This is a genomic window from Clostridium sp. 2218st1_F5_2218SCRN_220325 (assembly GCF_039062665.1).
Lineage (GTDB): Bacteria > Bacillota > Clostridia > Peptostreptococcales > Peptostreptococcaceae > Intestinibacter.
Genome location: NZ_JBCLNH010000011.1, coordinates 57,672 through 98,589, shown reverse-complemented (window position 1 = coordinate 98,589; position 40,918 = coordinate 57,672). Strand labels below are relative to the sequence as shown.

29 protein-coding genes, 1 rRNA gene and 1 other annotated feature (1 of these 31 running past the window's edge) are annotated in these 40,918 nt (G+C 28.3%); of the genes, 26 read left to right on the top strand and 4 right to left on the bottom strand.

The genetic code is table 11. From position 1 onward, the window contains the following. The first annotated feature begins 104 nt into the window (after window positions 1-104). The 16 genes from rrf (at window position 105) to ABCM86_RS08225 (ending at window position 17,450) form a co-directional block, all read left to right on the top strand. Window positions 105-221: ribosomal RNA gene (gene rrf / locus ABCM86_RS08300) — 5S ribosomal RNA — on the top strand. Window positions 222-547: 326 nt separating this feature from the next. Continuing rightward, complete coding sequence (locus ABCM86_RS08295) at window positions 548-2,806, top strand: glycogen/starch/alpha-glucan phosphorylase (protein ID WP_195931080.1); 2,259 nt, start codon at window positions 548-550, stop codon at window positions 2,804-2,806. A 233-nt stretch (window positions 2,807-3,039) separates the two neighbouring features. Then, window positions 3,040-4,386: an ABC transporter substrate-binding protein gene (locus ABCM86_RS08290; protein ID WP_195931079.1), complete on the top strand. Its 1,347-nt coding sequence runs from the start codon at window positions 3,040-3,042 to the stop codon at window positions 4,384-4,386. Window positions 4,387-4,552: 166 nt separating this feature from the next. Further along, on the top strand, window positions 4,553-5,398 hold the full coding sequence (locus ABCM86_RS08285; RefSeq protein ID WP_307993430.1) for a sugar ABC transporter permease: 846 nt from the start codon (window positions 4,553-4,555) through the stop codon (window positions 5,396-5,398). After that, entirely contained in the window at window positions 5,398-6,282 is an 885-nt protein-coding gene (locus ABCM86_RS08280; protein ID WP_195931077.1) for a carbohydrate ABC transporter permease, read from the top strand. The genes ABCM86_RS08285 and ABCM86_RS08280 overlap by 1 nt, the downstream gene beginning before the upstream one ends. Before the next feature lie 22 nt (window positions 6,283-6,304). Next, complete coding sequence (malQ, locus tag ABCM86_RS08275; protein WP_343003831.1) at window positions 6,305-7,786, top strand: 4-alpha-glucanotransferase; 1,482 nt, start codon at window positions 6,305-6,307, stop codon at window positions 7,784-7,786. Between the two features lie 43 nt (window positions 7,787-7,829). Then, complete coding sequence (locus ABCM86_RS08270) at window positions 7,830-8,882, top strand: LacI family DNA-binding transcriptional regulator (protein ID WP_330593221.1); 1,053 nt, start codon at window positions 7,830-7,832, stop codon at window positions 8,880-8,882. A 38-nt stretch (window positions 8,883-8,920) separates the two neighbouring features. Further along, complete coding sequence (gene ugpC, locus ABCM86_RS08265) at window positions 8,921-10,033, top strand: sn-glycerol-3-phosphate ABC transporter ATP-binding protein UgpC (protein WP_195931075.1); 1,113 nt, start codon at window positions 8,921-8,923, stop codon at window positions 10,031-10,033. Between the two features lie 71 nt (window positions 10,034-10,104). Then, window positions 10,105-10,734 carry a YesL family protein gene (locus tag ABCM86_RS08260; RefSeq protein WP_295676269.1) on the top strand — a complete coding sequence of 210 codons (630 nt, stop codon included), beginning with the start codon at window positions 10,105-10,107 and terminating at the stop codon, window positions 10,732-10,734. A 290-nt stretch (window positions 10,735-11,024) separates the two neighbouring features. Beyond that, complete coding sequence (locus ABCM86_RS08255) at window positions 11,025-12,488, top strand: aminotransferase class I/II-fold pyridoxal phosphate-dependent enzyme (protein ID WP_343003829.1); 1,464 nt, start codon at window positions 11,025-11,027, stop codon at window positions 12,486-12,488. A gap of 45 nt (window positions 12,489-12,533) precedes the next feature. Beyond that, window positions 12,534-13,214: a thymidylate kinase gene (locus ABCM86_RS08250; RefSeq protein ID WP_195929601.1), complete on the top strand. Its 681-nt coding sequence runs from the start codon at window positions 12,534-12,536 to the stop codon at window positions 13,212-13,214. A 56-nt stretch (window positions 13,215-13,270) separates the two neighbouring features. Continuing rightward, window positions 13,271-14,206, top strand: a complete 936-nt coding sequence (locus ABCM86_RS08245; RefSeq protein ID WP_343003828.1) for an AAA family ATPase — start codon at window positions 13,271-13,273, stop codon at window positions 14,204-14,206. Continuing rightward, window positions 14,203-15,102 carry a stage 0 sporulation family protein gene (locus ABCM86_RS08240; RefSeq protein WP_343003827.1) on the top strand — a complete coding sequence of 300 codons (900 nt, stop codon included), beginning with the start codon at window positions 14,203-14,205 and terminating at the stop codon, window positions 15,100-15,102. The genes ABCM86_RS08245 and ABCM86_RS08240 overlap by 4 nt, the downstream gene beginning before the upstream one ends. 10 nt (window positions 15,103-15,112) lie before the next feature. Further along, complete coding sequence (locus ABCM86_RS08235; protein WP_195929604.1) at window positions 15,113-15,862, top strand: tRNA1(Val) (adenine(37)-N6)-methyltransferase; 750 nt, start codon at window positions 15,113-15,115, stop codon at window positions 15,860-15,862. 1 nt (window position 15,863) lies between these two features. Continuing rightward, on the top strand, window positions 15,864-16,697 hold the full coding sequence (rsmI, locus tag ABCM86_RS08230; protein WP_295676259.1) for a 16S rRNA (cytidine(1402)-2'-O)-methyltransferase: 834 nt from the start codon (window positions 15,864-15,866) through the stop codon (window positions 16,695-16,697). A 45-nt stretch (window positions 16,698-16,742) separates the two neighbouring features. Continuing rightward, entirely contained in the window at window positions 16,743-17,450 is a 708-nt protein-coding gene (locus ABCM86_RS08225) for an HD domain-containing protein (RefSeq protein WP_195929606.1), read from the top strand. 71 nt (window positions 17,451-17,521) lie between these two features. Here the strand turns inward: ABCM86_RS08225 and ABCM86_RS08220 are convergent, their stop codons facing one another. After that, window positions 17,522-17,950, bottom strand: coding sequence for an Lrp/AsnC family transcriptional regulator (locus ABCM86_RS08220; protein WP_195929607.1), 429 nt, complete (start codon window positions 17,948-17,950; stop codon window positions 17,522-17,524). Window positions 17,951-17,986: 36 nt separating this feature from the next. Continuing rightward, window positions 17,987-19,417: a nicotinate phosphoribosyltransferase gene (locus ABCM86_RS08215; RefSeq protein ID WP_343003826.1), complete on the bottom strand. Its 1,431-nt coding sequence runs from the start codon at window positions 19,415-19,417 to the stop codon at window positions 17,987-17,989. Between the two features lie 163 nt (window positions 19,418-19,580). On the opposite strand from ABCM86_RS08215, the gene ABCM86_RS08210 reads away from it, so the two are divergent. The 9 genes from ABCM86_RS08210 (at window position 19,581) to ABCM86_RS08170 (ending at window position 36,245) form a co-directional block, all read left to right on the top strand. Further along, complete coding sequence (locus ABCM86_RS08210; protein ID WP_343003825.1) at window positions 19,581-20,165, top strand: nucleoside recognition domain-containing protein; 585 nt, start codon at window positions 19,581-19,583, stop codon at window positions 20,163-20,165. Beyond that, window positions 20,165-20,689: a nucleoside recognition domain-containing protein gene (locus tag ABCM86_RS08205; protein ID WP_295573547.1), complete on the top strand. Its 525-nt coding sequence runs from the start codon at window positions 20,165-20,167 to the stop codon at window positions 20,687-20,689. Before ABCM86_RS08210 ends, ABCM86_RS08205 begins: the two co-directional genes overlap by 1 nt. A gap of 171 nt (window positions 20,690-20,860) precedes the next feature. Next, window positions 20,861-21,094: a hypothetical protein gene (locus ABCM86_RS08200; protein ID WP_195929610.1), complete on the top strand. Its 234-nt coding sequence runs from the start codon at window positions 20,861-20,863 to the stop codon at window positions 21,092-21,094. A gap of 140 nt (window positions 21,095-21,234) precedes the next feature. After that, window positions 21,235-21,449: a binding site (T-box leader), on the top strand. A 55-nt stretch (window positions 21,450-21,504) separates the two neighbouring features. Next, the gene (gene metG / locus ABCM86_RS08195; RefSeq protein WP_343003824.1) at window positions 21,505-23,451 is read left to right on the top strand and encodes a methionine--tRNA ligase; all 1,947 of its coding nucleotides are present in this window, start codon (window positions 21,505-21,507) and stop codon (window positions 23,449-23,451) included. 12 nt (window positions 23,452-23,463) lie between these two features. Next, entirely contained in the window at window positions 23,464-24,234 is a 771-nt protein-coding gene (locus ABCM86_RS08190; protein WP_295676252.1) for a TatD family hydrolase, read from the top strand. Window positions 24,235-24,419: 185 nt separating this feature from the next. Further along, window positions 24,420-24,932 (top strand): sigma-70 family RNA polymerase sigma factor, encoded by a 513-nt coding sequence (locus ABCM86_RS08185; RefSeq protein WP_295676250.1) that lies wholly within the window; start codon window positions 24,420-24,422, stop codon window positions 24,930-24,932. 1 nt (window position 24,933) lies between these two features. Beyond that, entirely contained in the window at window positions 24,934-26,262 is a 1,329-nt protein-coding gene (locus ABCM86_RS08180) for a DUF4179 domain-containing protein (RefSeq protein ID WP_295676247.1), read from the top strand. Window positions 26,263-26,480: 218 nt separating this feature from the next. Next, complete coding sequence (locus ABCM86_RS08175; protein WP_343003822.1) at window positions 26,481-27,404, top strand: hypothetical protein; 924 nt, start codon at window positions 26,481-26,483, stop codon at window positions 27,402-27,404. 75 nt (window positions 27,405-27,479) lie between these two features. Next, window positions 27,480-36,245 (top strand): SpaA isopeptide-forming pilin-related protein, encoded by an 8,766-nt coding sequence (locus ABCM86_RS08170; RefSeq protein ID WP_343003821.1) that lies wholly within the window; start codon window positions 27,480-27,482, stop codon window positions 36,243-36,245. Between the two features lie 455 nt (window positions 36,246-36,700). On the opposite strand, the gene ABCM86_RS08165 is transcribed toward ABCM86_RS08170, so the two are convergent. Continuing rightward, entirely contained in the window at window positions 36,701-39,679 is a 2,979-nt protein-coding gene (locus ABCM86_RS08165) for a leucine-rich repeat protein (RefSeq protein WP_343003820.1), read from the bottom strand. An 18-nt stretch (window positions 39,680-39,697) separates the two neighbouring features. Further along, on the bottom strand, window positions 39,698-40,429 hold the full coding sequence (gene srtB / locus ABCM86_RS08160; RefSeq protein ID WP_343003819.1) for a class B sortase: 732 nt from the start codon (window positions 40,427-40,429) through the stop codon (window positions 39,698-39,700). A 272-nt stretch (window positions 40,430-40,701) separates the two neighbouring features. On the opposite strand from srtB, the gene rnmV reads away from it, so the two are divergent. Further along, window positions 40,702-40,918, top strand: partial view of a ribonuclease M5 gene (gene rnmV, locus ABCM86_RS08155; protein WP_195930216.1) — the 5' portion only. Its footprint extends 329 nt past the window's final position; only the first 217 of its 546 coding nucleotides appear in the window; its start codon is at window positions 40,702-40,704; its stop codon lies beyond the right edge, outside the window.

Genomic DNA, 40,918 nt, shown 5'->3' with positions numbered 1-40,918 from the left:
TTACTGATACTAATAGATCGAGGACTTGACCAAATGAATATCATTCATTAAATGTTTTCAGTTTTGAAAGTATTAAAGTAATTTAATAAATTCAATAAAGATTATGTGGTTATTATAGCAAAGAGGATACACCTGTTCCCATTCCGAACACAGAAGTTAAGCTCTTGAGCGCTGATGGTACTTGGTGGGCAACCGCCTGGAAGAGTAAGACGTAGCCACGTAATCTTTTTTTTATTTTATCCCCAAAAGTATCATGTGATTAAGTTTACTATTTTAGTTAAATTATATAATCATATGAAAACTTTGGGGATATTTTAATATATAGTATTTTTAACTTGAAACTGTTGATAATACTTGGATTAATAATTAAAAAATATATATAAATAGCATCAAAATAAAAAATAAATCTATATTAAATGTAAAAAATTGGTTGTAAATAAAACGACTATAAATTATAATTACCTTAAAAGAGGATTTATATGAAAAACTGGTAACGTTACCGAAAACGTTTTCGCAAAAAGGAGACTTAATAAGGGGGAAAAGATTAATGGATGTATCTAGTTTATTAAAAGATAAGTGTGGTAAAGAAATTAGTAATTGCACAAATGAAGAAATTTATTATGCTTTATTAAATTTAGTAGATGATTTAGCAAATCAAAAACACAACAATAAGGGGAAAAAGAAACTTTATTACATTTCAGCAGAATTCTTAATTGGAAAATTATTATCTAATAACCTAATTAATTTAGGTATTTATGATGAAGTAAATTCTATATTATCAGCAAATGGTAAAAAACTATCTGATATAGAAGAAGTAGAGCCAGAACCTTCGCTGGGAAATGGCGGATTAGGTAGATTGGCAGCATGCTTTTTAGATTCAATTGCTACTTTAGGTCTTGATGGTGATGGTGTAGGTTTAAATTATCATTTTGGGTTATTTAAACAAGTATTCAAAGATAAACTACAATTAGAACAAAAAAATGAATGGATAGAACAAAATAGTTGGCTAAATAAAACTGATACAACTTATGAAATAGAATGTGGAGAATTTAAATTAAAATCTAGATTATATGACATAAATGTTATTGGTTATAATAATAGAGTTAACAAACTTCATTTATTTGATGTAGAAACTATTGATGAGAGTATAGTAAATGATGAAAGTATAAACTTTAATAAAGAGGATATAGCTAAAAATTTAACTTTATTCTTATATCCAGATGATAGTGATGAAGATGGAAGACTTCTTCGTATATATCAACAATATTTTATGGTTAGTAATGCTGCAAGATTAATATTGGATGAATGTGAGGCAAAGGGAAGTAATTTACATGATCTATATGATTATGCAGTAATACAAATAAATGATACTCACCCAACAATGGTTATCCCAGAACTGATAAGACTTTTAACTGAAAGAGGATTATCTATGGATGAGGCTATTGATATAGTATCTAAAACTTGTGCATATACAAATCATACAATATTAGCAGAAGCATTAGAAAAATGGCCAATGAGTTATTTAGAGAAAGCTGTACCAAACTTAATAGATATAATAAAAGAATTAGATAAAAGAGTTAGAGAAAAATATGAAGATGAAAGTCTATATATAATTGATGACGATGATAGAGTACATATGGCTCATATAGATATACACTATTGTTTTAGTGTTAATGGGGTTGCATCACTTCATACAGAAATATTAGAAAAAAATGAATTAAATAATTTCTATAAAATATATCCAGAAAAATTTAATAATAAAACTAATGGAATAACTTTTAGAAGATGGTTAATGCATTGTAATCACGAATTAACTAATTTTATAGAAGAATTAATAGGTGATGGATTTAAAAAGGACGCAACTGAATTAGAAAAATTAGGTCAATATATAGATGATAAAAACGTACTTGAAAAATTATTAAAGATAAAATTTGATAATAAATTAGTACTAAAAGATTATATAAAACAACATCAAAATATAGATATTGATGAAAACTCTATATTTGATATACAAATAAAAAGATTACATGAATACAAAAGACAACAAATGAATGCATTATATGTAATTTATAAATATTTAGATATTAAAAAAGGAAACATACCATCAACTCCTGTTACAGTTATATTTGGAGCTAAAGCAGCGCCAGCATATACTATGGCAAAAGATATAATACATTTAATCTTATGTTTACAACAACTTATAAATAATGATGAACAAGTAAATAAATATTTAAAAGTTGTTATGGTTGAAAATTATAATGTTACATATGCTGAGAAACTAATACCTGCTTGTGATATATCTGAACAAATATCATTAGCATCTAAGGAAGCAAGTGGAACAGGAAATATGAAATTCATGTTAAATGGAGCACTAACATTAGGAACAGAAGATGGTGCTAATGTGGAAATACATGAATTAGTTGGTGATGATAATATATTCATATTCGGTAAAGATAGTGAAACTGTAATAGAACATTATGAAAATGAAGATTATGAATCTATAGATATATATGCAAGAAATCCTAAAATAAAAGAAGCAGTAGATTTTATAATAGGTACAGAACTAATGAGTATAGGTAATGCTGAAAACTTAATAAGAGTATTTAAAGAAATTGTTAAGAAGGACTGGTTTATGGCATTACTTGATCTTGAAGATTATATAAAAACAAAAGAAATTGCATTTAAACAATATGAAGATAGAGAAAATTGGGCTAAAAAGATGTTAATAAATATAAGTAAAGCCGGTTATTTTTCTTCAGATAGAACTATACAAGATTACAATGATGATATTTGGAAATTAAACTAGTTTGAAGTGATAAAAATTCTCTATATTAATGTTTTGGACAAAATTTAATTTAGACAAATATAGAGAATTTTTATTTAAAGAAATGACTAATTTGCAAAAAATACCAAAAATCATGTTGCGTTTTGAAAGATTCGGTGCTACTATTTTAGTAATTAGAAAAACGTTATCCGACAAATTGGAAACGTTTTCGGTAACGTTACTAATTCACATTTTTCAAATCAGGGGGAGAAGATATGAAAGTTAAAAAGTTTTTATCAATTGCTTTAGCAAGTGTATTATCAGTAGCGATGCTTACTGGCTGCAGTAGTTCTAATGATTCTAGTGGTTCAGGGTCATCTGACAAAGGTAGTGTTTATTATCTAAGTTTTAAACCAGAACAAGAAAAACAATGGAAAGAAATAGCTAAAAAATATAAAGAAGAAACAGGGGTAGAAGTTAAAGTTGTTACTGCTGCTAGTGGTAAATATGAACAAACTCTAAAATCAGAAATAGCTAAAAAAGATGCACCAACATTATTCCAAATAAATGGACCAGTAGGGTATGAATCTTGGAAAGATTATTGTGCAGATTTAACTGATACAGAATTAAACAAACATTTATTAAATGAAGACTTAGCTATAAAAGGCGACGATGGTAAAGTATATGGTATACCTTATGTTGAAGAAGGATACGGAATAATATATAACCAATCAATAATGGATAAATACTTTGCATTAGATGGTGCAAAAGTAAAATCTATGGATGAAATAAATAACTTTGATAAATTAAAAGAAGTTGCAGAAGATATGCAATCTAAAAAAGATGAATTAGGAATAAAAGGGGTATTTGCTTCTACATCATTAACTCCAGGAGAAGATTGGAGATGGCAAACTCACTTAGCAAATCTTCCTATATATTATGAATACAAAGATAATAAAGTAAAAGATGAAGATGAAATAAGCTTTAAATACTCAGATAACTTTAAAAACATATTTGATTTATACATAAACAATTCAACTTGTGAACCTACATTATTAGGAAGCAAAACTGTTACAGATTCAATGTCTGAATTCGCTTTAGGACAATGCGCTATGGTTCAAAATGGTAACTGGGGATGGAGTCAAATAGCAGATGTTGATGGAAATACAGTTAAAGAAGATGATGTTAAATTCATGCCTATATATACAGGTGTTAAAGGTGAAGAAAAACAAGGTCTTTGCATAGGTACTGAAAACTACTTCTGCATAAATAAAAATGCTTCAGAAGCTGACCAAAAAGCTACACAAGATTTTATAAACTGGTTATTCACTTCTGATAAAGGTAAAGATTATGTTACTAATGACTTAGGATTCATAACTCCATTTGATACTTTCTCAGATGATGAAGTTACACAAGATCCATTAGCTAAAGAAGTTATAAGATACATGAAAGATGATAAATACTACAATGTAGACTGGAACTTCACTACTTTCCCAAGTCAACAATTTAAAGATGATTTCGGTGATGCATTACTTCAATATTGTAATGGAAATATGAAATGGAATGATGTTAAGAAAAAAGTTGTTGATGAATGGGCAAGCGAAAAAGCTCTAACAAAATAATTAATATATAAAATTAATCTAGTCAATTTAGCATAAAATCAGCCATAAATAACAGTATCAATGACGTTAAGAATGAAAATAAGATTACATTCTAAATTGAGTAATAATATAGATACTTTATTTATGGCTAATTAATTTAATAAAATAAAATATCAGGAGGGGTATCATGCAAAAAACATTGAAAAAATACTGGCCTGTATTTATAGTACCAACTCTTATAGCATTTGCGATTGCGTTTATATTACCTTTTGTAATAGGTATATATCTATCATTTTGTAAATTCACAACAATAACAGATGCAACTTTCACAGGTCTTCAAAATTATAAAACTGCATTTTCAGCAGGACAAAATTTCTTATATTCATTTGGATTCACAGGATTATTTACAATAATTTCAATAATATCAGTTAATGTAATAGCTTTTGTATTAGCATATTTTTTAACTAAAAAGATAAAAGGAACTAACTTTTTCCGTACAGTATTTTTCATGCCAAACTTAATTGGTGGTATAGTTTTAGGTTATACATGGCAAACAATGATAAATGCATTTTTATCAAGATATGCTACAACATTAGTTGCTGATGCAAAATATGGATTTATAGGATTGATCCTACTTATGAACTGGCAAATGATAGGTTATATGATGATAATATATATAGCAGGACTTCAAAACGTACCAACAGAATTAATCGAAGCAGCAAAAATAGATGGTGCAAACAAATGGCAAACATTAAAAAATGTTACTATACCAATGGTAATGCCATCAATAACAATATGTTTATTCCTGACATTATCAAATAGTTTTAAACTATTCGACCAAAACTTAGCATTAACAAATGGGGCACCAATGCATAAAACAGAAATGTTAGCATTAAACATAGTTAACTCATTCTACGGCAGAATAGGATTTGAAGGTGTAGGACAAGCAAAAGCAGTAATGTTCTTTATTATAGTAGCTTGTATAGCACTTGCTCAATTATATTACACTAGAAATAAGGAGGTAGAACAATAATGGATGTAGCAGTATCTAAAAAAGGCACTAATGAAGTTAGTGTAAAACCAAAAAGAAATATTGGGAATACAGTAATATTCCTTATACTTTGTGCATTAGTTGTTGTATTCTTAGCACCGATTTTATTTATACTAATAAACTCATTTAAAGGTAAATTCTTTATTAGTGATAATCCATTTGCTCTACCAACATCAGAAACTTTTGTTGGACTTAGTAACTATGTTAATGGTTTAGAACAAACAGGATTTTTAAGTGCAATAGGATGGTCATTTTTTATAACAATTGGTTCAGTAGTTGTTATATTATTCTTCACATCTATGACAGCATATTATATAACAAGAGTAAAATCTAAATTTACAAGTGTACTATATTATTTATTTGTATTTTCAATGATAGTACCATTCCAAATGGTCATGTTCCCAATGGTTAAATTAGCAGATATATTACATCTTGCTAACCCTGTTGGAATGATAGTTTTATATTTAGGTTTTGGATGCGGTTTATCAATATTTATGTTTAGTGGATTTATAAAATCAATACCACTAGAAATAGAAGAAGCAGCTATGATAGATGGGTGTAATCCTCTACAAACTTACTTCCATATAGTATTACCAATATTAAAACCTACAGCAATAACAGTAGCAATATTAAATGCAATGTGGATATGGAATGACTATCTATTACCATATTTAGTTATAGGTTTATCAACAAAATATAAAACTATACCAGTTGTAATTCAAATGTTAGTAGGATCAAATGGTAATAGAGATATGGGAGCTATGATGGCTATGTTAGTGTTAGCTATTATCCCAATAATAATATTCTACTTAGCTTGTCAAAAACATATTATAGAAGGTGTTGTTGCAGGAGCCGTTAAAGGATAGGAAATACAAAAGGGGGATCATCATGAGGAGAAACGGATTTTTACTACCTATATCTAGTTTACCTTCAAAATATGGAATAGGAAGTTTTTCAAAAGAAGCATATGAATTTGTAGATATATTAGAAAAAGCTAATCAAAAAATATGGCAGATACTACCGCTTGGACCAACAGGATATGGGGATTCTCCATACCAATCATTTTCTACATTTGCAGGTAATCCATACTTTATAGATTTGGACAAACTAATCGAAGAAAAACTATTAACACAAGAAGAATGTGATAGTTACGACTGGGGAAAAAACGACGAATATATTGATTATGAAAAAATCTATTTATCAAGGTTTAAAATACTAAAAAAAGCTTATAAAAGAAGCAAAATAGAACATAATAAAAAATTTCAAGCTTACTGTAAATATAATAAATGGTGGTTAGATGATTATGCTTTATATATGGCAATCAAAGATTCCTTAGGGGGAATATCTTGGTTAGAATGGGACGATAAATTAAAATTAAGAGATAAAAAAACATTATTAAAATATAGTAAAAAGTTAGAAGAAGAAATTACATTTTATAAATATATTCAATATTTATTTTCAGATCAATGGCATAAATTAAAAGAATATGCTAACAAAAAAGGAATATCAATAGTTGGAGATATACCTATATATGTAGCACTAGATAGTGCAGACACATGGGCAAATCCTGAATTGTTCCAATTTGATAAGAATCTAAATCCTATAGCAGTGGCAGGGTGTCCACCAGATTCTTTCTCTGAAGATGGACAATTATGGGGAAATCCATTATATGATTGGGAATATCATAAATATACTCACTATAAATGGTGGATAAAAAGAATAAAATATTGTTATAATTTATATGATATTGTTCGAATCGATCATTTTAGAGGGTTTGATGAATATTTTTCAATACCTTATAAAAGTAAAACAGCTGTAAATGGTACTTGGGAGAAAGGACCAGGGATAGAGCTATTTAAACAATTAAAGCAAGAATTAGGGGAAGTTAAAATAATAGCTGAAGATTTAGGATTTTTAACAGATTCAGTTATAAAACTACTTAAAGATACAGGTTATCCTGGAATGAAGGTTCTTCAATTTGCATTTGATTCAAGAGAGGAAAGTGATTATTTACCTCATAACTATAATAAAAATTGTGTTGTTTATACTGGTACACATGACAATGACACGATTATAGGATGGTATAAAGAATTAGATACCTTAGATAAACAAATGTGTATAGATTATATCAATAGTAGAGACTCAGAAGAAAAATATAGAAATTGGGATCTTATCTGTTTGGCGATGGGGAGTGTTGCTGATACATGTATAATTCCAGTTCAAGATTTTTTAGGATTGAATGAATCAGCTAGAATAAATATACCATCTACACTAGGTGACAATTGGAAATGGAGAATGAAACCAGATTGTTTTTCTGAAGAATTAATAGAAAAAATAAAAAGATTAACTAAGATATATGGAAGAATATAAATTAAATAGCTCGTATGATTGATTAGAAATAGAGAGAAAACGTATGAAAGGAAATAGGGATATGAAGACAATCACAATAAAAGATATAGCTAAAAAATGTGGTGTCGGCGTTAGTACTGTCTCAAGAGCTATTAATAATCATCCAGACATAAGTGATGAAACAAGGGAAAAGATTCTACAGGTTATAAAAGAAAATAATTTTGTGCCGAATAGCACAGCTAGAAGTTTGAAATGTACACAAACAGAAACAATAGCAGTTTTAATAAAAGGTATAGATAACCCATTTTTTCAAAAGATGATAAAAGTATTTGAAGAAGAAATACAACATCGAAAATATACTTTTTTATTACATAGAGTAGATTCAAATCAAGATGAGATTGAAGTTGCTTTACAATTAATAAAAGAAAGAAAATTAAAAGGAATTATCTTTTTAGGGGGATGGTTTTCACATGATGAGAAACGACTGAAACAGATAAATGTACCTTTTGTATTAAGTACAATATCAATGTTTGAAGGTGTAGATAAAAAAATATATTCGTCTGTATCAGTAGATGATGTGAAGGAAAGTAAAAAAGCTGTAGATTGTTTGTGTGAGTATGGACATGAAAAAATTGTAATGCTGGCAGCTCAACCATGGGATGAAAGTATCAGTGGATTGAGGGTACAGGGTTATAAAAAAGCCTTAGAAGAAAGACAGATACCCATAAATGAAAATCTAATAAGATATACTTTTCAAGAAGAAACGGCTTTTACTATGGAAAATGGATATAAACTTATGAAAGAACTTTTAGAATCAGATGAAGAATTTACAGCAGTTTATGCAATTTCGGATAGTATGGCAATAGGTGCAAGTAAAGCAATATTAGAATCAGGTAAAAAGATACCAGAGGATTACTCAGTTATGGGATTTGATGGACTGGATATAGCTTATTATTACAATCCATCAATAAGTACTATAAGGCAACCGGTAGAAGATATGGCAAAGGAAACAAGTAAAATTTTATTTGATCTAATAGAAAATAATGCTGATAATAGACATAAAATATTTGATGGAGAGTTAGTTGTTAGACAATCAGTTGTTAGATTAAATAAATAATAATTAATTGGATAAATAAATTGGAGGGAATTAGGAATATGGCAAGCTTATCATTAGAAAATATATGCAAGATATACCCAAATGGTTTTGAAGCAGTAAAAGATTTTAATTTAGAAATAGATGACAAAGATTTCATTATATTTGTAGGTCCATCAGGCTGTGGTAAATCAACAACGCTTAGAATGATAGCCGGGCTTGAAGATATAAGTAGGGGAGATTTAAAAATAGATGGAAGAGTTGTAAATGATGTTGAAGCTAAAGATAGAGACATTGCGATGGTATTCCAAAGTTATGCACTATATCCACACTTAACAGTTTATGATAATATGGCATTTGGATTAAAACTTAAAAAAGTTCCTCAAGAAGAAATAGATAAAAAAGTTAGAAATGCAGCAAAAATATTAGACTTAGAAAAATTATTAGACCGTAAACCAAAAGCTTTATCAGGTGGTCAGAGACAGCGTGTGGCTATGGGTAGAGCAATAGTTCGTGAGCCAAAAGTATTCTTAATGGATGAACCTTTATCAAACTTAGATGCAAAATTAAGAGTTCAAATGCGTACTGAAATAGCTAAGTTACATGAAAGATTAGGGGCAACAATGATATATGTAACACATGACCAAACTGAAGCTATGACTTTAGGAACTAAAATTGTAGTTATGAAAGATGGAATAATACAACAAGTCGATACTCCACAAAATTTATATAATTATCCACAAAACTTATTTGTTGCAGGATTTATAGGTTCTCCACAAATGAACTTTATAGATGTAGCAGTAGCAAAAGAAGATGGAAAAGTTGTATTAAAAATGAAAGAAAATAAATTTGTTTTACCAGAAGATAAAGCAAAAGAAGTAGTTGAACAAGGATATCTAAATAAAACTGTTACAATGGGTATTAGACCAGAAAATATATATGATCCTAAAGAATTAGTAGAAGTAAAAAAAGGAGCTGAATTAAACGTAAAAATAAATGTATATGAATTACTTGGTTCAGAAGTTTATTTATACTTTGATTTAGAAAACTTCCCTATGACTGCAAGGGTAAATGCTGATACAACTGCTAGAATGGGAGATAAAGTTAAGTTTATAATGGATATGGAAAAAGTTCATATATTTGATAAAGAAACAGGTATAGTAATAACAAACTAATAAAAATAAGTTAAATAAAACTGCTATAATATCTATAGCAGTTTTATTTATATTTTAAGGAGTAGTGTTTTATGGGGAAAATATTTGATTATGATAATAACTTTTTTGCGGGGATATCAAAAGTATCTGATACAATAATTTTAAATTTTTTATTTGTTATTTGTTCAATACCTATTGTAACGATAGGTGCATCGACGACTGCACTTTATTGTGTTTCTATGAAATCGACAAGAGATGAAGATGTTTACGCCGTTAAAGAATTTTTTAAACAGTTTAAGCAAAACTTCAAAGAAAGTACAATTATCTGGTTAATTTTATTATTAGTGGCATCTTTTATAGGACTTGATTTTTATATGTGTAGTTTAATGTCAAATGATATATTAAGTACTGCTTTTAAATTTATATTTACTTTAATAAGTATTGTAATAGGATTTATTGTAGTATATGTATTTCCGCTTGTAGCTAGATTTGAAAATAGTATAAAAAATACTTTAATGAATGCGGTTTTAATGTCAATAAAACATCTTCCATATACATTAATAATGTTAGTTTTAACTTTAATGCCTTTAGGTGCATTTGTTTTATTCGGGAAATATTGGGGACAAATAGTATTTTTAGATACTTGTATAAGTTTTGGAGTTGTAGCTTATATAAATTCTATGTTATTAAATAAGATATTTAATGGCTATATAGAAGATTAGATAATTTTTATGACTAGATATTCAACTTAAAATAAAAAATGAGATTAAGTAAGTCGTTAATATTTATATTGGCGACTTTTTTTGTTCTAAGGAAATGATAGATTGTTTTAATGGCAAAATTTTTAAAGATACAATATCGTATTTTTTATTTTACAATAAATTAAAAATATGATAATATCCTATATTTCAATTATTTATATTAATAATATCTATCTTATATTATAATAAGACTAGAAAAAATTAATATAAGTGCTTGAGATTATTCAAGAAAGGACAATATTTAAATATATATGACAAAAGCAGTAAAGTACGAAAAAAATTATATAAATAATAAGTTACAAAACATAGTTAATGATGATTTAGTATCTTTTCATATGCCTGGTCATAAAAAAGGTAAAATATATGATAAGTTAGGATATGAAAATTTAGTAAAAAATCTATATAAAATGGATACAACTGAAATTATAGAAACTGATAATTTACATTCACCAGAAGGAATTATCAAAGACTCTCAAGAAAGAGCCAAACAAATTTTTAAGAGTGAAAAAACTTACTATCTAGTAAATGGTAGTACATGTGGAATACAAGCTGCAATATTATCGACTTGTGTCCCAGGAGACAAAATACTTATAAATAGGGATTGTCATCAATCAGCTATAAATGCTTTTATATTAGGTGATGTAAATCCAGTATATATAAAAGGAAGTATATGTGAAGATACTTACACTATAAACGGTGTTAATGAGAAAGATGTTATAGATGCGATAGATAATAATAGTGATGTAAAAGTGCTTATGCTTACTTATCCTAGCTATTATGGGATGGTATTTGACTTAGAAAAAATTTGTACATATGCACATAAAAAAGATATGGTTGTAATTGTAGATGAGGCACATGGGGCACATTTAGGATTAAGTGAAGCTTTACCAAAATCAGCACTTGAGCAAGGTGCAGATATAGTAATACAAAGTGTTCATAAGACATTACCATCATTTACTCAATCATCTATCATGCATGTTCAAGGAAATTTGGTAGATAAAAAGAATTTAGAAAGATTTTTAAAAATAGTTCAATCATCAAGTCCATCATATGTTATGATGTCATCTTTAGAAATTGCAATTGATATTTATGATAGATTTGGACAAGAATTGATGAAAGACTTATTAACTAATATAGATAATTTTGAAAAAGAGTTATCACAAATTAAAGGGATAAAAGTTTTAAAAGGACATGACTCTACAAAAGTATTTGTATCACTTAAAGATTTGGGCATAAATGGATATGACTTAGAAGAAATGCTTAGATATAAGTATAATATCCAAGTTGAGCTTTCAAATTATTATGGAGTTTTATTAATATGCACTATAGGAAATGAAAAAGAAGATTTTGATAAATTCTTAGATGCTATAAAATCAATATCTAAGAATTTAGATATTGATAATAATTTGGATAAATCAGATGATAATGTTACTAAGCTAATGAAACTAAATTATCCAAATTTAATACCAGAAAAAATAATTTCGCCTAGACAAGCTTTTTACAGCAATAAAAAAGAAGTTTTATTAAAAGAAAGTATAGGACAAATTTCTGGAGAGTATATAATTCCATATCCACCAGGTATAAGTTTGACATCACCAGGTGAAATCATAACACAAGAAGTAGTAGATTATATACTTGAGTGCAAAAAATATGGAATGCACGTAAGTGGATTAAAAGATAGCTCATTGGAGATAATTGAAATAATTGATAGATAGACAACGACATTTAATATAAAAAAGTTTATTATGGAGGCATTATAAATGAAAGGTAAGTTAATAATTATAGAAGGGTCTGACGGAAGTGGTAAAGCTACACAGACTAAAAAGTTATATGATAGATTAGAAGCAGAAAATTATAAAATTAAGAAAGTAGAATTCCCAAATTATGATTCGGAATCATCAGCATTAGTAAAAATGTATCTAAGAGGAGACTTCGGTAAAAGTGCTACAGACGTAGATCCATATGTTTGTTCAACATTCTATGCAGTAGATAGATATGCATCATTTAAAACTGAATGGGAAGAATTCTACAACGATGGTGGAATAATAATATGTGACAGATATACAACTTCAAACATGGTTCACCAAGCATCTAAATTAGATGAATCAGAAAGAGATAAATACTTAGACTGGTTAAGTGATTTAGAATTTAATTTATATAAAATACCAGAGCCAGATTGTGTAATATTCTTAGATGTTCCTGCTGAAGTAAGTAAATCACTTATGAAAGATAGAAATAACAAGATAACAGGAGAAAGTCAAAAGGATATACATGAAAGTGACTTTGAATACTTAAAAAAATCATATGAAAATTCGCTTTATATAGCTCAAAAATATGATTGGAAAAAAATCAACTGTGTAGAAAATAACAACATGAGAACTATAGACGATATACATAATGAGATATATTCTATCATAGAAGAAAAAATACTAAACAAATAGATTTATATTCCGAAGTTATGGATAGATATAAATTCTATAAAAATGGAGGAAGATATATGTATTTTGAAAAAATAAAAGGGCAAAATTTTGCAAAAAAATATTTAACAAATAGTATAAAATCAAATATGGTAAGCCATGCATATATGTTTGAAGGCCCAAATGGTATAGGGAAAAATACAATGGCTAGAGAATTAGCTGCAATTTTATTGGAAATGGAGAATTTATTCAATAGTCCAGACTATATAGAAATAAAACCAGATGGCAATAGTATCAAAATAGCTCAAATAAGAAAATTGCAATCAGACATATTAGTAAAGCCTTACAAATCATACAAAATATATGTAATTGATGAAGCTCAGAAAATGACAGTAGAGGCACAAAATGCATTGCTTAAAACATTAGAGGAACCACCAAAATATGCTATAATAATCCTTATAACTGATAATAAGGAATCGTTATTAGATACAATAAAATCAAGATGTGAAATTATTAAATTTACACCAATACCAATGCAAGAAGTAGCAAGTTATTTAACTATGAATGGAATAGATTCAAAAAGAGCATCACTACTTGCAAATTTCTCTAGGGGAAGTATGAAAAAGGCAATAGAACTTTCTGAATCAGAAGAGTTTCATCTTATGAGAGAAGAAGTACAAAAATACGTTGAAACATTTTTAAATGGAAACTTAATTGAGATAATGGACATACAATCTAGTATAGAAAAATATAAAGATCAAATAACAAATATTTTAGATTTGCTGATTAATTACTTTAGAGATATTATGATGGTAAAAGAGAATGTAGATAATAGTATGATTATAAATTTAGATAGGCTAATATTTGTAAAAAACATGAGCAATAAAACAACTTATTCTCAATTATCAAAGATTATTGATATAATAGAAGAGACAAAAAATAAGTTGAGAAGTAATTGTAATTTCAATATTAGCATACAAGTTATGACTTTAAATATATATGAGGTGATTAAATGATAAAAATAGTTGGGGTTAGATTTAAAAATGCTGGTAAAATATATTATTTTGATCCAGTAGATTTCGAAATAGAAAAAGATATAGATGTTGTTGTAGAAACTGCTAGGGGACTTGAATTTGGTAGAATAGTTGTTGGACCTAAAGAAATAGAAGAGGAAAAACTAATTTCTCCATTAAAACCTATAATAAGAATTGCAACAGAAGAAGATAAAGCTATCTATGCAGAAAATAAAGAAAAGGCAAAAGAAACTTTTGAAATTTGCCAACAAAAAATAAAAGAACATGGATTAACTATGTTTTTAATCGATTGTGAATATACATTTGACAGAAATAAACTAATATTCTATTTCACTGCAGAGGGAAGAATAGATTTTAGGGAACTAGTAAAAGATTTAGCATCAATATTCAAAACAAGAATAGAACTTAGACAAATTGGTGTAAGGGATGAATCTAAATCAATAGGTGGTCTTGGAACTTGCGGAAGAAAATTATGCTGTTCTTCTTGGCTTGGAGATTTCCAACCTGTGTCAATAAAAATGGCAAAAGACCAAAGTTTATCTCTAAATCCTACAAAAATATCAGGTATATGTGGTCGTTTATTCTGCTGTTTAAAATATGAACATGATGTTTATGTAGAAGCAATAGAAAAAATGCCTGTTGTAGGAAGTATAGTAAAAGTAGACAATCAAAAAGGTAAAGTAATAGAAATAAATCCATTACTTGAACAAATGAAAATAGAATTTAACGATAAAACAATAAAAACTTGTTTACGTGAAGAAGTTAAAGTTCTTCATGTACCTAAAAAATGTGAAAATGGATGCTGTGGTGGTGGAAAATGCAATCACGATGGCATAGATTCAGAGACATTAAAAGAACTTAGAAAATTAGAAGACTAAAGGAGATTTTATGCAGGTAACTTTAAAGGAAACTGAAAGAATTGATGATTTACAACTAAAGGGATTAAAATTAATACAAGATAAAACAGGATTTTGTTTTGGAATAGATGCAGTATTATTAGCTAACTTTGCAAAAGTAAAAAATAATGCAAAAGTAGTTGATTTAGGCACTGGAACAGGTATAATACCTATCTTAATAGCTGGAAAAAGTAAAGCTAGCAAAATAATAGGTGTTGAGATACAAGAAGAAGTTTATGAAATGGCTACAAGATCTGTAAAATTAAATAATTTAGAAGATAGAGTAGAAATCGTAAATGCGGATATAAAAACTATAGATAAAGAATTAGAAGTACATGGATATCATGTAGCAACATCAAACCCACCATATATGCATATGGATGGAATAAAAAATCCAAATGATAAAAAAGCAATATCAAGACATGAAATAATGTGTAATTTAGAAGATGTAATAAGAGCAGCTTCTAGACTTGTAATGCCTAGAGGGAAATTCTTTATGATACACAGACCAACTAGATTAGTAGATATAATCGAGTTAGGTAGAAAATATAGATTAGAGCCAAAAGTAGTTCAATTTATCCATCCGAAAGTAGGAAAAGCGCCTAACTTAATGTTAGTGGAATTCACTAAAGATGGAAGACCAGAACTAAAAATACTAGACCCTCTATATGTATATGGAGATGATGGAAATTATACAGAAGAAATAAGAAAAATATATGCCAATGAAGATATAGGAGAGTAATATGAGTGGAAAATTATATATATGTCCAACACCTATAGGAAACTTGGAAGATATAACATATAGAACTTTAAAGGTATTAAATGAAGTAGATTTAATTGCAGCAGAAGATACAAGACATAGTATAAAACTTTTAAATCACTTTGAAATTTCAAAACCTTTGACAAGTTATTTTGAACATAATAAGGACACTAAAGGTGATTATTTAATAAGTAAATTATTAGATGGAGAAAATATAGCACTAATAAGTGATGCAGGAATGCCTGGAATATCAGACCCTGGAGAAGACTTAATAAAACAAGCTATAGAAAATAATATAGAAATAGATGTATTACCTGGAGCAACTGCTTTTACTGTAGCTTTAGTTGGTTCTGGATTAGATACACACAAATTTGTATTTGAAGGATTTTTAGATAGAGATAAAAAATTACGTAGAAAAAGACTTGAAGAAATACAAGAAGAAGATAGAACTATGATTTTCTATGAATCACCACATAGATTAAAAGATACACTAAAAGATATGTTAAAATTCTTTGGAAATAGAAAAATTGCTGTTAATAGAGAATTAACTAAAAAATATCAAGAAGTAATAAGAGAAGATATTGAAACAGTTTTAAAAATCTATGAAGAAAAAGAAGTTAAAGGTGAATTTGTACTAATTGTAGATGGATTTAAAGGTAAAAAACAAGCCAAAAATAATTATGATGAACTATCAGAGAGAGAATATGTTGAAGTTTTAATTAATGATGGTCTTAGCAAAAAAGACGCCATTAAAACTGTCTGCAAAGAAAGAAAATTAAAAAAAGATGTTGTATATAAGCAAGTGTTAGACTTGTAGTAAAATTGAGATAGATTGTTTAATTTTATAAACAGGGGTGATTAGATGGATATAGGAAAGCAGTTATTGCAATGTCTGAAATATGAAAATTCCTCTACAAAAATAGAAGAACTAGATGAAAGAGGTTTATTAGAACAAATAATACCTAGCATTAAGGATATGAAGGAAGTTGGTAAATGCAAATATCATATAGTTAATGCTTTTCAACATTCTCTATATACTCTAGGTCATTTTGAAAGTATATTACAAACAGAGAGGTTTTTCCCAAGTCATCTAAAAGAAGATATTTGGAATTATTTAAATTCAAAAGACGAATCGGGGTTTCCTACATTAGAAATATTAAAATTAGGTGTTTTCTTACATGATATTGGTAAACCAGCAGCTAAAACTGTAGATGCCACAGGTAGAACACATTTTAAGGGACATGATGTAACTGGTGGTGAGATAGTTCTTAAATTAGGCAAGGAATTAGGACTAAGCGAAATAACTACTGAAAAACTATTTAGATATGTACGCTACCATATGACTTTATTAGTAGCGTATAAAACAGGAAATGTTGGAAAAGAAGCATTATGGAAACAATTTGATGAGCTGGGTGATGATATTATAGGCATAATGTTGCTTGGATATTGTGATTTAGTAGCTACAAGAAAATTGTTAAATCCTTTAGAGGACAATGGAGTAATAAAAACATATATGGAATTTATTTTAACTGTGTATTTTTATAGATACAAAACAGATAAAGAAATATAAAATAAAAGTCTGCCAAATGGTACTTAATATTTGTACCTTTAGCAGACTATTTTTTTATTATATTAAATTAATTATAGTATAGATTTTGCTTGTATAGGCGTAGATAAAATAACAGAGGTCTTAGTTGTACCTATTGATTTTATACTATCGATAACACTTTCAAGCTCATACATATCCTTCACTATAACCTTTAGTAGCGAGCAGTCATCTCCAGTTATATGGTGACACTCAACTATGCGAGGATCTTTTCTTGCAGTTTCTAGGAATGGTTCATATTTATCACTTGGTAAAGATATGTGTATAAATGCTTTTATAACTCTTCCTAATGCATCTGGATTTACAATTGCTTTATAACCTTCAATTACACCAGATTCTTCTAGTCTTTTCACTCTTTCTGAAACGGCAGGAGAAGTTAATCCTACTATTTTTCCTAAGTCTTTCATAGAGATTCTACCATCTTTTTGTAATATCTCTATAATTCTGTAATCAGTAACGTCCATTAATTGACCCCCCTCTTTATCTATAAATTATTTTTATTAAAATACTTTCTTTGAAGCTAATAAATCAGTTTTTAAATTCCAAAGTCCTTTAGATAAATCGACTTTATATTTCTTTGATGAAGAAAGTCTCTTATAAGAATCCCAGAATGTTTCAAGCTGAGAATTTACATAAGCTTTTATCTCATTAATCGGTTTGTATTCATATTTACATTCACCATTAATGAATAAAGGTTTATGAAGTTCTTTGATTGTATAGTCTTCAAAAGTTGATTTTTTCCAAGTATATGTAGGATGGAATATTGTTAAAGGTTTAGTAGTATCAATAGCTTCATCTTTTAGCATTATTAAATCTGCTTGAGCTATATTTTCTTTATCAAATATTCTAACCACTTTTTTATAACCTGGGTTATTTATTTTTTCTGGGTCTTCAGATACTTTTATTTTAGGTATTAATGTATCTCCTTTATAAGAACCAGCTAATTTATAAACACCACCTAAAGAAGGTGACTCTGCAGACGTAATCAGTTTAGTACCAACACCCCATGAATTGACTGCTGTACCGCTTGATTTTAAGTCTGAAATTATGTATTCATCCAAATCATTAGAAGCAGTTATTTTTAAATCATGATATCCTGCTTTTTCTAATTCTTTTTTTACTTCATTAGAAAGATATTGTAAATCTCCTGAATCTATACGTATACCAGATGGTTCATATCCCTTAGCTCTTAAATTATCAAATACTTTAATTGCGTTTGGAAGACCACTTTTTAATACGTTATATGTATCTATTAATAATAAGCAATTATCTGGATACACATCTGCATATGCTTGGAAGGCTTCTAATTCAGTATCGAATTTTTGAACCCAGCTATGAGCATGTGTTCCAACGACAGGTATGTCAAACATTTTCCCCGCTAATACATTAGCTGTACCAGCACAACCACCGATAACAGCAGCTCTTGCACCATAAGTACCTGCATCTGGTCCTTGAGCCCTTCTTAGTCCGAATTCAAGAACAGGATCCCCTTGAGCAGCATAACAAACTCTAGACGCTTTAGTTGCTATTAGTGATTGGAAGTTCACTATAGTAAGTAACGCAGTTTCTATTAATTGGGCTTGATATAAAGGTGCTTTTACAGTTATTATAGGTTCGCCAGGGAACATAACTGTACCTTCCTCAACTGCATATATATCTCCTGTAAATTTAAATTCCTTTAGAAAATTCAAAAACCCCTCAGAGAACAAGTTTAAACTTCTTAAATAGTCTAAGTCATCTTCTGAAAAATGCAAATTATTTATATACTCAGCTAGTTGCTCAATACCACAAATAATAGTGTAGCCACCGTCGCAAGCGTTTTTTCTAAAAAACATATCAAATACAACTATATCTTCATGAATATTTTTTTCATAATACCCATTCATCATTGTAAGTTGATACAAATCTGTAAGTAGAGTTAAATTTCGCATTTTTATTTCTCCTTAAATATTTTTAATTAATTAAAAACCCTATACATATACTAAAACACAATATTGCTAAACTTTCAAGTATAAAGTAGTATTCATACATCATAAAATTATTTAAAGTAACAATTAACTATTGCACACAAAAATAATACTATTTTAAAGGAAGGTGAAAAAAATTAGCAAAATATGGTTTTATATGGTGACGATAGGTATAGTGGGAAGTATATGTTTTGGAAATCTACCGGAACTAAATAATGTAATTTTAAATGAAGGTTCTAGAGCTATTGAATTTACAATAGGTTTGGCAGCAATAATGGCTCTTTGGATGGGAATAATGAATATAGCAAGGGATTCTGGGCTAATAGATATGATAGGACAAAAAATGGATTTTATCTTAAAAAGATTATTTCCTAAGATACCTAAAAATCACAAAGCTATGAGTTACATAATAATGAACATAATACTAAATATGTTGGGGGCAGGAAATGGAGCGACTTCATTTGGATTAAAAGCTATGGAAGAACTCCAAACTTTGAATAAACAAAAAGACAGAGCATCTAATGAAATGATAATGTTTTTAGTTATAAATATATCATCTATTCAGTTGATACCATTTACAATGCTAAAAATAAGAGCAGATGCCGGCTCTGTAAATCCAAATGAAATTATAATTTCAACATTGGTAGCGACAACTGTCTCAACTGTAGTAGCTATTGTGTCTTGTAAGATTTTTGAGAGGGGGAGTAGATAGTGCTGGATTTAATAGCTAATTTAGCAATTCCTTTAATTATGCTATTTATAATTGTATATGGAAAATATAAAAAGATAGATGTATTTGAATCATTTATTACTGGCGCAATTGATGGGCTAAAAACAGCTTTAAATATACTTCCATATATAATAGGAATTTTTATAGCTATAGGGATTTTTAAATCTGGAAAAGGGATAGAAATGTTGGAGTTTATATTTGCACCTATTGCAAATTTTTTTAAGATACCAAAAGAGTTAATAGGTCTTATAATAATGAAACCTGTATCAGGAAGTGGGGCTTTGGGTATGTATAGTGAGCTTGCTGCAAGAGTATCAGTTGATAGTTTAGTAGAAAAAATGGGAGCAACTATTGTAGGTGCATCTGAAACAGTCTTTTATACTATGGCTATTTATTATGGAAGTCAAAAAATAAAAAAGACACGCCATACTTTAGTTTGTGCATTACTTAGTCATTTTGCGGGGGTACTTGCATCTGTGTACATATGTTATTTAATGTTTGGATAAAATTTAGGGGATTACAAAGAGTTATATCTTGTTAATCCCTTGTTTTTTCAATAAAAAGTATGATTGTCGAATAAAAATATTGGAAAATTGTTAGAAAATGAGATTATAATTAAAGTGGAAAGAATTTTAAGATATAAATAATATTAAAAATTTGAAATAGGGGTGGTTAATTTGAAAAAATATGAAGTAAGTAGAGAAGTTTATAATCCTTGTGCTGGAATATATAATTTTGATATGAATTTTGACGAAGAAGTTTGTACTGATGATATGGAGGCAACTTTGGAAAAATGGATAGGAAGAAAACTTCCAGAATTCCATAAAAAAGTTTATGATAATGGACTTACTACTGAGTTTGAAATTCTTCTGCCTCGTAAAGAAAGATATACATTTTCTGAAATAAAATAATAAATTAGTATCAATCTTGACAAGTTTTTTTTTATTTAATAAAATAATAACGATATAAGAAATTATCTTAAAAATAAGTTTATTTTGAATAAAAAAGAATTTTTTGTTTAAAATTATATAATATAAAAATATTGATTTATTTAAAAGCAATGAAGAGAAGAGTAGATAATCCAATTTATCCACAGAGAGCTAGGTAAGGTGAAAGCTAGCGTCGAATTGATTATTGAATATGGCCTTGGAGCTTCTTATCTGAATTAATTTAGGATAAGACGGATGGACTCGTTAACAGTCTACTAAGATATCCAGTTTTATCTGGATAATTAGGGTGGTAACGCGAATATAACTCGCCCCTATGGTTTCATAGGGGGCGAGTTTTTTTTAATATATTGAAAATCTAAGGAGGAAATAAAATGAGCAAAGAAACTTTTTATATTACAACGCCTATATACTATCCAAGTGGTAGATTACATATAGGTCACACTTATACAACTGTTGCAACAGATGCAATAGCTAGATTCAAACGTTTCTGTGGATATGATGTAAGATTCTTAACAGGAACTGATGAACATGGTGAAAAAATACAAACAAAAGCTAGAGAAGCTGGTATGACAGAAATGGAATACTTAGATGGTATGATAGCTGACATAAAAAAATTATGGAAGACTATGGACATATCTTATGATGATTTCATAAGAACAACTGAACCAAGACATACAAAAGTAATTCAAAAAATATTCACTAAATTATATGAACAAGGTGATATATATAAAGGTGAATACGAAGGAAGATATTGTACTCCATGCGAAAGTTTCTGGACAGAATCTCAATTAGTAGATGGAGATAAATGCCCTGACTGCGGTAGAGAAACTTATGTAGCAAAAGAAGAAGCATACTTCTTCAAACTATCTAAATATGAAGATAGAATAAAAGAGTTATTCAAAAATCCTAACTACTGTTTCCCAGAAGCTAGAGCTAACGAAATGATAGCTAACTTCTTAGAACCAGGTCTAGAAGACTTATGTGTAACTAGAACTACATTCGACTGGGGTATAAAAGTACCATTCGACGAAAAACACGTTATATATGTTTGGGTAGATGCATTATGCAACTATATAACTGCGTTAGGATATATGAGCGAAGACGATTCATTATTCCAAAAATACTGGCCAGCTAACATACAAGTTGTAGGTAAAGAAATAATCAGATTCCATACAATAATATGGCCAGCATTATTAATGGCATTAGATTTACCAGTATCTAAACAAGTATTTGGACATGGTTGGATATTATTTGCTAACGACAAAATGAGTAAATCAAAAGGTAACATAGTTTACCCAGAACAAATGATAGAAAGATACGGAATAGATACATTAAAATACTATCTATTAAGAGAATTCGCATTTGGTCAAGATGGAAGTTACACTCATAGAAACTTCGTAACAAGAATAAACACAGACTTAGCTAATGACTTAGGAAATTTAGTAAGTAGAACTATAGCAATGGTTGAAAAATACAATGGTGGAATAATACCAGAACCAAAAGTTGCTACTGAATTTGACGAAGCATTAAAAGAACAAGCTAAAGAATCAAGAAGAATATTCGAAGAACAAATGAACAAAATGCAATTCCACGAAGCATTAGAAGGTGTATGGAAATTAATAAGAAGAACTAACAAATACATCGACGAAACTGCTCCATGGGTACTTGCAAAAGACGAAAGCAAAAAAGATGTATTAGATACAGTTTTATACAACTTATGTGAATCAATAAGAATATTCTCTACATTAATAAACCCAATAATGAACACTACAGCTAAGAAAATATACGCTCAAATGGGTATAGAAGGTGAAGAGCTAACAAATTGGGAAAGTACTGCAACATTTGGATTAACAAAACCAGGTACAAAAGTAACTAAAGGTGAAATATTATTCCAAAGATTAGACATAGACAAAGAAGTTGCAGAACTTGAAGAATTATTTGCAGAAAAGAAAGACGAGGAAGAAGAAGTGACAGAAGCTCCATTACAACATAAAGAAGAAATAACAATAGATGACCTTGATAAAGTAGAATTAAGAGTAGGTAAAGTATTAAGCTGCGAAAAACATCCAAAAGCAGACAGACTTTTAGTTTCTCAAGTTAAATTAGGTTCAGAAACTAGACAAATAGTATCTGGTATAGCTAAATGGTATAAACCAGAAGAAATGGTTGGAAAAGATGTTATAGTAGTATGCAACTTAAAACCAGTTAAATTAAGAGGTGTTGAATCTCAAGGTATGATACTTGCAGCAGGTAACGATGGTGATGATTTAATAATACCAACTGCTGTTGGTGCAAATGATGGTTGTGAAGTTAGATAAGGAGATGTAAATATGCTTTTTGACTCACATGCACATTTAAATGATGAACGATTTGATGAAGATAGAGGAGAGTTAATCTCTTCTCTTAATGAAAAAGGCGTTGATTTAGTTGTTAACCCAGGTGCTTGCATGAAAACATCAGCTGAGAGTGTTGAACTTGCAAACAAATATGATTTCATATATGCAGCAGTAGGTGTTCATCCACATGACGTTAAAGACTTAACTGAAGATGATATACAAGAACTTAAAAGAATGGCAATAGAAAATGAAAAAGTAGTGGCAATCGGAGAAATTGGACTTGATTACTACTATGATGCTGAATATAAAGAACTTCAAAAAAAATGGTTCAAAAGACAAATTGAACTTGCTAATGAATTAAAATTACCAATAATAATTCACGATAGAGATGCACATGGAGATACTTTTGAGATTATAAAATCAACAAAAAGTCCTGAAATAGGATGCGTACTTCATTGCTATAGTGGAAATGTTGAATTAGCAAGAGAATATGTTAAAATGGGATGTTATATTTCAATATCAGGAACAGTAACATTCAAAAACAACAAAAAAACAAAAGAAGTAGTAAGAGAAATACCTCTTGATAGATTATTAATAGAAACTGACTCACCATATATGGCACCAACGCCACATAGAGGAAAAAGAAATGATCCATCACTAGTACAATTTGTAGCTGATACAATAGCAGTTGAAAAAGGAATTTCTTATGAAAAAGTTTGTGAAGCAACAAAAGAAAATGCTAAAAAATTCTTCGGAATTAAATAGATAATTTTTATTAAAAAGCATACAAAATAGCCAAATATTTTGTATGCTTTTTTTATGTGGATTTTTAGAAAATACATTTAGTCAGAAGAAATTTAATTCAAATGTATATTCATATAGAATTTAGAAAAATATTTATAACTTTTTAATAACTTTATTAGTCTAATATGTGAAGGGAGGTAAAGGTAATGGACGAAAAATTAATTAAAAAAGCAATCAAGGGAAATTTTAAAGCTTATAGCCTTCTAGTACATAGCTTAAAAAATGAGGGATATAAACTAGCATACACAATATTAAAAAATGAACAAGACAGCATAGATGCATATTTACAAGCCGTGGAGAAGGGGTTAAAAAATATACAAAATTTAAAAGAACCACAATATTTCAAAACATGGTTTTTGAGAATTGTTATAAATGAAGCTAAGAATATTATTAGCAAAAATAATAAATTAATATATTTGGAGGATGTTGAAACTTCTAGAATTATAAAGTCAAAATCAGATAATCAAGAAGAAAAACTTGATTTGGAAAGAAGTTTGGAAAAGGTAGAACCACAGGTTAGAGAAATGATTAGATTGAAATTTTATATGGGTTATAAACTAGATGAAATAGCGAATATACTCGATGTTCCTGTAGGAACTGTAAAAGGAAAAATGTATACAGCTCTTAGAAATATGAAAAAGGATTTGGAGGTGAGATAATATGAATAAAGATAAAAGAAATTTTTTAGATGAAGAGAAAGAAATAGAAAAATTATTAAGCGAATTTGAGAATGAAGATATAAAAATACCAGATGAATTAGATGAAAGATTAAATGATAAATTAAAAGAGTTAAAACCTAAAAAATACAGAAAATGGGCAATAACATCTGTTGCATCAATTTTGATAATAGGTGTTTCATATGCATTTGTACCTGGTTTTAGAACATTTGCAGATACAATGTTTAAATATATTTTTGGAGATATCGGAATAGAAAATGCAGTTAATAATGGATACAAAACATCTGATGCACAACATATAAATATTGGAGGATATGATATTACAATTCAAAACATTTATATTGATGAACAAAGAATAAACTTTGAAGCAATAATGGAAACAAAAGTAGATGATATGATTACTTCTGACGACGATAACGTTGATAATACAAGTTATTATGAATTATATGTAGATTCTGTAGAGGCTGCAATGAGTGGAGGAAATTTTGATAAAGATGAAGATGGAAATATTAAAACAACAATAAATATTGTTGGAGGTAATATAGCAGAATTAATAGAGGGAAAAAATACATTATCATTAAAACTTAAATTGCTAAAAGTGAGTGCATCATATGAAAAGAGTGATGATTTCAAATATGAAACACTTGGGACAACAAATGTAGAATTGGAGATACCAAAACAATTAAGCAAAACTAAAAATATAGAAGTAAATAAACAAATAGATGATGGTGATCTGAATTTAAATATAGACAAGTTAAAAGTATCTCCTACAATGATGTATTTAAACACATCTGGAGAAGTAACAAATATAGGTGAATTACAAGGATTAGATAATTTAAGAATAATATCTGAAAATGGAGAGATTTATAAATCTTCATTAGAATTATCTGGTATGGGATTAGAAAATGGAGGATGGAGCCAAACTATAGTACCTTCAGTATACTATGATAAAGGCAAAAAGCTGAAACTAAAAGCAGATGGAGTTTTAGTAAATGCAAATAAAAAAATAGAGTTAAAAATAGACGATAAGTACCCTAAAAAGATAGATTATTTCGGAAAAGAGGTTATTATTAAAGATGTTAAATACAGTAAAGGACATTTAACTGTAAAATATACAACAGATTCATCTATTAGTTATGATGGAGGTAGTGAATTAGATGGAAATTCATATATAGCCACATCATACGAGACAGGATCAAAGATATCAAGTATTGAATTTGAAAATGTAGATAAAAAAGAATCGTATCTATTGGATTTAAGATTAGTTGTTAAATATAAATATCCAATAGATATAAACATAGATAATAAATAATTTATTAAATAAAAGCAAAATTGTAATTCTATTTAAATTACAATTTTGCTTTTATTTATATAATAATTAAGAAATAAATATGATATAATAGCTATTACAGTGGTTTATTCATTTTTTTACAAAATTGCATAAATATGGAGTGATGTTATTTTAAATTTACCTTTGCAATAGATTTAAATATTTCTAATTAATAATTAGCAAGGGAGAAAAATCAAATAATGAATACACATTTATATCGCATATTCAAGAAAGTTATTGCAATTGTTTTAGCATTGCTATTAATAAGCACAGACACATTACAATATGCTTATGCAACTGTAGATGAATATCAAGGGCAAGAGGTAATATCTCAGGATGTATCATCACAGGAGAATATCGACAATAATGAACAAACATCAGATGATCAAAATGAGGGAATAATTGATGATAAAAATCTAGATAAAAATAGTAACATAACAGAAGCAGAGCTATCTTCAGAAAAAGACAATATACAAAATAATATCAATAAAGAAGATACCTCTAATGAAAAATCTACTGAAAATGAAAAAACTGAAAAAAATAATATTAAAAATGTTAAATCAGAAGAAGTAAATCAAGAATTAGTTATAAAAGTTGGACAAGAAAGTAATATAACTGATAGAAATATTTCAATTCCAACAGGACAAGTCACTCGTGTACATGTTACATCAACAGGTTCTAATTCAAATATAATAGGGGATTATAAAATTAGACTGGAAATAGATAATCCAGATGTTATATTATCGGATTTTCAAAAATCTGATGGAACAATCCAAAACGAGATAACTTTGGATGGCATAAAGCTAAAATTAGTAAATGGACAGGGTGGAAAGAGATATATTATAACAGAGCTTACTCAAGGTTCAACTAACCAATTTGATTTTCAAATGATATTCAAAAATGGTGTAACTAATGATGGAGAAAAAGTAATAATAAAAACAGAAATATTAGACTCAAATGATAATATAATTACTGATAAAGTAGCAGATGAAAAATGCATAATAAGTGATTTTACTATTACTGCAAAATCATCTTTTAGTTGGGATAATATTTCAAAAACTGCAAATAAACAAACTATAGATAGAAATAACAATGGTAGTATAAAAGATGAATCAATAGTATAGAATATCAAAGCTACATCAAATAATAAAGGATATGTAGGCGAGATATTTACAAAAGAATATACTGTTACAGATGAGTTGAAACTACCTAGTTCGATTAATCTGCCAAAAGGTGAAATAAATTCATCTAATGGAGTACTTACAATAGGAGGCAAAAAGATTCTAGAAGTAAGTGAAAAAGATGCCAAAATTAATATCGAAGGAAGAAAAATAAAGATAATTCATACGAGGCAAAATGATTTAAATCCAGACAGTGAAATTAAAGAGCCAGATATGCAAGTTACTCTTTATACATCAAATTTAGTTGCAGAAAAAACACAACAAGAAGAAACTATAACAAACAAGGTTAGCTTTGATGCCAAACCTATAGTAGGAAATTCTAACTCAACTTCAGAAGATAAAGTTACTACAACTGTACCTCCTACAACTGCTAGAATAACTTCAAGAAAATCTAGTGAAGTTGTTGGAAAAAATGGTTCAGATGTAGAAATAGGTGACATTATAAAATATGAAATCACTGTAGAAAACGATGGTAGTTCCGAATTAGAGAATTTTGTTGTAGAGGATATAATCCCACAAAATACTCAAATTATAAATCAAGAACAATGGACTAATGGATATACACTAGAAAATAACAAAGTAAAATGGGTTGTTAATAGCTTAGATGCAGGAGCTCAAAAAACTTATATTTTTTATGTGAAAGTTACTGATTGTAATGAAGGAACTCTTATCAAAAATACTGCAACTGTAAACAATAAAAACACTAATGAAACTGTAAATAAAGTGGTAAAACCATCAGCGAGAATATCTTTAAATAAATACGCAAATGATTCATACAAGATATTTAAAGATGGTGAGACTATAACTTATACAGTAGAAGTTTCTAATTATGGTGAACTTGATTCAGAAAAACAGACTATAGTGGATATTATGCCAGCAGGTTTAGTTCCAGAGTATGATAAGTCTAATAATACAATTAAATCAGGGGATTATACAGGAACAGTAAAATACAATGAATTAACTAAGTCTTATACAATAACATGGGAAATTGGGAATGTTAAAAAAGGGTCAAAAATAGACTTAAGATACAACGCGAAAGTTGTAACAGAAAATTTACCAGATAAATTAATTACTGGTGAAGAAAAAACTATTGATGTAAAAAATCAAGTTACAAATAATAATGGACAAAAAGCAGAAGCAACAGTAAAAATCGGACTTGATGGATATAAAATTGGAGTTAATAAAACATCTAGCTCTGATGATATAAGAGAAGGTCAAAGCGTTACATACACTTTAAACATATCAAATACGGGGAAAGAAAAAACTAAAGTTGATGTAAAAGATATTTTACCTGTTGATAAAAACGGAAATGTTATAGACTGGTGGAAAATAGATGGCGATAATATAACAATAACAACATCTGGTGATTTGGATGAATATAATCTTGAATTAAAAGATGGCATCTTAACATGGAAAGATGTAAATCTTGAGCCAAATCAAACTTTCAACCAAACTGTTACATTAACATATCCAAAAGATAAAACTTTTGACTCATTATTTAATCTTAATGGATATAGATCAATAGTAAATACATTAAATGTTGAGGGAGAAGAAAGCAAAACATATCAAACGCCTAAAGATGTAGATTTAAAAATAAATAAATCTGTAGATAAGGCTTCTGTACCAATCGGATCTGGTGAAGATGTTACATTTACTATAGCTGGTTTTTCTAATACTTCAAAAAATTCATTAAAAAATGTAACAGTCAGAGATGATTTCTCAACATGGAATGGGGTAAATTCCAAATTCAAACTTAAAGAAATAACAACAGGTTCTTATGAGGGGATAGATAATTATAATGTAGAAGTCATGTTTAATGATTATTCAACTAAAACTATAAAAATAGACAATCCTTCACAAAACTCAAAATTAACATCTTTAATCGATGATAAAGATATAGTTAATGTAAAATCTATAACTTTTAATTTTGGAGATGTAGGAACTGATTTTAAGGTAGTAAATGGTATAAATGTAATTGCAACGCCTAAGTCTTCAGATGAAGTAGAGGCAGGAACTATTGTAAATACAGCAACACTAAATTTCAATAGTACTCAAATATCAGATGATGCAACAGTTGAGCTTACTTATCCAGAAACAAAAGTTATAAAACAAGCATATGTAGATGGAAAGTTAGCAGATAACAAAACAAATCCTATTTCAGTAGGAGATAAGGTAACATTTAAAATTAAATATACAAACAATACAGGAAAAGACATAAATTGTTGGGATATTTCTTTTATGGATAGATTCACAAATAACGATATTATCGATAAAAGTAAATCATTAAATATTACAGAAAAACAAACTGATTCTAATGGGAATATAGTTACAGAAAATCCATTAAGATTAAATGGAAGTGCAAACTGGTATTATATGAACTTTAGTTTTGGAAGTGGAGTACTAAAAAATGGAGATACAATAGAACTGACTTTTGAAGCAGTTACGACAAGTGAATTCTCGAAAGCAACAGAAGTCCCTAAAGACGGAGCAGTTGACTATAGACTTCACAATACTATCGAATTAAGAATAAAAAATAATGTTGTTGCTGAAGGTGAAACAGAGTATTATTACCCAGCAATAAAAAATAATATATGGACACAAAAAGGAATAAAATCAATTGGTAAATATACTAGATATAATGAGGATTCTGTATCTGGATATTACTCAGTAAATGGTAATTCACTTTATAGTTATGGAAGCACGCAAAATGCAGTAGTATACACATATGTTATATATAATGATGCAAATAGTAGTGATAATCTTCCACTTAAAAAAGCTGTAGACATTCTTCCTAAAGGATTCAAATATATCACACTAGGTAAAGATTCTAATGCGTTTTATAATGTAAATCAATCAAACCAAATAACAACTATAAATTATGCTAGTGATATTAATTTACCTCAAGGTGTAACTTTAGATGCAGGTATTGTTGTAAATGCTGCTTATGATAATAATGAGAAAATTGTATTTACATTTAATGAAGGGGCAGAGTTAGAGCCGGGTCATGCAATAGTATTTACATATTTATGTGAAATTGATAACAATGTTGCAGACTTATCATCAGTAAATAAAATAGCATTTGCATATGATACTACAGAAAAAGAGGCACCAGGAAATGATGTAAAACTACCATTTTCAACAAATACAGATAAATCACCTAAAAATGATGGATCTTGTAATATATTAAATAAAAATTATGATGGAATTTATGGTGGCGAAAATACAACTTGGTATGAATCTGATGTAACAATTAAAAAAGTAGGTATATTCCCAGGGATAAGTAAAAAATTAGATGGATTTTATAATGCAGGAAGTAATGAATTGCATGAGGTAGATGAAAATTCTAAAATAGCTATAAAATCATCTTTAAAATGGACAATAAAAGTAAACAATAGTGGAAATAATTATGATTCTTCTGATATGGTCAATTATACAGTGATTGATACTTTACCTAATCCATATACTTTATCTAAAAATAGTAAGCATACTCAAAATATTACTATTTACAATAAAGATGGAAGTAAGAGAGATAGTTTTGATATAGGAAATCTTTTAGATGTATCGACAAAAACTAATTCAGAAGGAAAAGAAGTTCAAGTTTTAACTTGGAAGTTAGAGAACGAAAAATATACTATTCCAAGTGGTGGATATGCAGAAATAACATTTGTATCAGCAAATGACAGTGATATAGCGAATTTCGGTACATATGTGAATAATGTATCGCTAGTTCCAACACAATCATTTAAGAAAGATAACGTTACAGAAGGAAATGTAACGAAAGTTGAAATTAACGGCGAGAAAAAAGATGCTATAGAAAATCAAGCATCAGCACATATATTTGGAAACTATGCAACATATTCATTTAAACAGATAAGTGATTTATCAGGATATGATAAAGTGTTAGACGAAGATAAAACTGGTAATGGTTATGGTGATAATCATGCCAATGGATATGGATATAAACAAAATGATAATACTGTTATAAGTAGCGGTGCAGGTCAAAAAGTAGGATATACGTTATATGTAAAAAGTAACAGCGAGGGTGATATATATAATTTAACATTAATAGATAAATTCCCTCATGTAGGAGATGTAGGTACTGTAAATTTAAACAGTTCTAGAAACTCAGAATTTACTGTTTACTTAGCAGATAATCCAAACTTTAAAGTTGATATATTAGATAGTGATAAAAACTTCATATCAACTGTTGATTCATCTCAATATTCAGTAGGATATTCTAGCAAAATTTCTTATACAGATGAAGATTGGAATTCTGTGACTACTTGGGATTCATCATATGACAAAAATGTTCATAAATCTCTACGTGTAACATTAAAGGATGGTTTTAAATTAAAACAAGGACAAATGTTAAGAGTTTACTTTGAAGGTATTATAGGCGATGATGCTATACCAGGAGAAGTTGCTTGGAACTCATTTGGATATTTATACTCAACAAAGAACTCATTCAATGAAGATATAACGTTAATTGCTGAACCAGCAAAAGTTGGTGTAAGTATACCTGGGACTACAGAATCAGCACAAATATCAATAACTAAAGTTGATGAAGAGAATACAAACAAGATATTATCAGGCTCTGAATTTGGTATTTATTCTAACAAAGAATGTACAAATTTAGTAACAAAAATAATAACAACATCTAATGGAGAAGATTTATCTAGTAAACTGTTATTAAATACTTACTATGTAAAAGAAGTCAAATCACCAGAAGGATATATATTAGATGATACTGTTTATACAATTAATTTAAATGAAAAAGATAGTATAGTTAAAGTCCAAAATGGCGATGCAGGATATATTACTAACAAAAAAGAGAAACGCCATAAAATAAATGTACAAATATCTAAAAAAGATATTGTTACAAATGAGGAATTACCAGGAGCTACACTTCAAATAATTGATAAATCGACAGGTACAGTTGTTGAAGAGTGGATATCAACAGGTAAACCACATCAAATAGATAATTTAGAACCGGGAGACTATACATTAGTTGAAAAATCTGCACCAGATGGATATTTAATAGCAGATTCTATTGATTTTACAATAACAGAAACTGATACTACTCAAAAAGTAGAGATGTTTGATACAAAAGATGTTTCATTATTTGTAAAGAAAATATTGGTTGATGAAAATCAATTTAATATAGATGAAGTATTTAATATAGTTGTTAGTGGAGAGTTTTCTGATGGTTCACAACAAAAAACAATATCATTTACAAAACAAGAAGCTCTAGATGGTGTAAATAAAGAAGTCGAAAATGTTATTTACGGAAATAATTATACAATAACTGAAGAAAATTCAGATTCGTATAATGTGCTTATTACAGACAGAGGTAAAGTAACAGTTAACAAAAAGAATCAACTAGTGGAAGTTGTTAATTCAAAAAAAGCTAGTGGGCTTTTAGCTGTAACAAAAAATGTTGAAAATATAAATACAGTTAGTGATGAAGATATATTCACATTAATAGTAAGTGGTAAATTTTCTGATGGAACAAATTCAAAGACAATAGAAATCACTAAAGATAAATTAAATAAACAAGTTATAGTTGAAAATACTATATATGGTGAAACTTACACAATATCTGAAATAAGTAATGACAATTATGATGTTGTTTACAATACAAAGTCAGTAACTTTAGATGGTTCTATACAAGTTAAAGTATTATCAGTAACTAATATAAGAAAACAATCAGGGAAATTATCTGTAGTTAAAAAAATACTAGATAATGCAACACTTTCTGATGAAGATGTATTTACTATAAAAGTTACAGGACAATTTTCAGATGTAGAGGGAAAAACTACAAAACAATTTATATTTGACAAAAACAATATAGGACAAGCTCAAGATGTACCTGGAGTGATTTACGGAAATAAATACGAAATTTCTGAGGAACAAATAGGAAATAGGTATATTTTAGAGTCAATAGATAAAACATCAGTAACTATGAGTGATGAGGATGTATTATCTACAGTTACAAATAAAAAAGCAACAGGTAAAGTTTCTATATCAAAGACAGATATAACAACAGGAAAACCTGTATTAGGGGCTATTTTACAAGTAATTGAAAAAGATACAAATAAAATTGTTGAAGAATGGACTACAACTGAAGAAGACCATATCATAAATAAACTTCCAATAGGTGAATATATCTTAAGAGAAATAACAGCACCAAATGGATATGTTAGAGCAGAAGATGTAGAGTTTACCGTTTCAAATAGCGGAGAAATCCAAAAAGTTGAAATGCAAGACGACTACACAAAAGTAGAAATAAGTAAAAAAGATCTAGAGACAAAAAAGGTATTAGAAGGAGCACAATTACAGTTACTAAATAGCCAAGGAGATGTAGTAGCAGAATTTACATCAGAAAATAAAGCGTATACGATAAGTAAATTACCAGTAGGTGAATATACACTACATGAAGTAAAAGCACCGAAGGGGTATAACTTAGCAGAAGATGTAAAAGTAGTAATTGAAGAAACAGGAAAAGTCCAAGAATTCTCAATATATGATGTTGAAAAGACAAACAATGTTCCAATATCAAAACAAGATATAACAACAGGTGAGGAGATAGAAGGAGCGAAGCTGGAACTTCTTGATTCAAAAGGAAAAGTAATAGAAAGCTGGACATCTACGACTAAACCACATGTTATAAATAACTTAAAAGCAGGAACATACACAATCAGAGAAAAAGCAGCACCAAAAGGATATTTACTAGCAGAAGATATTGAATTTACGATAGATGCAGAAGGAAATATCACAGGATCAACAATAATGCAAGATGACTATACAAAGGTAGAAATATCGAAAAAAGATATAGTTACAAGTGAAGAATTGCCAGGTGCAACGTTGCAAGTAATTGAAAAATCAACAGGAAAAGTATTAGAAGAATGGACAAGTACCGCAGAACCTTATAAGATAAATAAATTGCCGATAGGTGAGTATATCTTAAGAGAAATCACAGCTCCTGATGGATATGTTAAAGCAGAAGATGTGGAGTTTACTGTTTCAAATACTGGAGAAATCCAAAAAGTTGAAATGAAAGATGACTACACAAAAGTAGAAATAACTAAAAAGGATCTAGAGACAAAAGAAATCCTAAAAGGAGCACAATTACAGTTACTAGACAGCGAAGGAAATGTAGTAGCAGAATTTACATCGGAAAATAAAGCGTATACGATAAGTAAACTACCAGTAGGTGAATATACATTACATGAAGTAAAAGCGCCGAAGGGATACAATTTAGCAGAAGATGTAAAAGTAGTAATTGAAGAGACAGGAAAAATCCAAGAATTCTCAATATATGATGTTGAAAAAACAAACAATGTTCCAATATCAAAACAAGATATAACGACAGGTGAGGAGATAGAAGGAGCGAAGCTGGAACTTCTGGATTCAAAAGGAAAAGTAATAGAAAGCTGGACATCTACGACTAAACCACATGTTATAAATAACTTAAAAGCAGGAACATATACAATCAGAGAAAAAGCAGCACCAAAAGGATATTTACTAGCAGAAGATATTGAATTTACAATAGATGCAGAAGGAAATATCACAGGATCAACAATAATGCAAGATGACTATACAAAGGTAGAAATATCGAAAAAAGATATAGTTACGAGTGAAGAATTGCCAGGTGCAACACTACAAGTAATTGATTCTGAAGGAAATATAATAGAAGAGTGGACAAGTACTACAGAACCTCATAAGATCAATAGATTACCAGTTGGAGAGTATACTTTAGTAGAAAAACAAGCTCCAGATGGATACTTATTGGCAGAAGATATTAAATTTACTGTAAAAGAAAATGGGGAAATTCAAAAGGTTGAAATGTTCGATTCGAAAGATGTTTCATTATACGTTAAAAAAGATGTTTCTAACATTGAGAAACTAAAAGGTAATGAAATATTTACAATAAAAGTTTCTGGAGAATTTGCAGATGGTTCAACAGAGAAGTATATAAAATTTACTTATGATGAATTAGGAACAGAAAAAATAGTTACTGATATAATCTATGGAAATAAATATAATATAAGTGAAACAAATCATGATGGATATATGGTGAAAATCGATAAAGAGAATGTAAAAGTAGATGTAAACAAAGAAGTTGTTACAATTATTAATACATTTATTATAACAGATGAACCTGAGAATCCAGGAGACCCGGATAAACCAAATAATCCAGATAAGCCTGGAGACCCAGATGATTCGGATAAACCAAGTGATCCAGAAAAACCAGGAAATCCAGATAACTCGGATAAACCAGGAAATCCAGATGATTTGGATAAACCAAGTGATCCAGAAAAACCAGGAAATCCAGATAACTCGGATAAACCAAGTAATCCAGATAAGCCAGAAAATCCAGATGATTCGGATAAACCAAGTAATCCAGATAATCCTGAAAACCCAGATGACTCAGATAAACCAAATGAGCCAGAAAAACCTGAAAATCCAGGGAAACCAGATAGCCCAAGTGATCCAGATGATCCAGGTGATTCAGATAAGCCTGGAGATCCAGATGATTCGGATAACCCAGTAACTCCAGATAAACCTGAGAAACCAGAAGATACGGATGACCCAAGTAATCCGAACAAACCTGAAAATACAGTAAAACCAAATATGCCAAGTAATCCAGAGGAAAGTACAAAGCCAGAACAAAATGTACAAACAGGTGATACTAACTTAACAAATGAAATCATAATAGGATCAATTTCATTAATTGTATTGATTGGATTATGGATTGATAATAAACGTAGAAAAAAATTATAGAAAGTTTATATAAAGTATAAAATAAAAAGGTAATAAATAAGGGAAAATAAGTAACAAATTAAGAAGTCACAAATATAGTAATAGATAAACTAGAGAATAAGTAGATAAACAGGATTAAAAAATCAGAGACATTTAAGAGAAGTGGTATTATAAAAATACCTTAGAATATAAAATGATAATATAAATTTTTAAGTAATATTTTCCGACATTATAGAAAATAGACGATCAACAGGAAATCGAAAATATCTTAAAAAATAGTTTTATATTCTAATGACATTAATTTGCTATTATATATGAGTAAAAATATAAAATTTATTAGAAATATGCGACAATATTGATTAAAGGTAAATTAAAACTCTAATAGCAAAAGAGAAGTAATCTTACTTAAAATATGAAAATCATTGTAAAAGAAAGGGAGTAATCAATCCAATCTGGATTGACTACTCCTTTTTATATTATGGAATAATAATATTTTTATTAGCTGTTACATAATTAGTTTGTCTCATTTTTAAAGTTACGACTGTGTCTGATTTTATTTTTGGAAGATGCATCTTAAAATGTCCATCTGAATTTACAGAACAAGCCTTTCCTATCTGAGTATTTTTTATGTAAGCTCTTATATAAGCCCCGCTACAACCTCTTCCTGAAATATATATGTTGTTAGAATCTAATGTTTCAACTGAATCTACATAAAATGTATTAAATTCATATAAAGATGTTATAACTTCTTCTTTAGTTTCATATCCATGTTTAGATATTTCTACTCTTATTTCTGAGCCGGGCTCTTGCGGTTCGATATGAAGTAAGAATTTTTTATCTGAACTTATAATGCATGTATCACTAATTAATTCATTGTTGTTGAAGGCTTTAACAGTAGCTCCGACTATTCCTTTTCCTGTTATAATATTTGAACTAGATTTTAAATAATTTACATCGAATAAACGAATTTTTTTCAAAGAAACATTTAAAATAGCAGCAGCGATTAGTCCCTCAACTTGGGCAACTATTACAGTAGTACCTTCATTTGTAGCTATTAAGCGATTGTTTTCTATTTTAGCTATTTTACTATCTGAAATATTCCAAGTTATAAGTTCATTTTCAACATAATCATTATTTTGATCTAGTATTTCTAAACTTAATGAATCATCTACTTTTAAATTAATTCTATCATCTTTAAATTTAACTGCAGAAATACAAGATCTAACAGTAACTATACAAGTTGCAATTTTATTATTAGCAGATGCAGTTATTACTGTAGTTCCTGGATTTAATGCTTTGATAGTACCATCATCATTGATTGAAACGATTGATGAATCCATACAAGACCAATTTAATGATATAACATCTGTAGTATCTTCTGGTATATAAGATATATTTAATTTATATGATTCATTGCATTTTAAATTTAATGAAGTTTTGTCTAGTGTAATTTCTTTTAATGGTAAATCAATATTAACTTTGCAAGAGTCAGATTTACCATCTAAAGTACACGTAATAATACAATCACCTTTAGAAATAGCTGTAATATTTCCATAAGAGTCTACTTTTGCAATATTTTCATCAGAAGATTTCCAAACTGGGTTATCTGTGCAAGTATGATTTTTAGGGAAATATTCTATTTTTAAAGATTTAGATTCGCTTTTATTTAAACTTAAATAATCAGTTTCAAGTTTTATAGATTCTAAAGGTCGTTCAACTTGAACTATGCATTTTGCTATTTTATTATATCCAACTTGTGCAGTTATAGTTACTATACCCACATTATGGCTAGTAATAATGCCGTCTTTTACCGATACGATATTTTCATCAGAAGAGCTCCATTTTACTTTGAAAATATCATTTGTATTTTCAGGGTATAAAACTAAATCTAATTTACTTTGGTTGTTATTTAGCATAGATATAAATGAATTTTTTATAGAAATACCTCGAAGGCTTATAAATTTATATTCTTCAAAATCTATTTTATTTGCAATAGCGTACTTATGTGCATAAGAATTTTTTTCTCCGTAAATAACAAGATTATTACAATTATCAAATGCAGAATTGCTGATTGATTTAATGTATTTAGGAATAATAATCTTACGTAAATTAGTACAGTTATTAAATGCACGTTCACCTATCATTTTTATAGATTTAGGTAATCTAATATTTTCTAATGATGAACAGTTTGAAAATGCATATGAATTTATATAATTTAACGTTTCAGGTAAATTTATATCATATAGGTTCGTACAATTTGCAAAGCACGAATCTGGTATTTTATCAAACATTTTAGGTAGCTTGATTTTTTCTAAATTGCTACAATTAGCAAAAGTCAAAGGACTTAATGTATTAATTGTATTTGGTATATTTATTTCTGATAATGATTTACAATCATAAAATGCCGCTGTACCTATATTTTTTAAAGAGTCAGGTAAAGTAATATGATTTAATTTTTCGCAACCTGAAAATGCATCCGAACCAATAGACTGCAATGTTTCAGGTAAATCTATAGTTTTTAACTTTTTACAATTAGAAAATGCTGAATTATCTATTTGTTTTACAGTTTTATGTAGATTGATTTCTTCTAAATTAATACAATTATTAAATGTACTAGATGGTATATATGTAAGTTTGTTTGGTAAAGTAACTTTTCTTAAATTAGTACAATTTGAGAAAATACCTTGTCCAATAGAAACAATCGAATTTGGCAAACTTATATCTTGTAAGTTAGTACAATTAGAAAATACTCTAGAACCTAAATTTGATAAATTTTGAGGTAAATCTAAAGAGCTTAAACTGCTACATTCAAAGAAGGCAAGCTCCTTTATTTCTGTAATATTTTGTCCAATATTGATTTTATTTAGCTTTTTACAATTAGCAAATAAACAAGATTCCAATATATCGATATTATCAGGTAATATAACTTCTTCTAAGTTAAAACAATTAAAAAATACATTTTTGCTGATAACTTTAACTGAATTAGGAATTTGAATTTTAGTTAAGTTAGAGCAATTTTTAAAGGCAGAGTCATTAATAGATTTTACCTTGTTAGAAAAATTGATTTCTTTTAAATTTTCACAATTTAAAAAGCACCTTTCTCCAATATAAGAAACATCATCTGGTATATTTATTGATTGTAAACTTGAACAATTATAGAAAGTTTCATCTTTTAAATCAGATAATTCTTTTGGAAGTTCAATTTTCTCTAAGCTTTTACAGTTATAAAATGCCCCTTTTTCAATATTCGATATATTTGGAGGAACATATAAAGATTTTATATTTTCACAATCATAAAAACATCTATATCCAAGTGTATTTATATTTGTTGGAATATTTATATTATGAGATTTCTTGTTCATGCACGATATAAATGAGTCGAGTATTAGTACACTTTTATTATTTAAATTACTATTTTTTAAAGATTTATACTTTTGCTTTTTAGATACTATCATAATAACCCCCCATAAAATCTAATTTATTTTCTTTTCTTTACAAAATACTACAGTTCTAGCATCCTTAAATTCATAACTACAAGTACTTAATGTAAGTATTTTATCTGAGGATGTAGGTTTATTTTGCGTGCTGAATATTGAATCATCGACAATTTTATTTAAAAATTTATTATATTCGTCATCACTATTAAAGTTCGGAATAGTATATGGATAATCCTTCTTAACTAATAAAACAGCAAAAACTTCATAATTTTTCTCCCCATTTTTATCTGTTAAAGTTATAGTAGGATTTGATTTAAAAAATGATTCCTCTTTAAATTTTTCAAGTTGACTAAACATAGTAGTATTTTTCATATTATGACCATAAATAATTAAATTTTTACTGTCATCATAATAATCTCTATAATCTAAAAATGTAGTCCCCGCATATAGATAATTTCCATAGATATCACGATGAAGATAGTAAGAATTGTCTTTACTTTGGACAACTGGATAGTCTATATTTGTATTTTCGATATTAATCCAACATACAAAATCTTTGTTTATAGATGATAAATCTATAGTATTGGCTGTACCTGAATTACTATTATTTTTATCAAGATTTACTTCTTTTTCTGTTCTTAAATTAGCGTATAAATCGTCTGCCTTTTTATAGTCATTTAGTTTTTCATAAATCCTATAACCACATACGCATATAATTGCAATTAAAAAAAATGTTATTAAATTTTTAATCCCCGTTTTTAATTTCATTAAATATTCTCCCTCTAAAATTTTTGTATAATTATAATTTATATGTAAATAACTTTAATATATAAATTTTATCATAAATTAAGTACTTTAGTGTAAAATACAGTACTTTAATCAAATATATTGATGACTTTTGTAAAAAGGATTGATTAAATAATGAAAAAAATTTAAAATATAAAGATGCGAATGAGATAAGAAATCATTGAAATTTAGCAATATATAGACACGATAATTTATACTAATTTAATAAATATAAAATAAAAAGGTGAAATTAAATGATAAAAGAAATAATAGTAGTAGAAGGTAGAGACGATGTTACAGCAGTAAAAAGAGCCTTAGATGCTGAACTTATAACAACTGGTGGATTTGGATTTCCTAAAGGTGTTATGGAGAGAATCAAAGCTGCCCAAAAGAGAAGAGGGGTAATAATCTTTACTGATCCAGATTTTGCTGGTGAAAAAATAAGAAAGAAGATAGCTCAAGAAGTACCTG

Excerpts from the sequence above, each read along its gene's own strand:
- ABCM86_RS08295 (WP_195931080.1), top strand. The coding sequence starts at position 548 with ATGGATGTATCTAGTTTATTAAAAGATAAGTGTGGTAAAGAAATTAGT.
- ABCM86_RS08290 (WP_195931079.1), top strand. The coding sequence starts at position 3,040 with ATGAAAGTTAAAAAGTTTTTATCAATTGCTTTAGCAAGTGTATTATCA.
- ABCM86_RS08285 (WP_307993430.1), top strand. The coding sequence starts at position 4,553 with ATGCAAAAAACATTGAAAAAATACTGGCCTGTATTTATAGTACCAACT.
- ABCM86_RS08280 (WP_195931077.1), top strand. The coding sequence starts at position 5,398 with ATGGATGTAGCAGTATCTAAAAAAGGCACTAATGAAGTTAGTGTAAAA.
- malQ (WP_343003831.1), top strand. The coding sequence starts at position 6,305 with ATGAGGAGAAACGGATTTTTACTACCTATATCTAGTTTACCTTCAAAA.
- ABCM86_RS08270 (WP_330593221.1), top strand. The coding sequence starts at position 7,830 with ATGAAAGGAAATAGGGATATGAAGACAATCACAATAAAAGATATAGCT.
- ugpC (WP_195931075.1), top strand. The coding sequence starts at position 8,921 with ATGGCAAGCTTATCATTAGAAAATATATGCAAGATATACCCAAATGGT.
- ABCM86_RS08260 (WP_295676269.1), top strand. The coding sequence starts at position 10,105 with ATGGGGAAAATATTTGATTATGATAATAACTTTTTTGCGGGGATATCA.
- ABCM86_RS08255 (WP_343003829.1), top strand. The coding sequence starts at position 11,025 with ATGACAAAAGCAGTAAAGTACGAAAAAAATTATATAAATAATAAGTTA.
- ABCM86_RS08250 (WP_195929601.1), top strand. The coding sequence starts at position 12,534 with ATGAAAGGTAAGTTAATAATTATAGAAGGGTCTGACGGAAGTGGTAAA.
- ABCM86_RS08245 (WP_343003828.1), top strand. The coding sequence starts at position 13,271 with ATGTATTTTGAAAAAATAAAAGGGCAAAATTTTGCAAAAAAATATTTA.
- ABCM86_RS08240 (WP_343003827.1), top strand. The coding sequence starts at position 14,203 with ATGATAAAAATAGTTGGGGTTAGATTTAAAAATGCTGGTAAAATATAT.
- ABCM86_RS08235 (WP_195929604.1), top strand. The coding sequence starts at position 15,113 with ATGCAGGTAACTTTAAAGGAAACTGAAAGAATTGATGATTTACAACTA.
- rsmI (WP_295676259.1), top strand. The coding sequence starts at position 15,864 with ATGAGTGGAAAATTATATATATGTCCAACACCTATAGGAAACTTGGAA.
- ABCM86_RS08225 (WP_195929606.1), top strand. The coding sequence starts at position 16,743 with ATGGATATAGGAAAGCAGTTATTGCAATGTCTGAAATATGAAAATTCC.
- ABCM86_RS08220 (WP_195929607.1), bottom strand. The coding sequence starts at position 17,950 with ATGGACGTTACTGATTACAGAATTATAGAGATATTACAAAAAGATGGT.
- ABCM86_RS08215 (WP_343003826.1), bottom strand. The coding sequence starts at position 19,417 with ATGCGAAATTTAACTCTACTTACAGATTTGTATCAACTTACAATGATG.
- metG (WP_343003824.1), top strand. The coding sequence starts at position 21,505 with ATGAGCAAAGAAACTTTTTATATTACAACGCCTATATACTATCCAAGT.
- ABCM86_RS08190 (WP_295676252.1), top strand. The coding sequence starts at position 23,464 with ATGCTTTTTGACTCACATGCACATTTAAATGATGAACGATTTGATGAA.
- ABCM86_RS08185 (WP_295676250.1), top strand. The coding sequence starts at position 24,420 with ATGGACGAAAAATTAATTAAAAAAGCAATCAAGGGAAATTTTAAAGCT.
- ABCM86_RS08180 (WP_295676247.1), top strand. The coding sequence starts at position 24,934 with ATGAATAAAGATAAAAGAAATTTTTTAGATGAAGAGAAAGAAATAGAA.
- ABCM86_RS08175 (WP_343003822.1), top strand. The coding sequence starts at position 26,481 with ATGAATACACATTTATATCGCATATTCAAGAAAGTTATTGCAATTGTT.
- ABCM86_RS08165 (WP_343003820.1), bottom strand. The coding sequence starts at position 39,679 with ATGATAGTATCTAAAAAGCAAAAGTATAAATCTTTAAAAAATAGTAAT.
- srtB (WP_343003819.1), bottom strand. The coding sequence starts at position 40,429 with ATGAAATTAAAAACGGGGATTAAAAATTTAATAACATTTTTTTTAATT.